Here is a 57208-nt window from a genome sequence, read left to right as displayed (position 1 = left end):
CGCAGCCCGGGGAAGCCCCGGCCGCCGTCCTCCCGGGGCGCCTCGGTGCGCAGCCAGTGCACGAACGCGGCGGTCAGCTCGCGGCCGGCGCGTTCCGCCCCGGCCGGGTCGCCGATCGGGTCGTGTCCGGCGCAGTCGTTGGACGCCCAGTTGAGCACCGCCAACTCCGGCCCGGTGGCGCGCAGCCGCCGGTAGGTCCAGAACGGCGGCCGACCGTCCGGGCCGTCGGTGAACATCCGGTACCGGTGCGTGCCACCGTCCCATCCGGCGATGTCGAAGGAGAGCCGGTGCCGCAGCTCGGCGTAGCGGGCGGGTGCGGGGCCGGTGAAGTCCGCGCCGGGATGGTGTTCCACCAGGGCGCACCAGGTGAACGACTGCTGGGCGGCGGGGTCGGGCCCGCCGGGCACGGCGTCCGGCTCACTGTGCGCCGCGCGGCCCTCGGAGCCGGTGACGGTGGCGAACCCGGCGAGCGGGACCAGGTCCCCGCGCTCGGTGGCGTCGCAGAACACGGCGGCGGCCAGCACCGTCCCGTCGCTGAAGGTGACGTCGTGTACGCGGCCGTCCCTGGTCCTGGCGGCGACCACCGGGTGGCCGGTCAGCACCGTCACCTTCGCCTCGGCCAGGGCGGTGTCGAGCACCCGCTGGGCGACGGCCGGTTCGAAGCAGAGCCGGCTCACCCAGCCGCCGCCGGGGTTGGCGGTGCCGCCGTAGTGGGCGCGGACGGCGTCGCGGAACGCCCGGTAGCCGGTCGAGGCGCCAAAGCTCTCGACGTGCGGATGTTCGTCGAGCGCCGGCAGCGCCTGCGTGGTGACCTGGCCGCCGACCCGGGACAGTTCCTCGACGAGGACCACCGTGGCGCCGGCCCGGGCGGCGGCGAGCGCGGCGGCCACTCCGCCGAGGCCGCCGCCGATGACGGCCACGTCCGCGGTCAGGTCCGGTACGGGGCTGTTCACCTGTGGTCCTCCAGGGTGAAGTCGATCTCGTAGGTCCGGTGCCAGGGCAGCGTCACCGAGCCAGGTCGGACCGCGAGGTCCGCGATCGCGTCGAGCTGTCGCCACCGTTCGCGGAGCAGGTGCTCGACGCGGCCGGTGACGGCTGCGGTCTCCGCGTCGGGGACGTGGTCGTGCCGGGTCGGGTCGGTGCCGCGTTCGTGGCGCAGCCGCGGCCGGGCGTACGACATCCAGATGTGGTCGTCGACCAGCCGGTGGGCGAGCAGCCGCCGGGCGGCGCGCTCGTCGAGGGTGCCGGTGGCCCGCCCGACCTGGTACGCCACGAGCGTGGCGAGCGCGCTGCCGATGGTGTTGCCGGCGGTGTTCCAGCCGGCGAAGCCGGCCAGCCGGGCGTACGTGCCGTCGGTGGCCAGGTCGGCCACGAGCCGGGGGTCGGCTCCGTTGCCGATCGCGCAGTCGGCGAGGGCCACCGGCCGTCCCTCGGCGAGCAGCCGGCGCACCAGCTCGGCCGTCCGCGCCGCCGGGACGGGGTCGGTGTCCGGCGGCGGGGCGGTCGCCCAGTCGGCCCGGCCGGGTTGCGGCGGGTGGACCACAAGCACCGCGTCGGCCGCGTCGTCCACGATCGTCGCCCCGGCGGCGGCGGCCTGGCTGGCGATCCCGACCCCGACCGGGACGGGCTCGTAGCGGGCGACCCGGTCCAGCCCGTCGGGGTCGGCGCAGGCGACCGCGATCCGGGGCACGTGGCCGGTGGCGGCGGTGAGGGCGCGGGCCACCAGCACGGCGCCGATCTCGTCGGCGCCGGGATGGGCGAGCACCCGGTCGGTGATCTCCAGCCAGGCGGTCCAGGTGCGCAGCCACTGCCACTCGGCGGTGCCGACCGCCGCGACGGCGGTGTCGTCGGCGCCGACGACGAGCGTGTCCAGCACGCCGTCGGCGGCGAGCCCGAGCGCGGCCTGGTTGAGCACGTGGTTGCGCTGACGGCGGCGCAGGAAGTCCCGGCGGATCGGCGCCGGCACGTCGGTGGTGGGCAGCCGCGACGCGCCGATGTCGTGGTGCAGCGCGGCCGAGTACGCGTGCAGCGCCCGACCGTGTCGGGCCCAGTAGTCGGGTTCCTCGCCCGCGTCGTCGGCGTCGGGCGTGCGTTGCACGACGGTGGCGGCGTACACCGGGGTGGGGCCTTCGGCCAGCGCGGCCCATCGGCCGAGCACAGCCGCGACCGGGTCGTCGCGCAACCGGGAGGCGATCAGGCCGCCGAGGCCGAGCGTCTCCAGCGCGACCACGGCGGCGTCGGCGCGACGGCCGGCGAGCCATCCGGCCAGCCGGTCGGGGTCGCCGGGTCGCCGCTGCGCGGGCAGCAGCTCGGCCGGCGGAGTGTGCACCCGGGCGCCGGCGACGGCGGCGACCTGGCCCGGCAGGGTGCGGCAGACCGGCCGGTCGTCGAGCGGCACGAGCGCGATGTCGATCATCGGGTCGCCGCCGCGTCAGGGGTCGGCAGGTCGAGCGCGCGCCGGGCGGCCTCGGCGGCGCCGACGAGCGCGGCGTCCGCCCCGAGCGCGGCCGGGACCAGCGGCACCGCGCCGAGCACCGGCATGCAGGCGGCGGCGAAGGCCGGGCCGGCGGCGGCGAGCAGCTCGGGCACGGCGGCGCCGCCGCCGACGACGATCCGGTCCGGGTCGAGCGTGTTGGCCAGGCCGGCGAGGGCGGTGCCGAGCGCCGTGCCCGCGTCGGACAGGACGGTGCGGGCGTCGTGGTCGCCCGCGCGGGCCCGCCGCACCACCTCGGGCAGGTCGACCGGTTCGCCGGTGCGCTCGGCGTAGCGGGCGGCGACGGCGGGGCCGGCGGCCACCGCCTCCACGTGCCCGGCGGCGCCGCACGGGCAGGGGCGTCCGACGGCCTGCGGCACCGGCACGTGGCCGAGGTGCCCGGCGGCGCCGCGGCGGCCGGTGAGCAGGGTGCCTGCGGCGTGCACGCCACCGCCGATCCCGGTGCCGACGGCCACCCCGATCACGGTGGGCAGGCCGCGGCCGGCGCCGTGCACGGCCTCGCCGAGGGTGAAGGCCTGCACGTCGTTGAGGACCGCGCCGGGCAGGCCGAGGCGGTGCCGCAACGCGCCGGGCACGTCCACCCGGGACCAGTCGCTGATCGAGGTGGTGGCGGCGGTGAGCAGGCCGGTCGCCGGGTCGACCAGGCCGGGCGCGCCGACGCCGACCGCCACCGGGTCGGCACCGAGCGCGCGGACCAGAGCGGCGGCGTGGTCGAGGACGACGGCGGCGCCGTCGTGCGCCGGCGTGGGGGCCTGGGTACGGGCCAGGACGGCGCCGCCGCGCACCAGCGCGGCGGCGGTCTTGGTGCCGCCGATGTCGAGGGCGGCCAGGAGCGGGGCGGTCACGGCGTCCTTCGGGTCACGGTGATGCGGAAGTCGTAGCGGTCGGCGCGGTAGATGCTCTCGGCGCGCTCGACGGCGACGCCGGTGTCGGCGAAGGTGGTCCGGTCCACCCGCAACGCCGGTGAGTAGGGCGCCACACCGAGCAGCGCGGCCTGGTCGGCGTCGACCACGGTCGCGGAGATCACCTGGTCGGCGTGGTCGGGCCGGACGCCACGCTCGGCCAGCACCTCGTAGAGGGAGCCGCTGACCAGGCCGGCGTCGAGGTCACCGACCCGTTCGGTGGGCAGCCACACCTCCTCGACGCACATCGGCAGCCCGTCGGCGAGCCGGAGCCGGCGGACGTGGGCGACCTGCGCGCCGGGAGACAGTGACAGCTCACGAGCCACCGCCACACCGGCCGGGACGACGGTGAGGTCGAGCAGGCGTGAGTCGGGGCTGAGCCGACGGCTGCGCATGTCCTCGCTGAACGAGGTGAGGGCCAGCGACTTGGAGATGGTGGCCGGGTCGGCCACGAACGTGCCCGCGCCCTGGGCGCGGTAGACCAGGCCCTCCTCCTCCAGCCGACCGACGGCCTGCCGGACGGTGGCCCGGCTGACCCCGAACCGGGTGACGAGTTCCCGTTCGCTGGGTAGCGGGTCGTGCGGTCGCAGCGCCGCGCCGATCTCGGCGCGCAGCGCGGTGTAGAGCGCCTCGTGCTTGAAGGCGGTCTTGTTGCCGCTGACGGCGGTCACCCCTTCACCCCTCCCTCTCCGATGCCGCGGAAGAACATCCGCTGCAGGGCGAAGAAGACGGCGAGCAGCGGAATGACTGCGATCATCGTGCCAGCGGCGACCACCCGTTGGTCGTTGGTGAACGTGCCGGAGAGGTACTGCAGCCCGACGGTGAGCGTGAAGTTGTCCGGGTTCTTCAGCACGATCAGCGGCCAGAGGAAGTCGTCCCAGGCGAACAGGAAGCTGAACACGCCGACGACCGCGAGCGAGCCGCGCACACTGGGCAGCGCGACGCGCCAGAACCGGGCCCACTCCCCCGCGCCATCGATGGCCGCGGCCTCCTCGGTCTCCTTCGGCAGCGCGAGGAAGGCGGTCCGCATGACCAGGATGGACAGTCCGGAGACCGCGCCGGGCAGCAGTACGCCGAGCAGGGTGTCGACCAGGCCGAGGCTGCGGACGGTCAGGAAGACGTTCACCATGATCACCTCGAACGGCACGACGAGCGAGGCGAGCACGGCGGCGAAGACGGCGCCCCGGCCCCGGAAGCGCATCCGCGCCAGCGCGTAACCGGCCATCGCGCCGAGCAGGCAGTTGGTGAGCACGCTGGCGACCGCGACGATCGCCGAGTTCCCGATGTAGCGCCACACCGGGATGACGTCGGCGACCTTGCCGAAGTTGCCGAGCGTCGGTTCGGCCGGCAAGAGGGTGGTGTCCGGTCCGTAGATCGGCTCGCCGGTGCCCTTGAGCGCGGTGGAGAGCTGCCACAGGAACGGGCCGACCAGCAGCGCGGTCATGGCCAGCAGCAACAGGTAGCGCAGGGCCGGCCCGGCGTACCGGCCGACGCCTGCCCTGCGCCGCGCGGGGCGGCGTGCCGGTGAACTCGTCGTGGCCCGCCGCTCGTGGCCCTCGCTTCGCTCGGTGCGCTCGCTCATGCCGTTCTGGCCGGGCATGCGCTCGTGGCCCTCGCTTCGCTCGGTGCGCTCGCTCATGCCGTACTGGCCGGGCATGCGCTCGTGGCCCTCGCTGCGCTCGGTGCGCTCGCTCATGCCTCGTTCCTCTCGCCTCGGCGGCGCAGCACGAGCGCCAGGACGGAGAGGCCGAGGGTGCCGACGAAGAGCGTCAGGCTCATCGCCGAGGCGTACCCGATCTCGCCGTCGACGCCGAGGCCGACCTCGCGGATGTAGTAGACGATCGACTTGGCCTGGCCGCCGGGGCCGGCGGTGCCGGAGGACAGCACGTAGATCTCCGCGAACACCTTCGTCGCGGAGATCGCGGCCAGCGTCCCGACCAGCAGCATGGTGGGGCGGACGGTGGGCACAGTGACCGACCGGAACCGCCGGACCGCGCCGGCGCCGTCGACGCGGGCGGCCTCGTAGAGTTCGTTCGGCACGTTGGACAGGGCCGCCAGGTAGATGACCATGTAGTAGCCGAGGCCCTTCCAGACGGTCACCAGCATGCAGGAGAACAGCAGCAGGGTGGAGTCGGTGAGGAACGGCAGCGGCTCGGCGATCACCCGCAGCTTGACCAGTACGGCGTTGACCAGGCCGTCGGAGGAGAGCAGCCAGCTCCAGATCAGGCCGACCACGACCATCGAGGCGATGACCGGGGTGTAGAACACCGCCCGGAACGCGCCGATGCCGGGCAGCTTCGCGTGCACCAACTGGGCCAGCAGCAGCGGGAGAAGCACCAGGCACGGTACGACGACGACCAGGTAGAGGACGGTGTTGCCCAGCGCCCGGAAGAACTCGGTGTCGTCGGCGAGGCGGGTGAAGTTGTCCAGCCCGGTGAACTGCCCGCCGCCCAGCGCCTGCGCGTCGGTAAACGCCAGCACGCCCGTGTTGGCGAGCGGTCCCCAGGTCATCAGCGCGGTGACGAGCAGCGCCGGGGCGAGGAAGAGCCAGGGCACGTACCAGCGACGGCCGATCACGTCGGTGAACTCCTGTCGTGGGAGGGGTGGTGGCGCCGCCCGGCGGGGGCCGGGCGGCGCCGGGCGTCGGTCAGCGGGCGAGCAGCTTGTTGGCCTCGTCCACGGCCTGGTCCAGGGCGGCCTTCGGGTCGAGGTCGCCCTTGACGGCGAGCTGGATCTTCCCGATCACCGCCGCCTTGGTGCGGTCGTCCCACTGCACCGGGGTCAGGTTCTCGGCCTTGGCGATCTGCTCGGCGGAGATCTTGCGGGCCGGCGACGTCGGGTCGGCGGGGTCCACCTGGGTGAAGTACGGGTCCTTGAGCGAGTCCGCGGTGGACGGCAGGATTGTCACGATCTTGGCGAAGGCGAGCTGGTTCTGCGCGTTGCTGACGAACTTCGCGAACTCCAGCGCGGTCGCCGGGTTCTTGCTCTTCTTCGGCACCAGCAGGCCCATCACCGACATGTTCGTGGTGCCGTCGGCGCTGGCGATCTGGGGGGCGACGGCGGTGGCCTTGGCGACGGCGGGGGCGTTCTGACCGACCACCTTGAGGAAGTTGGGCCCGGAGGGGAACAGCGCGACCCGCCCGGCGGAGTACGCCTCGGTCTCCTTGGCGTGGTCCTGGGTCAGCCAGTCCGGTGCGATGGCCTTGCTGGTGTAGAGGTCGCGGACCCGGGTCACGTACTGCACGGCCTCCGGGGTGTTGAACGTCCACTTGGTGGCGTCGTCGTTGAGCAGCGGCACACCGAGCTTCGCCAGGTTGGGCACGAAGCTGTTCTCCAGTGCCGGGTGCCAGCCGTAGAAGCGGCCCTTGCCGGCGGCGGACAGCTTCTCGGCCTGGGTGAGCAGCTCGTCGATGGTCTTCGGCGGGGCGGTGTCGGGCATCCCGGCCTGGGCGAAGAGGTCCTTGTTGTACATGGTGACCTCGCTGGTGAGGTACCACGGCAGGCCGTACGAGCCGGCCTGGCCGGGGACCTTGAAGGCATCCCACGCGCCGGGCACGAAGGTGCTCTTCACGTCGCCGGCGTTGGTCTCCATGTCCACGAAGACGCCCTGCTTCTCCAGCTTCTGGGCGAAGTTGGGGTTCAGGTTGACGACGTCGGGCAGCGTGCCGGCCTGCGCGTCGTTGGTGATCTTCTCCTGCGCGCCCTGGAACGGCAGGTCGACCCACTTGACGGTGGTCCCCGGGTGTTGGGTCTGGAAGTCGGAGATCAGACCGTTGATGTAGTCGTCGAAGGTGGGCTTGAGCGCGAGGGTGGCGAAGGTGATCTCGCCCTTCACCCCGCCGCTGATCTTGTCGCTGGAGCCGGCTGAGCCGGAGTCGTCGCCGCTGGACAGGCCGCAGCCGCTGAGGAAGAGGGCGGCGGCCAACGCGGCCGCCGCGAAGGCGCGGGTACGCCTCATGAGGATCCTCCATGCAAGGGGGGTGAAGTGGTACGGACCAGTTCGGCAGAGCTTGACCGATGATCGCCGCCAGGTCAAGCCTCAGCTCGGCTTTTATGCCGCACGTCCGGAATCGACGTCAAAAAGAACCCTTGACTTGTCCGTACCAGTGCGCCAACGATGGGCCGTATGCCATCCCCCACATCCCTGCGACGGACCGCCGTCTCCGCGGCCGCCGGCGTGGTCCTGCTCGGCCTGCTGGCGGCTCCCGCCGCCGCCCAGCGCGCGCCCGCCGCCGACCCCGGCCTGCCCACCGTCGTCGCCGCCGATGCCGCCACCGCCACCATCGACGCCATCGACCCGTCCTCGCGGGCCGCCGGCATCCTCGCCCTCTACACCCCGGACTCCGGCGCCGAGACCAAGACCAACGCGTTCGGCGGCGAAGCGGTGCTGCGCGCCGCCGGCGGCGGGGCGTACGAGGTGCTGAGCGTCTGCACCGTCCTCGACTCCTGCCCGAAGCCCGGCAACAACGCCATCCCGGCCGACGGGGTGGTGCTCTCCGCTTCCCCACCCGAGACCGGCGGCGTCGACGACCGCCGGTGGCTGCGTGACCACCTGCGCGCCGGCGACCGGGTGCAGCTTCGCAACCTGCTGATCCGGCGCGCCGCCACCACGCTCGACGCCACCGACCCGACCGCCGCCACGAACCCCGCCGGGGTGGACCCGGCCAAGGGCGAGTGCTTCCCCGGCTGTCGGGGCGCCGAGCAGCTCGTCGCCTACACGCCCGCCGCCGGCCGGGACCGCACCGGCACCAACGACTACGGCTTCGAGGTCGCCGTCCGCGACGGGCGGGTCGTCTCCCGGCAGGGCGGCGACAGCGCCATCCCGGCCGGCGGGTTCGTGCTCTCCGGGCACGGCTCGCGCGGCTCCTGGCTGGAGGGCAACGCCCCGCTCGGCGCGAAGGTCACCGTCGACGGCGCCACCGTCACGGTCGACGTCGACGCGCAGAGCTTCCTGCTCGGCGCCGAGCGGGCGGTGACCGCCGCCCGCGCCGGGAAGACCGCCGCGGTGGCAAGCTGCCTCGACATCGACCCGGCCGCCGTGGACGCCGCCCTCACCGAGGCCACCGACCTGCTGGCCCGGGCCCGCTCCGCGGCCGACGGCGAGCCGGAACGGGCCGCGGAACTGGCCCGCGACGCCACCCGCCGCGCCGACGTGGCCGGCTACCGCACCCGGGAGTCCCGGCCCGTCGAGGGCCGTGGCCTGTGGGTACGCCCCATCGAGACCAGCCCGGAGCAGATCCGCGCCTCGCTGGACCGGATCTCCGCCGCCGGCTTCAACATGGTGTTCCTGGAGACGGTCTGGGGCGGATACACGATCTACCCGAGCGCGGTGGCCGAGCGGGCCGGCATGCCGGCGCAGCGACCCGAGATGCGGGGCTTCGACCCGCTGAAGGTCTGGGTCGACGAGGCGCACGCCCGGGGCATCGAGCTGCACGCCTGGACCCACACCTTCTTCGTGGGCGTGGAGAGCGGTGGCGGCCCGGTGCTGACGGCGCACCCCGAGTGGGCCGCGGTGGAACGTGAGGACGTCGGCAAGGCCGGGCCCCAGCCCTCCCGGATGGAGCCGGGCTACTACTGGATGGACGCGGCGATGCCCGCCGTGCGCGCCCACGTGCTGGCCACCTTCGAGGAGATCCTGCGCGGCTACGCCGTCGACGGGTTGCACCTGGACTACATCCGCTACCCGGTCTCCCTGCCCTACGGGGCGGACTTCTCCTACTCCGCGTACAGCCGCGGCACGTTCGCCGCGGAGCACGGCGTCGACCCGTACACCCTGACGCCCGACTCGCCGCAGTGGCCCACCTGGAACGCCTGGCGGGAGAAGCAGATCACCACCTTCGTCGACCAGGTCCGCACCATGCAGCGGCGGGTCGCCGCCGACCGGCAGCTCTCCGCCGCCGTCTTCGCCGACCCGACCGACGGCCTGGCCAAGAAGTTCCAGAACTGGGGCGCCTGGGTCGACGCCGGCACCCTGGACTTCCTCACCGGCATGTCGTTCGGCACCTCAGCCGAGTCCGTCGGCCACGACACCGCCGTCATGCGCGAGCGGGTCGGTGACGTGCCGCTCTACACCGCGACCTACGGGCCGCTGCGGGGCACGTCACCGGACCTGATGCTGGACCAGGTGCAGGCGGTGGACGACGCCGACTCCGACGGTGCGGCGCTGTTCGCCTACAACCAGCTCAACGCCCGCCAGCAGGAGGCGCTGCGCGAAGGTACGTTCCGGACCCGCTCGGTGGTCCCGCACGCCGACTACCGGCACGCCGCCCGCGCCGGCGTCGCCGCCCTGCGCGCGACGTTGAAGCGAGCCACGGCCTGTGCGCCGACGAGGACCACCGCCGACGTCCGGGCCCGGCTCGCGGTGGCCGAACGACTGCTGGCCGACGGGATGCCCGCCCCGGCGGTCGACGCGGCCGCCCGACAACTGGCGAAGGCGGCTGCCTCGGCGGCCGGTTGGGGCGACGCGGTGAATCCCGAGCTCACCCGGCGCACCGCCCGGGACCTGCGCATGTACTCCCGCTGGGCAGACCTGGCCTGATCTGGGCGCGGCAGGGCGTGCCGGTGCCCGGCGCGCCCTGCCGCGTGACGCCCACGACGAGCCGCGTCAAAGGTGCGGCACCACGGTCGGGCTCGTACAGAAAAGTTTGTCTATGCGCCGTGACTACGATGACCCGGTGGCGACGGACAAGTGAGCACAGCGGCTCTTCGCGGCGCGGCTCCGGGCCGACGGCCTGTTCGGCATCGACGCAGCGCCCGTCCTCGACGATCTCGCCGCGATCGGCTACCAGCGCGGTGTCGGGCCTGGGGGGTGGGACATCCATTCGCCCCGGGTGCCGTCCCGGGACGAGGTCGTGGACGCGCTGCGGCGGGCGGTGGCGGCGGTCCCCGCGCAGCGGCTGTGGGTCAACCCCGACCGCGGGCTGAAGACCCGCGGCTACCCGGAGGTCGAGGCGTCGCTGGAACACCTGGTCACTGCGGCGGCCGAGGTACTCGGCGCGCCGGGTGGAGTGGCGGACCGCGCGTCGGCGGTGACCGCGAGGGCCACCTCCTTGCGCAGGCTGTCGGTGGCCGGGTACAGACGAACAACCCACGACGGCGAGCGCGAGCAGAGCGGCGGCAGCCGCCGCCGCCACGCGCACGGAAAACGCTTGACCGTGACGTACTCCAGGAGATCGTGCGCCGACGGGCGGCGCGGCGCTGGGCGCCGTCAGCCGGGCGGGGGTGGCGGTGTGGCCGCCACGAGCAGGGTGAGTTCCCGGACCAGGTCGTCCAGGGACTGACCGGTCCGCGCGCGGACCAGCCCGAGGGCGAGATCGGCGAGCAGGTAGAAGCCGAGCGTGCGCGCCTGGTCGGTGTCGAACGAGGCCAGCAGCGCCTCCGCGCCGGCGAGGTCACCGCGGTTGCGGGCGGCGACGACCCCGGCGGCACGCTGCACGAGGTCGGCGGCGACCGGGACCGGGCCGGTCACGCCGGTCAGAGCTTCGGGGTGACGGTGCGGGCGGCGTCGAAGCGGGCGGTCACGTCGGCCCAGTCGACCAGGTTCCACAGCCGGTCGACGTAGTCCGGGCGAACGTTGCGGTACTGCAGGTAGTAGGCGTGCTCCCAGGCGTCGAACACCAACAGTGGCGTCGAGCCCTGCCCGACGTTGCCGTGGTGGTCGTACACCTGCTCCACGATCAGCCGCCGGCCCAGCGGCTCCCAGGCGAGGACGCCCCAGCCGGAGCCCTGCACGCTCTTGGTCGCCGCCGAGAGCTGCCCGGCGAAGCCGTCGAACGAGCCGAAGTGCTCCTCGATCGCCGCCGCCAGCTCGCCGTCGGGGCGGTCGCCGCCGTCCGGGGACAGGTTGTTCCAGAAGTCGAGTGCAGCACGTGCCCGGACAGGTTGAACGCGAACGTCTTCTCCAACCCCACCAGCGCCGTGAAGTCACCCTTGTCGCGGGCCTCGGCGAGCTGTTCCAGGGCGTCGTTGCTGCCCTTGACATACGCGGCGTGGTGCTTGCTGTGGTGCAGCTCCAGGATCTCGCCGGACATCGCCGGCTCCAGCGCACCGTAGTCGTACGGCATGTCGGGCAGAGAGTAGACGGCCACCAGCAGCTCCTCGCACCATCGTCGTCGACGTGAGCTGGGCGGGCACCCCGGCGGAGGTTCAGATCATCGCGTTGCCGGAGCACCCGCCCACTGATGCCATCATTACGTAGTTGCCAGACTATGGCAATAATCCCGCCCGACTCCACGGAGACGAGGCCCGAGGTCGAACCGGGCGAAGCATGTTGCTCATTCGGCGAGTTCCGGGTGCGCAAGCGGCGGCAGGCTCACCGACACCCGCCGTCGCCCACTCAGGCGACTCCAGGATCGGTGTCGTCGTGTCGTACCCACGGCTCGGTCGTCGACCGGCACCTGGGATTCCGGTACCAGACAGCACCCTGCACCGGGTGGGCGAGAGCCTGCACCGGCTCATGGCCGCAGCCGCGCCCACGCTATCGGCTGCCATGGCCGGGCGGTGCCCTGCCGGTTCCCCATCCCCCGCACCCGATCCCGCACCGCCCGGCCAGGCCCGGCCGCCGGCGCACCTTGACCGACTGGCTCCAGGTGCTGGCCTACTCACCGACGCAGCGGCCGGTGACGGTGTCGAGCACGGTTGTGCCGGTCGGAGCGCGGTGTGCCGGGGTGTCACCGGGTGACGACACCGGCACACCGCACGGCCGGTGGAACGGATCCGCCCTCGCTACCCGGTCATCCAGCGGTGCACGGTGCCCCGTTGAGCGTGAACGAGGCCGGGCGTGGGTTGGTGCCGCTGAACGTACCGTTGAAGCCGAGCCCGACGGACGCGCCGGCCGGCAGCGAGCCGTTCCAGTCGGCGTTGGTCGCCGTCACTGCCGTGCCACTCTGCGACCAGGTGGCCGACCAGCCCTGGGTGACCCGCTGGCCGGCGTCGGGGAACGCGAAGCGTAGCGCCCAGCCGGACAGGGCTGCGGTGCCGGTGTTGCGCACGGTGATCGTGGCGGTGAAGCCGCCGCCCCAGTCGTTGGTCGCATAGGTGACCTGGCAGGCGGCCGGGCCCTGGGTGGGCGTGGGCGTGGGCGTAGGGGTGGGGGTGGGGTCCACCCCCGCCGCCTGTAGCAGGACCGACGTCGAGGCCGGCGAGGTGTTGCCGGCCGCATCCGCCGCGACCACGAAGAACTGCCGCGACACGCCGGGAACCAGCCCGGTGATCGTGAGGGACGGGGTGGCCGTCCGGCCGTACACCGTGTCGGACGTGCCGACCATCTCGTGCACGACGTACTCCCGCACCCCCACGTCGTCGGTGGACGGCGACCAGGTCAGCGTGGCGGACGTGCCGCTGACCGCGGCGCGCAGGCTGGTCGGCGCGGTCGGCGCGGTGGTGTCGGGCACCGGGTTGCCGTAGCTCAACCCGTAGCCGAACGGGAACAGTACGGGTTTGCCGTCGCCGTCGTTGATCGGCTGCTGGCTGGCCGACTGCATCCAGGTCACCGGCAGCTTGCCGGTCGGCTGGCGCGTGGCGAACAGCACGTCCGCCACGCCCTGGCCCTCGGTACCGGGCAGCCAGGCGGCCACCAGGGAGTTCCAGTTCGACACCTGTGCCGCGATGTCCAGCGGACGGCCGGAGACCAGCACGACCACCACCGGCACGCCGGCCGCGCGCAGGGTGTTGATGGTGTTCAGGTCGGTGGCGTCCAGACTCATACCGGCGGGCCGGTCGCCTTGGCCCTCGGCGTACGGCGTCTCGCCGACAACCGCGACCGCGACGTCATAGGAGGAGTCGATGCCGCTGCCGTTGAGGCTGTAGGTCACGGTCCCGGCCGAGCCCACGGTGTTCCGGATGCCCTGCAGGATCGTCGTGCCTGGGGTGGTGTTGCCGCTGCCGCCCTGCCAGCTGACGGTCCATCCGCCGCTCTGGTTGCCGATGTTGTCGGCGTTCCTGCCGGCCACGAAGATCCGGCTGTTGGTGCGCAGCGGCAACGCGCCGCCGTTCTTCAGCAGCACCTGCGACTTGGCCACCGCCTCGCGGGCCAACTCGCGGTGCGCCGCGCTGCCGAGGGTGCCCGCGTACGAGCGGTCCGCGAGGGGACGCTCGAAGAGGCCCAACTCGAACTTCTTGGTCAGGATCCGTCGGTTGGCGTCGTCGATACGCGACAGTGGCACCCGACCCGCCTGCACCTCGGCGCGCAGCAGCGTGATGAAGGACTGCCAACCGTCGGGCGCCATCACCATGTCGATACCGGCGTTGACCGCCTGCGCCACCTCGGCGCCGGTGAAGCCGGGAGCGCCGTCGATCTGGTCGATGCCGTTCCAGTCAGAGACCACGAAGCCGGGGAAGCCCAGCTCGTTCTTCAGCAGATCAGTGATCAGGTACCGGTTGCCGTGCAGCTTCTGCCCGTTCCAGCTGCTGTACGAGATCATGATCGAGCCCACCCCCCGGCGAACGGCCTCCACGAACGGCGGCAGGTGAACGGCCCGCAGCTCCGCCTCGGAGAGCTGGGTGTTGCCCTGGTCGGTGCCGTTCGTGGTGCCCCCGTCGCCGACGTAGTGCTTGGCGGTGGCCAGCACGCTGGCCGGTCCGCCGAGGGTGGTGCCCTGGTAGCCGGTGACGATGCTGCTCATCTGCGTCGCCAGCTCGGGCTTCTCGCCGAACGACTCGTAGGTGCGGCCCCAGCGGTCGTTGCGGGCCACGCAGAGGCAGGGCGAGAAGGTCCAGTCCACACCGGTACCGGTGACCTCCTCGGCGGTCGCCCGACCGATCCGCTCGGCCAGGCCCGGGTCGCGGGTGGCACCCAGACCGATGTTGTGCGGGAAGATCGTCGCGCCGACCACGTTGTTGTGCCCGTGCACGGCATCCGAGCCGTAGATCATCGGGATGCCGAGCGGCGTCGCCAGTGCCCCCCGCTGGAAGGTGTCGTACATGTCGGCCCAGCCGGCCGCGGTGTTCGGTGACGGCGCCGAGCCGCCGCCGGAAAGGATGGAGCCGAGCCGGTAGGCGGTCACGTCGGAGGGACTGACCTTGGCGCGCTCGCCCTGGGTCATCTGACCGATCTTCTCGTCGAGCGACATCCGCGACAGCAGGTCCGCCACCCGCTGAGCGACGGGCAGGGACGGATCCTGGTAGGGCAGTGTCTGAGCCGCCGCGACCGGGGCCTGGGTCAGCCCCGCCGCGGCGAGTGCGACCGCCGTGGCCACTCCGACGACGGCCGTCCGGACACGAAACGGGCGCGTGGATCTGAGGAACCCGATGCGCATGAGCATTCCCTTCGGGGAGCATGATGGTGCCCTGAGGTTGCCCTGTGCCCGGACGCTGGCTCTGTCTCATGATGCCACGCCCCGCGCCCTGCCTTCGTGGACGGCCGCGTTCTCCGGTCCACCCCTAAGGCGGCGGCGGTGCGGCCGATCTGGCCGACGCGACGCGGTCGACGTGTTCATGCCCACGCCCGACGGAAGCCGACGAGGCTCGGTCCGGTCTCGAATCCGGTCGTGGTTCTTCTCCGGCCGACTCTGCCCGGGTGGCACGCTCGGCGCGAATGTGGTTCACCAATAGGGCGGGCCGAACCTGGGGATGGGCGTCGCACAGTGGGTGATCATGGAGGGCTGCCGTGGACGACCCGACGCTCGCACCTGTCGCACCCGGTCAGGAACGTCTGTGGTTCCTCCACCGCCTGACGGCGGGCGAGCCGACCCGCCACTTCAGCGTCGTCAGCCGACTGGCCGGCACGCGTCGTGACAGACGAGGGCCACCACGAGCGCTCGTCCCGCTGGACGGCCGCGCCGACCCAGCACATTCCCGGCACATTCCGCGCTCATCGGGGGTAGGCGCCTTGACTGCTGTCGGAGGCACGCCAATAGTCCTGCGGCATGCAGTCACATCGACCTATGTGCGCTCATCCCGCCGCCCCACGCCGCTGACCGGACGACCGCCTCGAGAGCCTTGACGGAGCACACATGATCACCAGAAGGAAACTGCTCGCCGGTGCCGTCGGTCTCGCCGTGGCGACCGGTGGACCGCTCGCCGCGGGCCCGGCGTCCGCCGCCCTGCCCGCGGTCGACATGGAGGCGCTCATCAAGGCGGCCCAGATCGACCCGCGACGCGCGGACACCGCCCTCACCGAGGGTGCGAAGGACAGCGTGCTGCTGGTGGAGCGCGCGCTCCAGGCCAGAGGGCTGCTGTCGACCTCCTACCTGGACGGGCACTTCGGCACCAGCACCGTCGCCGCGTACGCGGCGTACCAGCGCTCTCTCGGTTACACCGGCCTCGACGCGACCGGCCTGCCCGGTCCGTCGTCGCTGCGGGCGCTCGGCGACGGACGCTTCACCGTCGTCCGGGCCCTCTCGCCCGGAAGCGTCGTGACCCTGCGCGGCGTGCAGGTCAACACGCGGACCAGGGCCATGCTGCTGGAGGCCGAGCGCCTGCTCGGTCGCCAGCTCGGCATTACCCAGGGCTCGTACAACTCGGGCGTCGACGCGTCCGCGGGCACCCACGACGGCGGCGGCGCGCTCGACCTGTCGGTCAGTGGCCTCTCCTCGGTTACGCGGACGGATGTGCTGCGCCGGCTGCGCACGGTGGGCTTCGCGGCCTGGCTGCGCACCCCCGCCCAGGGGGACTGGGGCTACCACATCCACGCCGTCGCGCTCGCCGACACCGACCAGTCGACCGGTGCGCAGAACCAGGCCGGCGACTACTACCTCGGCCGCAACGGCGTGGCCAACCGGGGCCCCGACGACGGCCCGGTGGTCGGCAAGCGGACCTGGGAGGAATACCAGCGGTCCCTCTGACCGCTGTCACACCGGCACGACCAGGAGGAACCATGCCCATTCGTCACCACCGCCTCGTACGCGGCGCCATCGCCGTGCTCAGCACGGCCCTGATGACCGCGGCGGCCGGCCTCACCGGCGCCACCCCCGCCCAGGCCGCCGTCAACACGTCGCCGAACTACCTGGTGGTCTACAACAACAACATCGAGAACTGGCTGCCGACCGCGTGCGCCGACGGCTACCTCTGGGACCGGCTGCTCACCTACCTCAAGGGCCGGCCGCTGAGCCCGGACATCTTCACCGTCCAGCAGATCTCGAACCAGACGCAGCTCAACACCCTCCTCAAACGGCTCTCCGACGACCTGCCGGGCACCTACGCCGGCGAGATCGCCATCGCGAGCCCGGGCTCCATGGGCTACACCAGCACCTGCGGCAAGCTGAAAAACCAGCAGACCAACGCGGTGATCTGGCGCTCGGACCGGTTCACCCCCGAGGCTGAGACACGCTGGCGCTCCGACGCCCCCGAGAACAAGACCGGCGGGTGCAAGAACCTGGAGCCCACCTCAAGCAGTCAGGACCGGGTAGAAAACATCGGCGTCCGGCTGCACGACAACGTCCGCAACGAGGACGTCTCGGTCGCCTCGATCCACTGGCCGACCAACACCTGGAACGGCCCCGACTGCGCCGACGAGAACATGTCCGAGGCCGAGGAGGCGATGGGCCGGCTCGGTGGCGACCTCAAGATCGTCGCAGGTGACATGAACACCGAGGCCAAGACCAGGGGTTGGTGGGACGACGCCAAGGCGCTCGGCTACCGGGACCCGATCGCGGAGAAGTGCGGCAGCCGCGACTGCTCCTCCGCCTACGACACCAACGGCGAGCGGCGGATCGACTTCCTCCTCGCCAAGAGCAGCGGCGGCTTCAGCAACGCCGCCCACATCAGCCCGACGGCGACCGGCGGTGCCTACTCCGAGCACATCGCCGTCACCGCCTACGTCAACTACTGAGGCGGCCGGTCCACCCCGCGAGGCCCCGTGGGCCGCCAGCCGGGTGCCGCCGGCGATGCTCCCCGCGAGCGTCGCCGGCGGCACCCGGCTGCTACGCGCACGCCACGCGACGGGCACCAGGCACCCGAACTTCCTCCGGATCCCCGCCCACCCGAACCGCCTGAAGATCAAGCTAGGCTCTCACGGCCAGCAATCAGATCTCCGAGGGTACGGGGGGTCGCGGGTCATGACGGTCGCATTCGGTCTGCTGGGGCCGGTGACTTTGCACGTGAACGGGAGCGCCGTCGCGCTGCCGGCCGGCCGCACGCAACTCCTGCTGGCCGCGTTGCTGCTGGAGCGCGGGCGGCGGGTCTCCACGAAGCAGCTGCTGGGCGACTTGTGGGATGAGCCGCCGCCGTCGGCGTCGGTCAACCTCAGAACGTACGTGACGCGGCTACGTGGCCTGCTGGGACCGTACCGTGACCGGCTGGTCTGGGTGAACTCCGGCTACTCCCTCACTGTCGAGACTGGCGAGCTGGACCTCGACGGGTTCGAGGTCGACATCCGGGAAGCCCGGGACGCGGTCCGCCACGGACGCCCCGAGCAGTCCGCACAGACCCTCACGGCCGGGCTGGGGCGCTGGCGGGGCGAGGCCGCCGAGGGGCTACCACGCTTCGGGGCGCTCGGGCACCGCCTCGATGCGCTCGACGAGAGTCGATGGGTCGCGGTGGAGCGGTACGCCGCAGCCTGCGCCGAGGCCGGCCAGCAGCGCGCCGCGGTTGCCGCGCTGCGGTCGCTACTCGCCGACCGACCGGCCCGCGAGTCCGCCTGGGAGGCCCTGGCTCAGGCCCTCATCCGGCTGGGCGAACGGGCCGAGGCCGTGACCGCCCTGGCCGCGGCGGACGCCGCGCTGCGCGCCCGGACCGGCCGCGGGCCAGGGCTGGTGCTGCGGGAGATCGAGCGGGACCTGCGCGAAGGAACGCCGACGCCGCCAGGACGTCCCGATGCCACCCCCGGCGACACGTCACCGCATGCCACGCCGTCCAACCTCCCGCCGACGGTCGTCCTCATCGGCCGGGAGCGCCTGCTGAGCCAGATCGAGGCGACCCTCGGCACGGCCGGCGCGATCGTGCTGCACGGCCCGGCCGGCGTCGGCAAGTCGGCGCTGGCCGGCGCCATCACCGCCCGGCTCGCCCCGTCCTACCCGAGGGGCCCGCTCTACCTCGACTTCTGCGGCAGCAGCCCCGGACTGACCCCGATGACGGTCGAGGAAGCCACCGGCAGCCTGCTCCGCGCGCTCGACGGCGAACACTCTGGCGGCACCGAGGGCACCGCGGCCGCGGAGGCGGCCGAACTGCGGATGCGGATCGGCGACGGGCGGATGCTGCTGGTCCTGGACAACGTGGTCGACGCCGGACAGGTGCGCCGCCTGCTGTCGGTGCCCGGCACCGCGACCGTGATCGTGACGAGCCGCACGGCGCTGCCGACGTTGGACGTAGCGCACCTCGCCGTCGGCGCCCTCGCTCCCGACGAGTCGGTGGCGCTGCTCGCCCGGCACGCAGGGCCGGAACGCATCCTCGCAGCAGCGGAGGAGGCGGCGGTGCTGGCCGACCTGTGCGACCACCTTCCGCTCGCGCTGCGCATCGTCGGGGCCCGACTATCCGCCCATCCGGAGTGGGCCCTCGCCGACATGGTCGCCCGGCTCGCCGACGAGCAGTTCAGGCTGGACGAGCTGAGCTGCGACGACCTCGCCGTACGCGCCAGCCTCGCGGTCACCGCCGATCTCCTCGCCGAACGGCCCGGCGGGCCGGAGGCGGTGGACCTGTTCGACCGGTGGGGCATGGTCTGTCCCCCGGCTATCGGCATCGAACTGGCCCAGGTTCTCACCGGAGCCGATGCCCGTGAGGCGCGCACGCTGCTGGACCGGCTGGCCGCCGCCGGCCTCGTCGAAGCGTGCGCGACGGACCGCTACCGCCTGCACGATCTCGTCCGGCTCTACGCGATGGAGCGCGGCCGGCGCGACCCGACGACCCGGGCCGCGACGATCCACGCCGCCCGGTGCCACTGGCTCGGCACCACGCGACGGGCCGGGGACCACCTGCGACGCGTCCCCGACCGACCGGCGGACGGGTTCGTCGAGGCGCGGGCCGTTGTGACCTTCGCCGACCAGCGGGAGGCCCTGCGGTGGCTGGAGCAGGAGCGGGAGAACCTGATCGCCGCCGCGCGCGTGGCGGCCCGGGACAGCACCACCGAGGGTGACCTGTTCGCGGTCCGACTGTGCGCGGAGTTGTATCCGTTCCTCCCCATGCGGGGGTACTACCGCGATCTCCGTGAGGTGGCCCAGGGTGCGCTGCGGTGTGCACGGCGACTGGGCAGCCGGCCGGACGAGGCGACCGCGCTGACCTACTTCGCGGTGGCCCAGTCCCGGCTGGGCGAGACCGACCAGGCGGTTGACAGCCTCCGGACCGCGCTCGCACTGCGGGAGGCGGACGACGACACTCAGGCGGTGGCGGTGGCCCTCGACCATCTCGGCGTCCTGCTCGCCGCCGCCGGCCGCCTCGACGAGGCCCGGGCGGCCTTCCTCCGAGCCCTCGGCCTCCACCGCCCACGCGCCGACCGCCAACGGATGGGCGTCACCCTGAACAACCTCGCAGACGTGCTGCTGCAACTCGACCAGTCCGACGCGGCGCTCGTCCATCTCAGGGAGAGCCTGCGGCTGCGCCGGGAGATCGGCGACGAACTGGGCCTCGGCATCACCATCCTGACCATCGGTCAGGCGTACGCCCGCAGTGGCCGGTACCGGCAGGCGTACGGGTGGCTCGACAGAGCCCTCACCGCCGCCCGGGACAGTGGCAACCGCGAGGCGGAGTGGCGGGTGCTCACCGAGCGCGCGAAGGTGCACCGCGACACGGGCCAGCACCTCCCGGCCCGCGACGACCTGCACCTCGCACTCGCCATCTCCGAGCAGACCGGCGACACCATCGGCGCCGACGAGGTGCGCCGCGCGCTGACCGCGCTCCGCGTCCCCGCCGCACGGCGATCGGCCCGTCGGACCTGACCCGGGCACGAGAGCCTCGGCAGCGGGGCGGTCAGCAACACTCGGACGGTCCCCTTCCGCGCCACTCCGGGGAGTTCCACCGAGAGCCCGGGCACTCATCCGACAACGCGGTCGCGCCATCGGCTGACCGCGGTCGCGGAGGCGGTGGTCCGGGCGTGCGGCGGTCCGGGATCGTCGCGTCAGTCCTCCGCCCGCGCCGTGCGGACGGTCTTGCTCAGCGTCGCGGTGAGGCGGACGAGTCCGTTGGTGCAATCGAGGTCGACCAGCCGTAGAGCCAAGACACCGCCGCGGCGGCACGCGGTCTCGGTGTGCAGGCGCAGGAGCAGCGCGTCGAGGATGACGTCGTTCCCGCTGGTGCGCGCCATCGCGTTGATCTCCTCCAACTCGTTTGCGGTCAGCGCGCGACGGGTGCCGGGTAGGCGTCGGGGTTTCGCGACCCGGTGCGCAGGGCTGGCGGGGGCGTCGATCAGCCCGTCGGCGATGGCCCGTCGGTAGAAGGCGCGGGCGGCGGCGATGAGGTGTTCGCCGGCGTGCCGGCCGTTGCGGCTGTTGCGCCGCGCCACGGCGCCAGCGATCATCGCCTGTTTCAGGGCCTCGACGTCGCTGGCGGTGATGGTGTCCAAAGGCCGTTCGGGCCACGCGGCGGCCATCCGGTCCCAGTAGGTGCCGTACGTACGGCGTGCTCCGGGCCCGGCAGCGGCGACAACACGGGGCAGGTACTCGGCGACCGTCGGCAGGACGGCCGGCGTCACAGGGTGCGATCGCAGATCGGTCACCGTGACGCCCAGGTGAGCCAGAACTTGGCGAGCGGCAGCGACGGTGGCGGGGTCAGCGGTCATTGCCGGCTCCCGTCAGGTGGGTGTGCAGGTCGGCGAGCAGGCGCACGACGGTGCTGACGGGATGCACGACGAGCAGGTCATGCGTGACGATGGCGGCGAGCAGCACAGGCTCACCGGGCTCGATGCGGCACAGTTGCCGGGCATTCGCCGGCAAGGGCAAGTCTGTTCGGCTGCCCACCTGGTGGCGACCCTCGCTGGCCGATCGCATGACGAGCATGCCGTGACGCGGCTGAATGTCGGGACGGTGGGACGGGGGCCAGCCCAGTGCGCGCAGAAGGTGCTGCGCGCTCACCCGGCCACAGCGTGCCGGACGAGCCATCCACAGCAACAGGGCCGTGTCCTTGATCTCCGACGGACAGACTCGGGCAGGTAGAGCCGGCATCGGCATCGGACTTGGAACCGAACGCACGGGTAGGACAGCAGGTACGAGCGGACCGACGAGGTGTTACTTCGGCTGGAGAGAACGTGTCATGGCCGAACAACTGCGTTCGCGTAGCACGTGACGAGGAACCATTCGTCCGGGGACCAGCCCAGGCGCCGGGTGGTCGTTCTCTGCAGACATCGCCTAGGGTGCCATGGCGCGCTGCACAAGCCTGTCAACCGGCACCAGCCCGTCGGCGCGTATCGTGGACCCGGTTGCTGGACCACCGCAGAGTCGGCACTGCGGTGGGTGCGAGATGGGGCTGAGGCCGTGAGCGTTGCCGCAGAGGCGGAGGATCGCGGAGTCGCGCTGATCAGGGAGCTGGTCGCGGGCGTGGGCGCTGTCGTGCTGGCCACGTTCGCCGCGGTGGTGATGTTCCCGGCCGAGGACCCGGTGGGACGCGTACTGGTGATGGCGGTTGCCTGCGGCCTGCTGGCCGCCTGGTTGACCGATTGGCGCGCGACGATCGTCACGGCGGCGGTGGCCGCCGGCGTCTTCGTGGGCCTCCTCGCCGACGGCGCGCCACCGACTCCGCCTCCCTGGGGTTTCACGCCAATCTTCGTGGTGGCGGTGGTACTCGGGATGGGGAACCGGCTCCTGAGACTGCTGGGGCGCAGGAACGAGGGGCACCGCCGGTCGTAGCTGGCAGCGGGCGTTGCGGGCGTGACTGCCGGTACGAGGGGTTGCGGTGAGCCGCAAGTCTGGTCGGCACATGGCTCCGACCCGTCTTCCGACAGGTGCTCGCCTGTGAGGTCCAATCACCAGTCACCTCCTCGTATCTCGGCCGTGGTTCCTGGACCGAAGCTCGTCGCATCGCCGAGGTGCTGCGTGACGATCGGCGACGCGCTGCTGATCTCTGAGACCGAGCAGGTCGGCCGTGATCATGACGGCTTTCCGGACGTCTACCAGAGGTAGGTCCGCTGCCGGTGGCGGGCCCGGCGGCATGCGTGCGACCAACGCGACGGCCCCGGCGTATCGTCGGTGCATGCGCGCGAGCGACGTAGCGATCTCGATGGACACGGTCACCGAGGACATGCCGGCCCGAGAGGCCGCCCGGATCCTGGCGGCGCAGGATCTGCCCGGCCTGATCGTGGTGGACACCGCGGGTCGACCGTCGACGGTCCTGGCGGGCACGCAGGTACTGCGCATGGCGCTGCCGTCCTACTGCCAGGACGATCCGGCGCTGGCGCGGGTGATCGACGAGGCTGCCGCCGATGTGGTCCTGGCGGGGATCGGTGACCGTACCGTCGCGGATCTACTTCCCCGCAACCGCCCGGGTCTGCCGGCGGTCAGCGCCGACGCCACTCTGCTTGAGGTCGCCTCGGTGATGGCCCGGACGAACGTGCCGCTGGTCGCGGTCGTGGACCGCGACCAGGTGATGACCGGGGCGATCACCCTGGACGGGTTGCTCGACCGGATCCTCGGCACCTGAGAGTCAGAAGAACCGCAACCACAGGTACGGCACCGCGATCGCCACCGAGATCACGGTCACGATCAGACCATACTTGGTGAAGCCCCAGAATGTGATCTTGTGCCCGGCCCGGTCCGCGATGCCGAGCACCACCACGTTCGCCGACGCGCCCACGGCAGTGGCGTTGCCGCCGAAGTCAGCGCCGATGGCGAGCGCCCACCACAGCACCTGAGCCTTGTCGAGCCCGCCCTCGGCGTTCACCAACTCGCTCACGATCGGGCTCATCGTCGCCACGTACGGAATGTTGTCCACGATCGCTGACAACCCCGCCGAAGCCCACAACAGCAACATGGTGGCCGGCCAGAGCTTGCCCTCGACGGCCTCGGTCGCCGACCGGGCGATGCTGTCGATCACCCCGGTGGCAACCAGGGCGCCGACCATGACGAACAGGCCGGCGAAGAACACCAGTGTCGGCCACTCGACGTCCTTGGCCACCTCTTGAGCGTCCAGCCGGGACAGCACCAGCAGCAGCAGTCCACCGAGTAGCGCCACCACCGACGGCTCCAGGTGCAGCACGGTGTGCAGGCTGAACGCGAGCAGTACCGCGCCGAGGACCACCAGGCTGATCACGACGAGACGGCTGTCGCGAATCGCGTCCGCCTCCCGGAGCGCCATCACCCGTGCGGCACGCTCGGCGTCGTACCGAAACGCCCTGCGGAACATGATCCGGCACAGGCCGACGAACACGACCATCACGATGAGTACCAACGGGGCCATGACGTTCAGGAAATCGGTGAAACTCAACCCGGACCGGCTGGCGATGATGATGTTCGGCGGGTCGCCGACGAGGGTGGACGCACCACCGATGTTCGACGCCATGACCTCGGCGATGAGGAACGGGATGGGTGGCACGTCGAGTCGCTCACAGACCAGCAGCGTGACCGGTGCCACCAGCAGCACCGTGGTGACGTTGTCCAGCGCCGCCGACACCACGGCGGTCACGACCACCAGGATCACCATGATCGGGAATGGACGGCCCCGCGCCTTCTTGGCGCTCCAGATGGCCAGGTACTCGAACAGGCCGGTGCGCTTCAGGACGCCGACGATCAGCATCATGCCCAGCAGCAGGAAGATGACGTTCCAGTCGATTCCCGCTTCTTCGGAGAAGAACGCGTGCTCGGCGTCGGTGGCGCCGATGGCCAGCATGATCGCCGCACCGCCCACCGCCACCGTCACTCGGTTGATCTTCTCGGTGGCGATCAGGACGTACGCGGTGGCGAACACGGCCACCGCCATCCAGGCCAGGATGCTCATTCGGCGTTTCTCCGGTTCTGGTCAGCCGTCACCGCAACGCCGACCAGACTTCCCGGCACACCGAGATCAACCTATCAGTCTGGGCAGTCATCCACTGTTTGTGAGGGCCTGGGCGACGAGGCCGCCGGCAGCCAGACGCCGATGCTGTGCAGCGCACAACTCCAGCGGGCGGCGTCAGTCTGTGGCTGGCGTTCATGGATGGCTGCCTGGTCGAGGTCCGGCCGAGGAAGCTGCTCATCGCCGAGGCGGCCGACGGCTGGCGGCTGGTCGGCTCAGTGTTCGGTGGCGTGGCCGGGCCGCGGCTGGTAGATGTCCGGCACGCCGTCCTGGTCATGGTCGGTGGTTTCCAGTTCGCGGACCCGTCGATAGACCCGGGTGCGGGCGCGCAGGACGACCGTTGCGAGCAGCGCGGAGAGCAGCGATCCGGTGAGTACCGCGACCTTGACGTGGTCGTCGCGTTCGCTGCCGAGGCCGTAGGCGAGTTCGCCGATGAGCAGGGAGACGGTGAACCCGATGCCGGCGAGCAGCGCCAGGCCGAGCACGTCGTACCAGTTCAGGCCCTCTTCCGGGTCGGCTCGGGTGACGCGCGACGCCAGCCAGGTGGCTGCCATGATGCCGATCGGTTTGCCGACGATCAGGCCGACCACGATGCCGAGCGCGACCCGGTCGGTGAGCGCGGTGGTCAGCCCGGCCAGGCCGCCGACGGTCACCCCGGCGGCGAGGAAGGCGAAGACGGGCACCGCCACCCCGGCCGAGAGCGGCCGGATCCGATGCTCGAAGTGCTCGGCCAACCCCGGTCCGGCGTCCGGACCGCCGGCCGCGGCGCTGCGGACGACCGGGACGGTGAACGCGAGCAGCACCCCGGCGACGGTCGCGTGCACGCCGGACTCGTGCACCAGCACCCAGGTCGCCGCCGCCAGTGGGAGCAGCAGCCACCAGGACCGTACCCGGCGCTGCACCAGCAGGCCGAAGACCGCCAGCGGGATCAGCGCCCCGGCCAGCGGCCCGATGGACAGGTCGGAGGTGTAGAACACGGCGATGATGACGATGGCCAGCAGGTCGTCGACGACGGCCAGGGTGAGCAGGAAGGTCCGCAGCGCCGAGGGCAGCAACCGGCCGACCACGGCGAGCACGGCGAGGGCGAAGGCGATGTCGGTGGCGGTCGGGACGGCCCACCCCCGCGCGGCGCCCTCCCCCGCGCCGGCGGCGATCAGGACGAACAGCAGCGCGGGCACCGCCACTCCGCCGACCGCGGCGGCGACCGGTATCGCCGCGCGGCGGGGATCGCGCAGGTCACCGGCGACGAACTCGCGCTTGAGTTCCAGGCCGGCGACGAAGAAGAAGATCGCCAGCAGGCCGTCCGCGGCCCAGGTGGCGAGACTGAGGTCGAGGTGCAGCGCGGCGGGCCCGACCCGCAGGTCACGCAGTGAGTGGTAGCTCTCCGCCCACGGTGAGTTGGACCAGAGGAGCGCCAGCACCGCCCCCACCAGCAGCAGGGCGCCACCCACGGTCTCCTTGCGGAGGATGGTGGAGATCCGGCTGGTCTCACTCCACGAGCGGCGGGCGAACAGGCTGGTGCTGCGGCGGTCGGCGTCAGACACGGAACTCCTCGTGGGCAGGCAGGGACCATCACCTCGCCGACCAGGCTTCCCGGCACACCATGACCAGCCTATCCGCCACGGCGCCGGACGTATCGATCTTCGCCGGTCAGGCAGCCGCCGCTCGCCCGAACGGTCGTCTCCGGCACCCTGCGGCGGGGCACCGGACGGCGTCCTCCCGGCCTGGCGGTCGCCACCGGATCGGCGTCACCTCGGCTCGCCGGGACCGTCAGGTCCATTGCCGTGGGAGCCGTCGCCGGTGACCGGAGCGGTCCGACTCCCGCCGTCCACCCGGTCGGCGCCGGGCGGTGGCGTCACCGCCGAGCGGCGGGCCTGCCCGATCCGGCGCAGCACGCCGTGCCAGGCGGGCGTCTCACGGACCTCGTCGAAGGCCCGCGCGACCACGACGTCGGTGGAGGAGTGCGCCAGGATCGAGATGACGATGGTCAGCGCCACCAGGTGGAAGACCTCGTCGCCGGCGGCGATGCCGGATTCGAGAACCAGCAGCCCGTAGACGACCGAGGCGAAGCCTTTCGGGCCGAACCACATCGCGGCGGCCTGTTCCCGCAGGCCAAGCCCGGAGCGCAGGAACGAGATCCACAGCGCCACCGGCCGGGCCACCACGATGGCCAGGACGGCGAAGACCCAACCGGTCCAGGAGATCTCCCCGAGGAACTCCACCGAGATCAGCGCCCCGAACACCAGCAGCGCGGCGAGTTTCAGCAGTTCGGCGACGTTCTCCCCGAAGTGCTCGAACGCCGCCCGCTCCCGCGGCCCGAAGGTGGCCACGGTGATGCCGGCGGCGAACGCGGCGAGGAACAGGTTGCCGTGGGTGGCCTTGCCCAACGCCAGCACCAGCAGCCCGATCGCCACCCCGTTGAGCGGGGCGTACGCCGCCGACGCGGCGAACCAGCGGGTGCGCTCCAGCGCGATGGCGGCCAGCGGCACCAGCACACCGATCAGCAGCCCCACCGCCAGCTCGGTACCCAACTCCCCCAGATGCAGATCATCGGAACCGGCCGCGACCGCCAGCAGCACCACCACGAAGGGCAGGGCGAGACCGTCGTTGACGCCGGACTCGACGTTGAGCAGGTGCCGCAGCCGGGCGGGAACCTTGTCGTTGCCGACCAGCGCGGCGGCGAAGACCGGGTCGGTGGGGGCGAGGATCGCCCCGACCAGCAGCGCCTCCGGCCAGTCGAGCCCGGCGACATAGTGCGCGAGCACCGCGGTGACGAGCAGGGTGAGCGGCAGTCCCCAGCCCAGCGCACGTCCGGGCAGCCGCCACGCCGAGCGTAGGTCGGCCCAACCGACCCGCATCCCGTCGGTGAACAGCACCGCGAACAACGCCAGCTCCGCCAGCTGCGCCACGATCGGGGAGTCGGCACGCAGGTGCAGCACCCCGGTGGTGTCCTCACCGAGTAGGAAACCGGCCACCAGGAACAGCGCCGCGGTGGACAGGATGGTCCGGTGGGCCAGCGCGGAAACGAGCACGGCGGCCAGCAGGACGGCGGCGAAGCACAACAACAGCATGGGGGACCTCCGGGGCGCGGACCATCACGGTGCCGACCAGACTTCCCGGCGCTCCACGGATCCCGGTGATCATAACGGCCGCCGGCGCAGGGCGCGACGGCTGTGAGCGGGAGCCCGGCCGTGCTGCTCTATTCCGGGCGTGGCATGGCGGCGTACGGTGAGGTCCGGTGCGCCGGGAAGCCTGGTCGGCAGTGTGACACGTCGTCGAACGGAGGCACCCGTGGCCGCACCCGCCATCCGCACCCAGCACCTGACCAAACGCTACGGGCGGCTGCTGGCCCTCGACGGGCTGGACCTCGCCGTGCCGGCCGGTGAGGTGTTCGGGTTCCTCGGCCCCAACGGCGCCGGGAAGTCCACCACGATCCGGCTGCTGCTCGGCCTGGCCCGGCCCACCGCCGGGAGGGCCTGGATCTTCGACGCCGACGCGGCGGACATCGCCGCGGCGCACCGGCTGCTGGCGTACGTGCCGGCCGACGTGGCGCTCTGGCCGCAGCTCACCGGCGCGGAGACCCTGGAACTGCTCGCCGCGACCGGGCCGGGAGTCGACCGCGCCTACCGCGACGAGCTGGTGCAACGGTTCGCCCTCGACCTGTCCACCCCGGCCCGCGCCTACTCCACCGGCAACCGGCAGAAGGTCGCCCTGGTCGCGGCGTTCGCCACCCGCGCACCGCTGCTTGTCCTCGACGAGCCGACCAGCGGCCTGGATCCCCTGATGGAATTGCAGTTCCGGCGTGCTGTCGCGGTCGCCCGGGACAACGGGCAGACGGTCTTCCTCTGCTCCCACCAACTCGCCGAGGTCGAGGCGGTCTGCGACCGGGTGGCGATCCTGCGCGCCGGTCGGCTCGTCGACGTCGCCACCGTCAGTGAGTTGCGCCGGCTGCACCGCACCGAGGTGACCGCCCGCTTCACCGGCCCCGCACCCGACCTGCAGAATGTGGCCGGGATCGAGCTCGTCGCACGCGACGGCGGGATGCTCCGCTTCACCATGACCGGGCCGCCCGCACCGGCGCTACGCGCCCTCGCCGCCGCCGAGGTCACCGCGCTCACGGTGCGGGAACCGAGCCTTGAGGAGATCTTCCTCGACTACTACGGGGAGTCGGCCCGATGACCGCCCTGGCAGGAGGTCGCCCCGCGGTCCGTTCGGTCGCCGGCCGAGCCGTGACCCGGCTCACCGTCCGGCAGGTACGTCGGGGGGCGTTCATCGTGCTCACCCTGGCGGTCGGCATGTCGGTGCTGGTCGCCGCCACCTACGCCGGCACGATCGCAGACGGTGGCGGCGCGCAGGCCCTCGCCGTCCTGGCCGGTAACCCCGCGATCCGCACACTGTTCGGCGAGCCGGTCGCCCTCGACACCGTCGGCGGTTTCACGGTCTGGCGCACCGGCGTCGTCCTCGCTGTGCTGCTGTCGGTGTGGGGAACGCTGGCCACCACCCGCGTGACCCGGGGTGAGGAAGAAGCCGGCCGATGGGATCTCCTGCTCGCCGGACGGCTGAGCCGACCGGCGCTGCTCGGCCGACACGTCGCGGTGCTGACGGCCGCGATGATCCTGACCGGGATCACGCTCGCCGTCGCGCTCACCGCGGTCGGCACCCCCGCCCGCGGGGCGGTCGTGCACGCCGCCGGCCTGGCGTCCGCCGGCCTGGTGGCGGTCGCGGCGGCGGCCCTCGCCGCGCAGATCTTCCCGACGCGATCGGGAGCGACCGGGGCCACGCTGGCGTTCCTCGGCCTGGGACTGATGGCGCGCATGGTCGGCGACGGCGTCACCGCCCTCGGCTGGCTGCGCTGGCTGCCGCCGTACGGTCCGCTGGCGTTGCTCCGCTCCTACCGGGACAACCGGTGGACGCCCCTGGTCGTCCTCGCGCTCACCGCCATCGCGCTGGCCGTCGCGGCGCTCGCCCTGGCCGGGCGGCGGGATGCCCGGGACGGGCTGCTCGCCCCCGCCACCGGCCGGCCACCCCGGCTGCGGCTGCTCGGCTCGGTGGACGCCTTCGCCATCCGGCGACTGCTGCGACCGCTGGCCGGTTGGTCGGCCGGGATCGGCGCCTACTTCCTGCTGATCGGCATGCTCGCCGAGTCGCTGACCGGCTTCCTCGCCGACAATCCCCGCTTCGCCGACCTGGCGGCGCAGGCGGGCTTCGCCGGCCTCGGCACGGTCCGCGGGTACGCCGCAACGCTGTTCGCCCTGCTCGCCGTTCCGGTCGGCGCGTTCACCGCCGTACGGCTCGCCGCGCTCGCCGCCGCCGAGACCGGCGGACGTCTGACCCTGCTGCACGCCGGGCCGGTCACCCGCGCCCGACTACTCAACGCCGAGATCCTCACCACCGCGGCCGGCGCGGCGGTCCTCGTCACCGTCGCCGCGACGGCGACGTGGCTCGGCGCGTCCCTGGTCGACGCGGATCTGCCGCTGTCGGCGGCACTCGCCGGTGCATGGAACGCGCTGCCGGTCGCGTTGCTCAGCCTCGCCGCCGCGACCGTGGCCCTCGGCCGCGCCCCGCACGGCGTGGTGGCGTGGGGCGTGGTGCCGACCGCCGGCGGGTTCCTGCTCACGGTCGTCGCCGACAGCATCCACGCGCCCAGCTGGGTGAGCGCGCTGTCGCCGTACCGCCATCTCGCGGCCGTGCCGCAGGCGGTGCCCGACTGGCCGGCGCTGGCCGCCATGGGTGCGGTGGCGGTCGCGTCGGTGATGGTCGGCCGGCACGCCTACCAGCGACGCGACCTGCGGCGGTAGGCCGCGCGTGCCGCAGGTCGACGCGGTGGCCGTGGGCAGCGGCCGGCCCGCCTTGTCGGTGACAGGTCGTGAGAGCATGCGGTTCATGACCCGGACCGGCCAGACGACCACGGCGAGAGCGCGCACTGCGGATGGTCGCCGTCACGGTGCGGGGGCGCATGCTAGGCCGAGCACCGGCGTGGCAACGGCGTAGCAGTCGGCTGCGGCATCCCGCGCAGGTGATCGCCGTCGGCTTCGGCACGGCGGTGGCGGTCGGCACCGGCCTGCTGTCACTGCCCGTGGCCACCCGCTCCGGGGAGCGCACCGGCCTGGTGGATGCGCTGTTCACCGCGACCTCCGCGGTCTGCGTGACCGGCCTGGTCACCGTCGACACCGGCAGCTACTGGTCCGGCTTCGGCCAGGCGGTGATCCTGCTGCTCATCCAGGCCGGCGGGCTGGGGATCATGACCCTCGCGACGCTGTTCACCGTGCTGCTGTCCCGGCGGCTCGGCCTGCGGGCCCGATTCCTGGCCCAGGCCGAGACCAAGAGCCTCGACCTCACCGACGTGCGCGCGGTGGTCCGCCGTATCGTGCTGTTCAGTCTCGCCAGCGAAGCCGTCGTCGCGGTGGCGCTGACCGACCGGTTCGCCACCGCCTACGACGAACCGTTCGGCGAGGCGGTGTACGACGGGGTCTTCCACGCCGTGTCGGCGTTCAACAACGCCGGTTTCTCCACAACGCCGACAGCCTCGTCGGCTATGTCACTGACCCGTGGATCTGCCTGCCGATCGCCGCTGCGGTCGTCCTGGGTGGGCTGGGCTTCCCCGTTGTGTTCGAGCTGCTCAGGTGCTGGCGCCGCCCGGCGCTGTGGTCGGTGCTGACCCGCATCACCCTGGCCCTGACCGGCGCGCTGCTCGTGCTCGGCACCGCCGTGCTCACCTCGCCGAGTTCACCAACCCGCGTACCCTGGGCCCGCTCGGCGGCGGGCAGAAGCTGCTGGCCGGGTTCTTCGCCTCCACCATGACGCGCACCGCCGGGTTCAACAGCGTCGACATCGGCGCGATGCGGCCGGAGAGCCTGCTCGCCAGCGACGTGCTGATGTTCATCGGCGGTGGCAGCGCCGGCACCGCCGGCGGCATCAAGGTCACCACGTTCGGGCTGCTCGCCTTCGTCCTCTGGTCGGAGATGCGCGGCGAGCTCCACGTCCACGTCGGCCGGCGGCGCATCCCGGCCAGCAACCAGCGCCAGGCCCTCGCCGTCGCCCTGCTCAGCGTCGGCACCGTGGTCACCGCCACCTTCGCGCTGCTGGCCACCACCCCGCACCGGCTCGATGTCGTGCTGTTCGAGGCGGTGTCCGCGTTCGCCACCGTCGGTCTGTCCACCGGCATCACCGCCACCCTGCCGCCGCAGGCCGACCTGCTCCTGGTGGTACTGATGTTCGCCGGCCGCGTCGGCCCGCTGACCCTGGCCTCCGCGCTGGCGCTGCGCGACCGCAACCGCCGCTTCGAACTACCCGAGGAAAGGACGATCGTTGGCTGAGACACGCACCGAACCCGTCGTCGTCATCGGGCTGGGCCGATTCGGCTCCGCCGTGGCCCTGGAACTGGTCAACCGGGGCAGTGAGGTCCTCGGTATCGATCACCGCCCGAAGGTCGTGCAAGCCCTCTCCGGACAGCTGCCGCACGTCATCACCGCCGACTCCACCGACATCGAAGCCCTACGACAACTCGGCGTCGCCGAGTTCCACCGCGCGGTGGTGGCCATCGGCACCGACATCCAGGCCAGCATCCTCACCACCAGCCTGCTGGCCGAACTCGGCATCCCCGACATCTGGGCCAAAGCCATCAGCGGCCAGCACAGCAACATCCTCACCCGCATCGGCGCCCACCACGTCGTCGCACCCGAACACGACATGGGCGAACGCGTCGCCCACCTGCTCTCCGGACGCATCCTCGACTACGTCGAGGTCGACGCCGGCTTCGCCGTCATCAAGACCACCCCACCCCGCGACATCGTCGGCGTGCCCCTGCGCGAATCCCGCGTCCGCAGCAAGTGGGGCGTCACCGTCGTCGCCGTCAAAGCACAAGCAACCCCACCCGGCGGCGAACCCCGTACCTTCACCTACGCCACCCCCGACACCGTCCTCGCCTACGGCGACCTCATCCTCGTCGTCGGCACCATCGACAACGTCGAACGCTTCGCCACCACCGACTAGCTGCGGAGCAACCTGCCCCGGGGGTTCGTGCACGCGCTGATCGTGGAGACCGCGGTGACGCTCGGCCAGGTCGATCCCTGCCGGTGACCGGCTACCGACCAGGCCCGACGATGAGCGCCAGCCCGGTCTCCGGGTCGACCCGCTTGGCCAGTTCGGGGCGCCACCTTCCACCCTTTCTTGCGGGAGCGGGTGCGGTGGCCGACCGGCCGCCGATGCTCCAACTGGCAGCGAGGCACGGTGTGCAGCCAATCGATGTCCAGTCGGCCGCACGCGAGGGCGTCGTACAACGCCCCGTGACCCCGTTTAGGTCCCTGGGTAGCCGGGCCATCGGGAGGGATCGGCGCGCAACGCGGCGAGCAGGTCCGGGCAACGTTCGGCCAACAGCCTGATATGTCGGTCACGCAGCCACCCCGCCAACCACGCGGCGGTCGGCGCGGCCGGGGCTCCGCGCCGCCACGCGACGGTCAAGGCGACCCGGAGGTCCTCGGCCAGCCGTACGGTGTGCAACTCGCCGGAAGGCACGAGGGTAGCGCTGGTGAGGGCGACCGCTACCCCGTCCTTGAGGATGTGACGACCACTGGGACCGTTGACGGCTGTGAAACGGATCCGGGGTACGAAACCCGCGGACTGACATACAGCGAGGACCGATCGCTGGTTACGGGTGCCGGCGGGTCCAGTGAGCCAGTCGTGCTCCGCCAGTTCGCGCAGTGCGATGGACGTCCGGTTGGCACCGGTGTCCCTTGGCAGCAGGACGTACGCCGGATCCTCGAAGGCGACGATCGTGTCCCACCCGGCGGGCGTGGTGAGGCCGGCGAGGGGCAGATCCGCGTACACGCAGATGTCGGCGGCAAGCATTGCCGGTGCCCAGCCCGGGCCGGGGATGGTGACGACGTGCTGCCGTACGTTGGCCAAGCCTGCGTCGCGTAGCGCGTCGACCAGTCCGGTGAAACCGAATTCACTGGCCACCGTCAGGCCATCCGGGACCTGCGCGGTGTCGTCGGTGGTCGTCCCGGACAGCCGGGACAGTTCACGCTCCAGTCTCTGCAGATGCGGCAGCAACTGGACGAGTAGTGGGCTGGCCGACACTCCCCTCGGCGTTCGGTCGAACAGGGTGCCCCAGCGACTCTCGATCCGTGTCACTTGGGCGCTCACCGCCGGCTGGGGCAGCCCGAGATGGCGGGCTGCCCCGCTGATCGATCCGGCTGCGGCGACCGATGTCACCAGGCGTACATGCCGCATGGCGACGACGTCGACGCAGACCAGGGCGGTGATCGCCTCGGCGGCGACCGCCGCCTGGCTGATCGGGTCCAACGCTTCCAGTCCCCGTTCGGTCAGGTGGTATTCCGTCCCGGCCCGGTGCAGACACGACGTTCCGGCGGGAACGGCCAGTCGACGTAGCCGCTTGCGGACGGCGGTCTGGCTCAGACAGAGTCGGGCGGCGAGGCCGGGGCAGTCGAGCCCGTCGGCGATGCCCAGCAGCAGCCGCAGGTCGGTCGTGTCCACGTTGGCCCAGGAGAGAGAGCGGCGGGTTCCTCCGGCTGTCACTCTCAGCCGGCTCGCGCTTCAGCGAAGGCGGGCCAGTTGACCGGGTCGGCGCGCATCTCGGCGAGTAGGTCGGGGCGTAGCTCCGCCAGTCGCCGGATCTGACCGTCGCGCAGCCAGCGCACGATCCACTGAGCCGTCGCGGTGGCCGTGCTGCCGCGCCGCCATCCGACCGTCATCCGCACCCGGACGTCCTCGGCCAGTCGGACCGCGCGCAGCGCGGCACTGGGAACCAGGGTCGCGCTGGTGAGGGCCACCGCTTCACCATCTTCGATGATGCGGCGTCCACTGGGGCCGTTCAGGGCGGTGAACCGGATCCGTGGGTCGAATCCCATCGACCGGCAGAGCAGGACCACGGACTGATGGTTGCGGCTGCCTGGCGGACCGCTGATCCAGTCGTAGGCGGCCAACTCGCGCAGGCTGACTGCCGTCTGGCCGCCAACGGCACCGACCGGCATCAGGACATGGGCTGGATCCTCGAACGCGACCGCCCGGTCCCGTCCGGGCGGTACGGCCAGGCTGACGAACGGAAGATCGGCGTACAGGCAGATGTCGGCGGTGAGCATCGCCGGCGCCCAGCCCGGACCAGGGATGTCGACGATGTGTTGCTGCACGTCGACCTGAGCATCGTTGCGGAGCGCGTCGATGAGACCGTGGAATCCGAATTCGCTTGTCAACTGCAGGTTTGCCGAGTTTACCGCAGTTCCCTCGGCTGCGGCCGGCGCGGCTAGGCAGGACAGCGTCCGTTGCAGTAGCCGCAGGTGTGGCAGCAGTTCGACGAGTCTCGGCCCAGGCTCGACACCGCTTCGGGTGCGCTCGAACAGGGTGACCTGCCAGCGGCGCTCGATCCGCGTCAACTGCGCACTGAGCGAGGGCTGCGGAATCCGTAGCTGGCCGGCGGCGCTCCCGATCGAGCCGGTGGCGGCGATCGTGGTGACCACTTCGACATGCCGCATCGAAAAGGACTCGACGCCGATGAGCTGCGCGATCCGCTGCGACGCGGCCACCGCCTGGCTGGCCGGCCCCAACACGGCTCTCCCCCGCTCGGTCAGGTGATGGCCTCGCCCCGCCTGCCGCAGCCAGGCAATTCCCTCGGGAGCGGCGGTCAACCGGCGGAGGCGCCTACGCACCGCGGACTCGCTGAGTCCGAGCGAGGCGGCGAGAGCGGGGCAGTCATCCCCGTCGGCGACACCTAGCAGAAGTCGAAGATCTACCGTCTCCACGAGCTCAGATGGTATGGCCATTGCGCGTGATCGGCGACGCCAACTCTCACGACGCGCTGATCGGTCGGTCAGGGCCTGCGGTTGCAGTAGGTGCGGCTGGTGGGGTCGTCGAGGGGCGGCGACAGCCGAGTGCCGGCAGCAGGAGGTACGGCCTGCCGCCGTCTCAATCGGCCCGTCGGCCGTTCACACCTCCGGCGCACACGTGTCGGTCCTGGTATGGGCCACAAAACCAGTTGGTAGTCCTCAGGCCCAGCCTGGTGCTGATCCAATTCATGACAGTCACGGCCGCTCCGACGACGGCGAGGGCTGTCGGGCCGACCGTCAGTGTCGCCCCGTCAATTCGCCACGGTCATAGCCGTCTGGGAGTGAACGAATTCCATCCAGAACGAAGGAGAATCGATGAAGACGGGCCAGCATCCGAAACGTCACCTGAATCTCGTACACCGGGTTCTGATGGCAATGGCGCTCACCACAGCCAGCCTCGGCCTCTCCCTGGCTGTCTCGAACCCCGCACAGGCAGCCACCACCACGATGTGCTCGGCCACGCCGGTCCCTGCTGGCTGGGTGGTCACCCAGGCGCAGAAGGACCCGGCCAGTTGCGGCTCCCACGTGCTCTACTGGATCACCAACGATCTGTACAACGGGATGCACATCTGCTCCGCCACCCGTGTGCCCGCCGGCTGGGTGGCGACTCAGGCGCAGACGAATCCGGTCAACTGTGGGCCCCACCTGAGCTACTGGATCACGAGCAACCTGTACAACGGGATGTCCATCTGCTCCGCCACTCAGGTGCCCGCAGGTTGGGTGGTCTCTCAATCGCAGACGGACCCGGTGACCTGCGGGCCCTACCTGCGCTACTGGATCACCCGAGTCTGACGCTCCACCTGCAGGAAAACGGTGGGTGAGCACTGTCGGGGGCCATCTTGCGGATCGCCAGGAGATGGCCCTCGGCCCAGGCGCTGGCGGTTCGCTGATGGGTGAGGATCGGCGCGGTCACGGCTCGTTAAAGCCGCGACGTCCGTGCTCGTCGCAGGGGTAGTCGCGTCGGCGGTAGTGGCAGGTTCGGGCTTGGTGTTGGCGTCGTCTGCGCCGTCGTGACCGGCCCCAGCCCCGCTCGGGCAAGTGCGTTGATCGCACTACGAGTGCGGTGAGCAGTCTTCGGATCTCCGGTACCGTGTGGCCGATCATCATGCCCGTCTCCGGAGCGAGATTCCCTTCTGTGGTAAGGGGCCGGGCGACGGACAGCCAGGCGTGGGCGGCCGTGGACAGGGTGATGTTGGCGGCTCGCCAGTCGCGGACCTGGTACTCGTCGAGGCCAGCCTCGTTCCTGGCCTGTTGAAAGCACGCCTCGATCGTCCGCGGGCCCCAGCGATGGGGGCGAGGTCGACCAGGCGGGTGCGGCGAGGACCGCAGCAGACGTAGTAGGCGATCTCGCCGGTGCTGATGCTGTGCCGGGCGAGCAGCCAGTGCCCTCGTTCGGGCTGCCAGCCGACACGCACCGGCACCCGCGGCCACCAGTACTCGCGAGGCTGGTTGTCCGGCGGCGCCGCCGGACAACCAGCACCACGCTCGGGCAGGCAGAGCAGCGATGAGCCGGTCGGCGCGGCAGATCCCGTGGTGGTGATCATGTCGTCGTTGCGGCGGGTCGCGACCACATAACCTCGTGGATCGCGGCGGACTCCACCTGCGCCGACCGACTGACCGGGCCCTGACGGAAGACTCCGATCGGGCAACGCCACCGGGTCTGCACCTTGGCGGTCATGGGTCTCTTCCTCTGGTGATTCCGTGGAATGCTCGTCGCCGGTGGCGGCGAGGGTGTAGGCCGAGGGCCCGGTCGAGGCGCTGTCCGCCGTGGTCGTAGCGGCGGAGTCGGAGGTTCCGGTGTGGGTGAGGACGATGTCGGCGATGACGTCATCGCCAAGTCGGCGTAGCCCGCGGAAGTCGCCTGCCAGGGCACGTGCCGCGCCAGTTCGTGTATGCGCTCGCGGCACGGGTGCCGTGCGTGGATGTGACTGCGGTCTGCCGAACTCGGTCGCGGTCACCGGCCACGGCGGGCCCACCTTCGGGGCCGCTGCTGTCCCGTCACGACCGCGTGTGGCGTGGCGTGGTACTGCGGCCCACGGTAAGTGCTGGTCCTGTCTTTCGGGTACGCCACCAGATGGTTGCGGTGATGACGACGACCGCGAAGGCGGGGACGAGTTGATACGGCGTGCCGACTCCGGCTGAGCGGTCCTGCAGTGCGCTACCGAGGTCTACCCGCAGGGACACGGCCAGAATGAGGCTGAATGTGTTGAGTACGGCGTGCAGCATGACGGGGATCTCAAGCCCGCCGGTGCGCCAGGTGATGACGGCCAGTCCGGTCCAGAGCACGAAGTACCAGACGATGATGTACGGATCCGTGGCGCCGTGTGCGGCCGTGAACAGCGCGCTGGAGAGCAGCACCCCGGCGATCAGTCCCGCCCGGGGGCTGCGGGTCCAGCTTCCGATCACGCGGAAGATCAGCCCACGTACGCCGTATTCCTCGCCCGCCGACTGAAGCGGGGTGAGGAGGATCGTGGTGAGAAAGATGGCGATGAGGTCGGTCTGCGACCAGGGGGATTCCTCGACGGGCGTGAGGGCTCCGAGGGCGTTGACCACCAGCCAGGCGGGACCGAAGATGAGCAGCGACTTGCCGAGCAGGTCGAAGCGGAACCGAGACGTCACGGAGTGCAGGGACGCACCGGGCACCCCGTAGAGCCACCGCTGGATGAGCATGCTCCAGGGAATGAGCAGGCCGAGGGAGAGCATCGTGCTGGCGTGGTAGAGCGGCGTGTAGTCGCTGCCCCCCAGGATTGGCGGGGTATTGCCCATCTGTACGTCGATGAGCGCAGCCGCCCTGCCGAGGACCGTTGGGAAGATGACGAGCCCTGCCAGCAGGAGGAGGATGGCGAGGACGCCGCGACCGATCCGGCGTTTGTCGCCGGCGAGTACCCGGTGGTATTCCACTCCGGTGGGGACTGACGGCCCGTTGCGGGGCTCGGCCGGCGTGAGTAGCGAGGCCGGTTTGTTCATCGTGGTCATGGCTTCCTCTGGTGGATGTGGTTACTTCCCGGCTTGGTCGAGCACGCTGTGACGCAGGCGGAGTGCCCGCTCGGTGCTCCCCAGTACGGCCCCGACGGCGAGGGCGAAGTTGAGCCAGATCGGTAGCCGAACGGGCGACTCGAAAGTTCCGATGTGCTCGGCGATCGGGGGGATCCGCGACACCGGTTCGGCGAGTTGCAGCAGGTTCAGGCCCACGCCGACAAGGAGGACCAGCACGGAGAGGTAACTGATCGAGCGGCTCAGCGTCGGGTGCTCGCGGTCGACGCGGGCGCGGCGTCCTTCGGCGGATTTCGGATCCGGGATGAGAGGGTGCTCCGCGCCGGCGGTGGTGACGTAGTGGCAGCGCTTGAGCCCGAATGCACTGATCGCCACATCGATGGTGCCGCCCTCGACGGGGAAGGCTGCCGGGAGCTTGGACTCGGCGTGGTGTCTGCCGTCGAGATACAGGTGCGCTCTCGCCTTGCCGCCGCCCGGGTCGGTCCGGCGTGGGATGTCGACGGCACACACCGTCTGCCGGCCATCCCCGTGGGGCAGCGGCAGGTAGAACAGTGCGCGGAAGGGTAGCTGCCACCAGCGGAGGCGTTTCAATGCCCGCCCGTCTCCGCTGGTGATGCGCTTGGCTGCCCGCCGTTGCCGCCAGTCCTCGATCACGTTCCCTCGCTAGCTGTCGACCCGCCGCTTTTCACTAGTACGCTGTATTAGTGGCAACGCTAGCACGGCGTGCTAGTACGCTGTGCCAGGAGGTGGCAGATGACACGGGAGGACAGGAGTACCGGCTCGCGGGAACGGATCCTCGCGGCTGCGGCGGCGATGCTCGCGGAGGATCTGACCACGCGGTTGAGCGTGCGTGCGGTCGCGGCGCGGGCCGGGGTGAGCACGGGCTCGCTCAGGTTCCACTTTCCGACCCAGCGCGCGTTGCAGGACGCGGTGCTCGCCAGAATCTACGACCACCTGGTCCCGGACGACCCGATCCACGACCGATCGCTACCGGCACGGGATCGACTGGTCAACTGCCTCCGGCAGGTGCTCGCCCCCGCCGGCGTCGGTGAGCAGGCACGTGAGGCGTGGGGCAGGGCGTACCACATGTTCATCGCCCCCGAACCCACCGAGGAGGTACACGCCGCGTACCTGGCTGTGGAGCGAGGAGGGTGGCGCCGTGTCGAGTACTGGCTGACGGTGCTCGCTGACGAAGGCGCGCTACCCAGGGAAGACCACGCACGCCGAGTGAGATTCCTGCTCACCGTCCTCCAAGGGCTCTCCATCGAACGAGCCCTGCCCGCCGGAGACTCGATCCTGAAGTCCGAAACCGAAACTCTCTATACCGCCGTCGACTGCGTCCTCAGCGCCTCGACCGCATGAACGGGTAAGCCGCGCTGTCGGGACAGCAGCCGCCTGTTCGGACAACGCCGCAACGTTCTCTGGGCCTGCATCCGCGACGAGACCCCCTATCAGCCAAACAGCCAAGATCAGGGATGCTGACGCCACGTCAGCTCGCGTAGGAGACTCCGGATCGGAACGTGGCGTCGACGTCGATGAAGTCCCGGGCGAACGCCCGCCCGTAGAGGACGCTCATCTTGCTCGCGATCGCGTCGTCGGGGTGGAGTACCGGCCCGATCGCCATGAGGACCGGTTCGTTGCTTGCCAGTCCAGGCCGCGTTCGACCTTGGACCCGGACCAGGCGGCGTTCGTCATGGCCCGGCCGCCTACCGGCTATCCACCTCGCGGTCTCCAGATGCGGCAGCGGGCCGAGAGGCGGAACAGGGGCACTGTGGCCCGCATTCGTCATTCGATCTCCGCGTCGAACGCCTTGCGGGCGTGTTCGATCTGCGGCAGGTAGGTGTCGGCCCACTCGAGGAGGGCGTCGACCGGGGCGCGCAGGGTTTTTCCCAGCCGGGCGATCCGGTACTCCACGGCGACCGGGCGGGTCGCCACGACGTGACGTTCGATGATCCCGTTGCGTTCGAGCCGTCGTAGCGTCGCCGTGAGCGACTTCTGTGTCACCGCCGGGACGGCGCGGCGCAGTTCGTTGAAGCGGCACGGGCGCTCGCACAGTTCGTTGAGAACACTCAGCGACCACTTGTCCAACACCTGGTCGAGCAGCTCGCGGTGCGGCGCGTCGATACGCACCTCCTCGGCACGGGCGGTGGTGGTATCGCGCATGAAACCAGGTCTCCTTGAAGTGTCCTCCGTCAACTAGGTATCAATGGTAAACCAAGTTGGTTCCAACGGAGGAGAATTGATGCCCGTTACCCGTTTCAGCCCTGACGGTCTCCAACCGAACACGCCCTACCATCATGTGGCCGTGGCTACCGGGTCGCGTCACATCCACGTCAGCGGTCAGATCGCTCGACTGGCAGATGGCTCACCGGTCGCGCCGCGCGATCTGGCCGGGCAGGTCGCGCAGGCGCTGCGTAACACCGGCCGGGCCCTGGCCGGAGCCGACGCATCATTCGACGATGTGGTCCGGTTGACCTTCTACGTCACCGAGTGGGCACCCGAGAAGATCGGGCCGTTCATGGCCGGGATCGAATCGGTCGTCGAGGAACTCGGCCTGCCCTGGCCCCTTCCGCCGGCGTCACTGATCGGAGTGGACCACCTCTTCGAGCCCGACGTGCTCGTCGAACTGGAGGCGACCGCCATCTCACAGTGAGAACCTCCTACAGGATCGCGAGTTGAGACAGCGGTCCGCGCGGCCTCTCGTCGGCGTCGCCACCTCACGCCCCGCACCATCTTGTGTCATCGCGCCCGGCATCAGGCCGGCTCCGGCCTGATGCCGGGCAGGCGACGCGCCAGTTCGTCCATGCGCTCCGGGTATAGGTTCGGTGAGTGGATGTCGTCGCCGCCTGCCGGGCTTTCGTCGCGGTCAGCGGCCACGGCAGCTTCACCTCCGGGGCCGCCGCTGCGGGCATTCCCCAGTCGGTTGCCAGTCGCCGTATCGCCGCCCTGGAGGAGCACTTTGGGGCACGGCTGTTCGACCGGTCGTCCCGGGCGGTCCGGTTGACGTCGTTCGGGCAGGGCATGCTGCCGTCGGCCCGGCGCCTGGTCGACCTCGCCGACGCATGCGCGACGACGCCGAGCGGGCACGGTTGCGCCCGCTGCTGGTCGCCGTACCCGAGATCTGCCCGCCGCACCGCCTCGCCGACCTGGTGGTCGCGGCACGGCGGCAGCGGATCCACCTGGAGGTACGGCCGGCCGGCCCGTCCGAGCGTCAACGGCTCTGCCGGACCCTGGAGGTCGGTGCCGGGATCGTGGCGGTTCCGGAGGCGACAGCGCCCTGGCGGGTCCCGCTGGGGCTGGCTGCCCGGACCCCGTTCCCCGCGCCGACGGTGTTCCTGGAGACGCTGCGCAGCGGCCGAGCCCGCACGCAGGCACGCCGGAGGATCCTGATCCAACCCGAGGACGACGTCGCGCACCTTCGCGACCCACTGACCCGCGCCGGCCAGGCGGTCGGCCTGGCGCCGACCCAGGTGACGGTCGCGACGTCGCTGGTCGACGCCGCGGCAGCGGTTCTCGGCTCTCCGGACCTGCTGCTCTCCTCCCGTCAACAGGCCGAGGAGTTCGACCTGCACTGGCGTCCTCTCGCCGGCCTGCGGCTCCTGCGGGGCTACGACGTCGCCACCGGCACACGCGAGGACCTCGATCAGCTCACCACGGTCCTGTACGCGGACATCGCGCGCTGCCTGGGCGCCTGCTACGGGCACGCGAGGCCGACCGAGGGGTCGCCACCGGGGAGCCCTTCGACCGCAGGTCCGACATGAGCGCCGTCGCGGTGGTACGCAACGCCCAGGACCTGCTCGACGAGGCAGGGCTGCACGGCGCCTTCCTGGTCCGCGACCTCGGCACCGGCGCGGAGATCGGCTTCGACGCGGACACCCCGTACCCGTCGGCGTCGCTGGTGAAGGTGCCGCTGGCGGTCGCCGTGCTGGAACGGGTCGCGCGCGGGGAACTGGACCCGGCGACGCCGGTCGACGTCGCGCCCGGTCGGATCACCACACCGGGTCCGACCGGGCTGAGCCGCTTCCGCCATCCCGCGCGGATCGCGGTGGACGACCTGCTCTACCTGAGCACCTGCATCAGCGACTCGGTCGCCGCCGACGCCCTGTTCGGCCTCGTCCCGCCAACCGCGGTCACCGCCGAGTTGCGGCGGCTCCGCATCGACGGGATCGCCGTGCGGCACCGGGCCGGTGACCTCGCCGACACGCCGGCGGAGCGTCTCGGCCCCGACGAGGTTCATCTCGCCCACTCGCTCGCCATCGGTGGCGCCGACCCCGGGCAGGGCCACCCGGTCGCCCAACTCGACGTCACCCGCGCCAACGCCGGGTCGGCCCGGGCCTTCGTCAACCTGCTGCACGCGCTCTGGCGGCCCTCATCGATCCGGGCGTCCACTGCCGCACGGGTACGCGCCCTCATGGCTGACAACCTGCACCGGCAGCGGCTCGCCCCGGACTTCACCTCCGACGCCTCCCGCTGGTCGTCCAAGACCGGCACCCTGCTGCACCTGCGCCACGAAATCGGTGTGGTGGACCACGCGGACGGGCAGTCGTACGCGGTCGCCGCGCTCACCGCCTCGCGGGTGCCCGCCGCCGCGCAGCCCGGCAGTGAGGCGGCGATGGCCCAGGTCGCCCGCTCCCTGCACGACCACCTACGCACGGGCACCCTTCCCTGGTGGGGTTAACCTGCGATCGCGGCGCGGGCTCGCCGCTCGCGCCGCCAGACCAGCGCCACCATGGCGATGTTGACGGCCGCCAGGATCATCAACAGGGACGGGTCACCGGACTCGGTGGACCTGTCGATCGCGTAGGGCTTGCCGTCGGCCATCACCGTGTTCACGATGCCGAACAGGACGTTGTTGGCGACGTGGAAGGCGACCGGCGCCTCGAGGCCGTGACTGATGATCGCCATCAGCCCTGTGCAGACGCCGAAGAAGGCGAAGTAGCCGAACAGCCAGGGGTCGCTCGAACCGTGGAGCGTGGCGAAGCCCAGGCTGGAGACGACGATACCGACGCCCAGGGCCGGCCGGACCGCACGCGCCCAGGAGGCGGCGACGGGCAGCAGGGCACCCCGCCACCACAGCTCCTCGCCGGCGGACTGGAGCGGGATGGTCAGTACGGTCACCACCAGCAGGGCGATCGTCGTGCCGCTGACACCGAAGCCGATCCAGCCCGCCTGGCCGGGCGCGACCAGTGCCGTCACACCGATGCCGACGCTCACCAGCAGCGCCGCCGCGAGCAGGTAGGTTCCCAGTCGGCGGGCGTCGAAGGCCCGGGGTGCGCTGATCAGGCTGCGCCACGGCACCCGGGCGATCCGCGCCAGGAGCAGGATCGCCACGACGCCGGACGCGCCGATGCTGAGGTTGATACCCAGGGACTTCAACGGCGTCATGGTGGGAGACATCGGATCGTCACTGCCCTCGACGACACCTACCAGCTGCCAGGACAGCACCTGGAGCACCAGCATCACCACCGGCGGCACGGCGAGGACCACGAGCGGCTTCCACCAGGCCATGCGCAGGTGGGCGCCGAACGGGCGGGAGGGATCGACGGCAGGCGGCGAATGCCTCCTCGCTCGCGAGTGCGTCGCGTCAGAAGGGCTCGGGTGATCCGTCGGCTTCCACGCTCCGCCGGATCGAGGGGTGTTCATCGGAGGAGTACCTTTCGTTGACGGTGGTGACATCCCATTGCACCGCTTACCGAACCTGCCGGGCAGTGACACTGTGTCACCACCGCACCGTGACATTTCGACGTACGGGCGGCACCCGGCTCAGCCGGCCAGGTCCGTCGGTGCCGGGGCGAAATCGATCCGTGGCTTGCCCTTCATGGCGTCCCGCAGGGTCTCGTAGACCGGCGGGTTGATGCCGTCGCGCTGCTGGTGCCCCATCTTGACGGAGGTCTGCGGCCAGTCCGGGTCGGTCAGAATGCCGGCCACCGCGTACTGCTTGGTCATCGCGACCATGGAGGCGTAGTTCTCCGCGTCGGTGGTGCCGGCCTTCCCGGCGACCGGGGCACCCACGGCGACCTTCACCTGTCTTGCCGTACGGCTGTCGCCGCACCGGCTGGTGCTGGAGTCGTCGCCGACGGGACAGCGGGCGACGTCGACGGCGGCACGGGCCACGTCGGTGCTGATGCGTTTCTCGCAGCGAGGCGTGACGATGCCCAAGGTCCCGCCGTCCGGACCGCGGATCTCCTGCACCGGTGTCGGCGCGCACCAGGTGCCGTCCGCGGCCAGCGTCGCGTACGCGTGGCGAGCTCCAGCGGCGTGGTGGCGGAGACGCCCAGGGTGAACGCGCCCCAGTCGTGGGCGGCCTCCCGGTCGTTGGCCCACCGGTCCTCCCGGTCGACCCGGAACCGGATGCCGAGCCGCTCGGCCACGTCGACCACGTTCTCCGCGCCGACCTGTTGCTGCAGCGGGACGAAGTAGGTGTTCGTCGACCGGGCGAACGCGCTCCACATGTTCCGCACGCCACCGGCCTTCTTGTCCGCGTTGGTAGGGCAGTAGCGGGAGGTGCCCGGACACGCGGTGGGACTGGCGCGGTCGATGACGTACTCCGACCGGAACCGTCGTGGTGCGTCGATGGTGTGGCTGGCAGGGATGCCCTTCTCCAGGGCGGCGACCACGGTGAAGATCTTGAAGGTCGAGCCGGCCTGGTAGCCGGTGATGCCGTCGCCGCCGGTGAGCAACGGGTTCACCGTTCGGGGATGGTTGCCCAGGGTGCCTTGCGCCCGCTGTCTGGGGTCACTGTGCGGCTTGTTGGCGGGCTTACGCGGGTCGTCGGGCCGGAAGACTCGGTTGACGGCGAGCGCGCGGACGCGGCCCGTGCCCGGTTCCACCGTGGCGACCATCGCCGCCTCCTCGGCGGTCTCGCTCTTGGCCCGGCGTACCGCCTGGTCGGCACCGCGTTGCGCCTGCTCGTCCAGGGTGGTGACCACGCGGTAGCCGCCGCTCTTGAGGCGTCGTTCGCGGTCGTAGGGGGTGGAGCCGAAGGTTTCCTGCGACATCCACCAGCGGTAGAAGTAGTCGCAGAAGAAGCCCCAGTTGCGCTGGTTGGTGGCGACGCAGCCGTTCGGGGTGCGCTTGTCCCTCACGACCATCTTGGTGGCCTTGGCCGCGTCGGCCTGCTGCTGGTTGATCGCACCGGTGGTGACCATGTCCTGCAGCACGTAGTTGCGCCTGTCGAACGCCAGACCCCGGCCGCTGCGGGTGGTCGGGTCGTTCTGGGATGGCGCCTTGACCATGCCGGCCAGCAGCGCGGCCTCTTCCAGCTTGAGCCTGCTGGGCGGCTTGCCGAAGTAGACCTGGCTGGCGGCGAAGATGCCGTACGCGCCGTTGCCGAACGCGGCGATGTTCAGGTAGCGCTCCAGGATCTCGTCCTTGGAGAACTCCTTGTCGATCTGCAGGGCGTAGCGCATCTCGCGCAGCTTGCGGGCGCTGGTGTCCTCGGTCGCGGCGACCACGTCGGCCGGGTGCGACGCGGAGTACGCGATCGCCAGCCGCACGTACTGCATGGTCAGCGTCGAGGCGCCCTGCTGGCCGTTCGCCCCACCGGACTGGTTGTTCACGAACGCCCGGGCGATGCCGTTGAGGTCGACCCCGTTGTGCCGGTAGAAGTCGTGGTCCTCCGCGGCGATGATCGCCTTGCGCATCAACGGCGACACGTCGGCGAGCTTCACGTCCCGCCGGTTCTCGTCGTACATCGTCGCCAACGGCGTCTTGCCGTCCGACGCCAGCAGGCCACAGATCAGCAGCGATGCGGCGCTGGTGAAGACGTTCCCTTCACGTTTCCCCATCCAGGTCACCTCGAAATCCATAGGGGTGCGGGGCGGCAGCGGCCCGCTGGTCGGTGTCTCACGCCCCGGTGAGGTCTTCCATCGCTGCCGCCCCGCGGTGTCCGACACGTCCATCCGGGCGCTCGGCGACGAGTGAGTACCGGTCACCAGCCGCCCAGGGCCACCTTCGTCGCCTCGGCGATGAGGGCGTCGTTGTAGGCGGCGTCCTTCTCGTCACGGCTGGACAGCACCGCGAGGACGATCGGCGCCCGGTCCGGCGGCCAGATCACCGCGATGTCGTTACGGGTGCCGTATCCGCCGGATCCGGTCTTGTCGCCGACCACCCAGCCGTCGGGCACACCGGCCCGGATCAGCGCACCGCCGGTGGTGTTGCCCCGCAGCCAGCCGTTGAGGATGTCGCGGTCCGCGGGTTCGAGGGCGTCACCGACGGCGTACGCCCGCAGGTCCTGGGCCAGGGCCCGCGGAGTGCTGGTGTCCCGCCGGTCGCCGGGCCGCGCCTCGTTGAGGGCGGTCTCGTACCGCGCCGGATCGGTGACCTTGTCGCCGATCCCGCGCAGCTCCTTCTCGATCCTCTGCGGTCCGCCGAGGTGACGGAACATCAGGTTGGCGGCGGTGTTGTCGCTGTAGCGCACGGCGGCGTCCGCGATGGCGCGCAGGGTCATGCCGTCGGCGACGTGCTGCTCCGTGATCGGCGAGTAGGTCACCAGATCGTCCGCCGAGTACCGCACCACCCGGTCCAGCTCGGCGTCCGTGGTCTCGTCGAGGATCTCGGCGGCAGCCAGCGCCTTGAACGTCGAGGCGTACGCGAACCGCTCGTCGGCCCGGTGCTGCACCGTCCGCCCGGTACCGGTGTCGATCGCGTAGACCCCCAGCCGCGCGTCGAACCGCTCCTCCAGCTGCCGGAACGCGTGCTCCCGGTCGGGCGCGGACGACGCGGAGGCGGCCGCCGCGCTGTCCCGCGTCGGCTGCTCGGCGGCGTCGGCGGGACCGCAGGCGGCCAGGGACACCACTGCCACCACGGCCACCAGGCGGTGTGTCGCGAAAACCATGACTGCTCCTTGTCGATGGGGGATCGGGTGCCGGGTAGCCCGGCGGGGGTCGGACTCGACCCTGACAGTGACCCGGCATGCAGTCGAAGACAGAAGTCGCGGGATTCATGCCGATCGGGCATCAACGGCGCGGTACGGATCGACCGCAGGCGAATCAGGAGCGGGGTTCCGCGAAGGATCCGGCGACGATCACCCGCTGAATCGTCCGGCGATGCGCCGGTGAGTGGGGTTGTCCGGGTGGAGCCGGTCGGGCAGCGGAAGCTCGCGCAGCACGAACACGTCCTGTGCACCGCAGGCACGTGGTGCGGCTCTGGGTGGACGACCTCGACGCGACACTCTCGTCGCTGCGGTCCGCCGTGGGAACGGACCCGCTACGGGCACGGCTCCGACACCGTGATCGTCGATGATCTGGGCAGCGCGTCCAGCTCGATCGCGGTGGCGCGGGTGCGGATGGCCAGCCGTACGCCGGCGGGCTGGCCCTCGGCCATGGCGAGCTGACCGTCGGTGTTCTGGGCGCGCGCCCATGCGGGCAGCCGGTGCGGCAGCACCCCGCGCGCGGTGTGCTGCACGTCGAGCGTGCCGGGTAGGAGGTCCGCGGTGATCGGGTGTCGATCCACGTGGAGGTCATGCTCTCAATCCATCGAGTGTTGTGGGTCTCGCGCCTCGGCGAAGACGCCCGTACCGTCTGTTGCGGTCAGTTGTGTACGCGGGCGAAGCCGGATCGCTTCGGGGCGGGTGCGGTCTTACGCACGGCGGTGGAGCGCGGTGCTGGGGCAGTGAATCTCCCAGTATCCGGCGGCCGGCGGCGGCGACCAGTGACACTGCGTCACAAGCGATCGTGACACCGCGCGCCCGACGGCGCCCGGTGTTCCCGCAGCGGCAGGCCACATCCTGTTCAGGGTCGACGCGGCAAGAGCTGGTCTCCCCATCTCGGGGGACCGGTGTATGACCTGCCGGATCCAGCCTGACGGGGACCGGCCCGACCGCCGGTCACAGCCAGTCGTGTTCGCGGGCGTATCGGGCCGCTTCGTGGCGGGTCCGGGTCTGGGTCTTGCGCATGGCGTTGGAGAGGTAGTTGCGGACGGTTCCCGGCGCGAGGTGCAGGCGGGCAGCGATGTCGGTGACCGAGTAGCCCTCGCCGGTGACCCGTAGGACGTCGGCTTCGCGGTCGGTGAGGGGGCAGTCGTCGGTGACGGCGAGCGCGGAGACGTCCGGGTCGATCCAGCGTTTGCCGGCGTGCAGGGTGGCGATGACGGAGGTGATGTGGGCCGGTTCGGCGGACTTGCTGACGAAGCCTTGGACGCCGAGCTTCAACGCCTTGCGCAGCACCCCGGGGCGGGCGTGCCGGGTCAGCATGAGGATCACCTGCTCGGGTCGAGTCTGGCGGATCTCGGCGACCGCGGCGAGGCCGTCGACACCGGGCATCTCCAGGTCGATGACCAGGACGTCGGGGCGGTGCCGCAGGGTGGCTTCGATGGCAGTCGCACCGTCGTGCACCTCGGCGAGGACGGTGACGTCACCCTCCATGGGCAGCAGCGCGGCGAGGGCCGACCGGAGCAGGACCTCGTCGTCGGCAAGCACGACCGTCGTCATCGTCCGTTCTCCTCAAGAGCCGGTGGGTTCACCGCACCACGCGCGGGAGGGAACGTCGCGGCAGTCCGGAAGCGCCCCTCGTGCTGCTCCACGACCAGCTGACCTCCGTCGCCTGCGACCCGCTGCCGCAGCGCGGAAAGTCCCCTGAGCTCCGGTGGGGTGTCGGCGGTCGCACCGTCGTTGACGATGGTGATGCCCGACGCGGCCAGCGTGATCTGCACCTGGGCGGCCTGCGCGTGGCGCAGGATGTTGGTGGTGGTCTCGCGCAGCACCTGGCCGAGCAGTTCGCTGACGCGGGCGTCGACCTCGGCCTCGCGGGTCACCCGCACCTGGATGCCGGCGGCCTCGAACAGGTTCTTCGCGTTCTCGATCTCCGCGGTGAGGTTGAGCCGCCGCTGCGCGTACGCGAGCTCCTTGGTCTGCGTGATGGTGTCGCTGACCAGCGCGTACGTCTCCCGCAGCTCCTTGCCGGCCCGCTCGGTGTCGCGGTCCAGCAGCCGCTGGGCCAGGGCCATCTTCAGCTTGACCACGTGCAGGGTATGGCCCTGGATGTCGTGCAGGTCGCTGGCGAATCGCACACGCTCCCGGACGACGGCCAGCTCCGCCTCGCGTTCCCGGGTCTGCTCGAGCTCCCGGATGAGGTCGTAGAACCGCTCGCCCACGATCGTGAAGACCGTCACGACGACGGTGAGGGCGGTCGGGATGAGGACGTAGGTGACCAGGACATGGCCGATGTCGTCCCGCTGCACCAGCAGCCGCGTCGCGCCGACGGCGGCGACGTAGGAGAACAGCCCGGCCACCGCCAGCCGGCGGTGTCGCCGGACCTCTCGCAGGGCGAGGGACCCGACGGCGCAGAACCCCCAGTAGGCGTTGGGACTGCCGGTCACCAGGACCCCCAGTGGCCACACCGCTGCCCCGACGATCAGGCAGGGCACCGCTACCCGGGCCAGGTCGTTGGCCGTCCACCGTTCGAAGGCCACCACGGCCGCCACGGCCCCCGGCACCAGGATGACGAGGTGCCACCAGGCACGCGCGTCGGTGTAGAGCAGGACCACGGCGGCGAACACCACAGGCGGTAGCGACGTGGCGAGATTGAGCCGGCGCAGCCTTACCTGCGTCGACTCGGTGAAGCGCGGGGATGTCGCGGACACCACACCAGTATCCGGCAGCCAGGGGGCACGACCAGTGACACCACGTCACATGCGGCGGTGACACGGTGCCACTGACGGGACGGTGGCGCCCGCGCTGTGATGGGTGCATGTCCACCTCACCCGTCATCGAAGTCGACCGGCTGAACCTCACTTACGGTGACTTCCACGCCGTCAGGGACCTCTCCTTCGAGGTACGGCCCGGAGAGCTGTACGCGCTGCTGGGCACCAACGGGGCCGGCAAGACCTCGACCCTGGAGGTTGTCGAGGGACACCGCAGGCCGACCTCCGGCGCCGTGCGCGTCTTCGGGCACAGCCCGCAGGACCGGCGCGTCGTCCGTCCCCGGATGGGCGTCATGCTCCAGGAGAGTGGTTTCTCCCCGGACCTCACGGTCCGTGAGTCCGTCCGGCTCATCGGCCGGCTCACCCGGCGCGCCGACGACGTCGACCGGGTCCTCGACCTCGTCGATCTCACCGGCCGGGCCGGCCGCAAGGTGTCCCAGCTCTCCGGCGGCGAGAAGCGTCGGCTGGACTTCGCCACCGCCGTCTACGGCACCCCGGAGCTGATCTTCCTGGACGAGCCGACCACCGGCCTGGACATCCAGTCCCGCGACGCCGTCTGGACGACCGTCGACCGGCTCCGCGAGAACGGCGCGACCATCGTGCTCACCACCCACTACCTGGAGGAGGCGCAACAGCGAGCCGACCGCATCGGACTGATGCACCAGGGCACCCTGCACCGCGAGGGCACCGTGGCCGAACTGACCCGCACCCTGCCGGCCGTCATCCACTTCTCCCTCCCGGCCGGCGCGCCGGCGCTGCCGCTGCCGGCGGCGGTAAGCGCCGAGGGAAAGGTCGCCGTCGAGACCTTCGGACTGCAGAAGGACCTGCACGTCCTGCTCGGATGGGCCCAGGACCACGCCGTCGAGCTGCAGGGCCTGGAGGCCGGACCGACCCGCCTCGACGACGTCTTCCGCGCTATCAGCAACTGACCCGCGACCGCGACAGGAGCTCCACCGTGTTGTCCATCGCCGCAGGCGAACTGATCCAGATCTTCCGCAACCGGCTGGTACTGATCACCAGCCTCGTCATCCCGGTCGTCGTCAGCGCGTTCTTCGTCCGCCAACACGAGACCTACGCCGCCCTCGGCAGCCTCGGCTACATCGCCGCGACCGTGATGTTCACGATCACCGCGTTCGGGCTCTACGCCACCGCCGTCACCACCCTGGCCTCCCGACGGCAGAACCTCTTCCTCAAGAGACTGCGCTCCACCGCCGAAGGCGACGCCGGCATCCTCGCCGGCCTGCTGCTGCCCGTACTCGTCCTTGCCGTGGTGCAGGTGAGCGCGATCCTGACCGCCCTGGCCGTGGTCGCCGGCGCACCGGCCAACGTCGCTCTGCTGGTCGTGGCGTTCCTCGCGACCATGGCCATGATGATCGGCTTGGCCCTGGCCACGGCCGGGCTGACGAACTCCCCGGAACACGCGCAGGTCACCACCTTGCCCGTTACCCTCGGTGTGATCGCCATGGCCAGCTGGGTCGGCATCTCCGGCACCGAGAACCTCGCCTGGCTCAAGCGGCTGCTGCCCGGCGGCGCGGCCACCGAGTTGACCATGAACGCCTGGAACGGCGGCGTCGCCGTGACCGACTCCCTGCTCCTGCTCGCCCCCACCCTGGGCTGGGTGGCCGTCGCCGTCGCCCTGGCCTCCCGACTCTTCCGCTGGGAGCCCCGCCGATGACCACCGGACCCCGATCGGACGGCCCGACCCTCGTAGAGGATCTCCTCCTGCTCCTGTTCCAGCCCGCATCCGGGACCATCGCCGGGGAGAACACGCTCTTCTATGTCCTCGGTGGAGCTGTTCTCGCGGACCTGGCGCTCGGCGATCACCTGACCACCGCGGACCGAGGGCGGGTCAGCAGCGTGGCGGGTCGTCCACCGTCGGACGACCTCCTCCGCCTGGCGTGGGACTACCTCGCCGAGAGACCGAGGGGGGCGCAGACCGCACTCGCGGCGATCGGTCCCGTCCTGCGCCAGCCGGTGCTGCAGCGGCTCATTGCGCGAGGCGACATCGACCAGGAGCCCCGTAAGGTGCTCGGCCTGTTCCGGACGACCGCCCTGCGGGAGGGCAGGACCGGACGGCGCGCCCGCCTGCTCGCCGACGTTCGGCAGGTCCTCGTGGACGGTGCGCAGCCGCAAGCCCGGGTCGCCGCGCTCGCGGCGCTGCTCTCGGCGAGCGGAACCCTCCCGCAGTTTCACCGCGAGATCCCCTGGACGTCACCGGTGATCAGCCGAGCCAAGGAACTCGAACGCGGCGACTGGGGCGCTGACGCCACGGCGCAAGCCGTGACCCGCACCGTGACGGCAACGGTCGTCAACAGCGCCATCGTGGCCATCACCGTGCTGCCTCGAAGCTAGGTGAGGACTGCAGCGGCCCGACCGCGCCCACCGTGGGTCGGGCGGCTGCTGGGCCAGGTCGACCGGCCGCACCTTGAGCTTGGTGGCGATACGCATCAGCGCGCGTCGGTCGGCGGGGGTGAGTGGATCGAGCACGTACCGCCGCACCGACCGCACGTGTACGGGGGCGACGACGACGTAGCCGGCGTCGGTGAGGGCGGCGATCGTGTAGCCACGGTCCACCGGGTCGGGAAATCGTTCGACCCGACCTCGCTGCTCGAACCGCTTGACGACGTTGGAGAGACGGGACAGCGAGCCGTTGGCCAGGTAGGCGAGCTCGCTCATCCGCAGGCGTCGGTCGGGCGCCTCCGACATGTGGCTGAGAGTCAGATAGTCGAAGAGGGTCAGACCACCCACCTGCTGCAGGGCGCCTCCAACCGGCCCGGTAGCAGCAGGACCAGCGACACCAGACCGGTCCAGGCGTCCTTCTCCTCCGCCGACAGCCAGAGCGCCTGGTCGGCGGCGTCCGCGTCGGGGCCCAGGCTCGGGGTGCTTGCCATACCGACACCATACCCAGCGGCCAACACTTCATGGTTGAAGTTATCCGCGCATGAGACGCCGAACGGCGGCCCGCTGAACCAGTCGGGCCGCCGTTCAGAGAATATGGATCAGAGCGGGCGGATGTTCTCCGCCTGCGGGCCCTTCTGGCCCTGCGTGATGTCGAACTCCACCTTCTGGTTCTCGTCGAGGCTGCGGAAGCCGCTCGCCGAGATCGCGGAGAAGTGGGCGAAGACGTCGGCCCCGCCGTCGTCTGGGCTGATGAAGCCGAAGCCCTTGTCGGCGTTGAACCACTTCACGGTACCTGTAGTCATGTCTGCTCCTTCGCAGGATGTTAGAGACCGCGCTGTGCGGACCCTTACGCCGCCGCGTTGATCACCCGCGTCGAAACGACACGAAAAACGAAAAGCGCCTAGATGGGTTTCAGATGCCCCATCAGGCGCCGGAAAACGTCTACGGAAATCAAAACTGCAACTCGGACACCGTAGCACATGATCCGTCGTCGGTCCGATGGCGGAGAGTGGGGTCTGGCTACTGAGCTTGCGTCCTGCGGAGACGCGCCCGGATCCACGCCGTGCTCGGCGACCTGCTTGACAGGATTGCCACGTTCCACACCCGCCGCCACTGCCCTAAGGGACCAACTCGCCACGTCCGAGGGCTTCGCCAACACCCCTCCGCGCCGAACTCGACGATCATAGCCATGGCGGCCCCATTTCCTGAGCACCGCCGGCGTTTGGCCAGCGGCGGCCTGCTCGGTCCGGTCGGCGGCGACTGGCATCGCTTCCCCCTCGCGCGACCTGGCATCGGGCGAGGCCACCGTGGTGCACCAGGGCGGGATGAGTGAGGCGCCCGCGTACTCTGACGGCTCGGGCAGCCCCGCGTGGGCGGGGGCGAAGGTCGGTGGGCATGAGCGAGCGGGACGCACTGCGAGGTCTGCTGGGGCAGTCGCACCACGCCCGGCCTGAGGACCCTGCTGGCCGCGCTCGACGACCCTGATCGCGGGTTCGAGGCGATCGTGGTCGGCGAGTACGAACGGGCGTTCTCCGCCCATCAACTGCAGCACTTGGCGCCCGTGCTCGAACAGCACGATGTGCAGCTGTGGCTGCCCGAGACGGAAGGGCCTGTCGATCACCATAATCCGGCCCATCAGGCGCTGATCATGATGCTGGGCGCCCAGTCGAAACGTGAGGTGCAGCGCGCCCGGTCCCGGGTTGTCACGGCGATGCGGGCTCAAGCGCGGGAGCAGGGACGGTATCTCGGAGGCCGGCCGCCCTATGGCTACCGACTCACCGACGCCGGCCCTCATCCGAACACCGCCCAGGCACGCTGGGGGTCGCCGGCTTCAACGCCTCGAACCGGATGCGGCTACGGCCGGACACGTGCGGTGGATGTTCGCTCAACGCCTGGATGGCCAGAGTCTCGCCAGCATGGCGCGCGCCCTCAACGATGCCGGGATACCGTGCCCGTCGGGCGTCGATCCTGACCGCAATCCACACCACAGTGGCGATCGGTGGACTCTACGAACGGTCGCGGCGGTACTCGCCAATCCGCGCTACACGGGTCGGCAGGTCTGGAACCGGCAACCCGCGCACAACGACGCCGACGCTAGCCGCTCGGAGCGAGAGCCGATCCGGAGAAACCCGACCGTGGACTGGGTGGTCTCCACGCAAAAGGCTCACACCGCGCTGGTCAGCGAACAGGACTTCGTCGCCGTCCAGGCCATCCGCTCCCACCGGGGCGCACACGACGGCACCACCCGCCGCCACGGCCACACCAGCACCCAACAGCCCTCTAATCACCGGCGCAAGATCCTCTACATCAGGGAAGACCACGTCCTTGCAAGACTCGCCGACCATCCCCGCCTCCCCAGCGGGATCCAGACTCCACACGACCTGGTGACGCTCCTACACAGAAGGAAGATCACCATCGTCTGCGACCAGGAACACTGCACACCAACCACAGAAAAATCCGCGCAGGTCAACCTGCGCGGATCATGATCGATATGTGGTAATGATGTGTCCGAGGGGGGATCCGAACACCTGTACGTATCATATGTGCACCATTTCGGGTGCGCATGCTCATAGACTACGGTACGGCCAGGGCTGGCTCAAGTGCTTGCCTTCCGGCTGGTGTTCGCGGCGCGGCCACGCTCGATCTTGCGGCCGAGATGCGCAGGCTAACCACTTGCAGATCGGCATTGTCGGTGACTTTTACGCACTCGAGGGTGGTGCTCGACCTACTCGAACAGTTCGCGGATGACTCCCATGGCCCGCGGCGAAACGACTTCGTCAGGGTAGAAGTCGCTGCACAGACGTAGGGCGTCATCGACTGTCGCCACCTTGGCCAGCGCTGCCAGGGTCCGAAGGTCGTCCACGTCGCGGGCCCGCGCCGCGAGCGCCTTCATGGCGAAGATGTGCTCCGGCGAGGCCGCCATCACGCGCAGGCCTGGGTGGTCGAAGACCCGCCGCCTGCCTGGGTCGTCCTTGCCGGACACATACACGCTGGCCTGCTCGTTGAGCCACCACGGCGGCAGACCTAGTTCGTCGGCGACTGCACGCGCCTCGTCAAGGACGACACCGTGCGGGACGAACATCGCGTCGACGTCCCTGGTGACCCGTTTCGCGTCGTAGGCGAGCGCCATCGCGGCACCACCCACAACGAAGAGGTCGGCGACGACCCCGCGACGGACAAGCCGCTCGCCCAGGTGAGTGAACGCGCGTTCGAGTTCCGCGCGCCCCATCAGGACGCCGCCTGACCCGCTCACGCCGCCGCCAGATCGTGCACGGACAGGTACACGCCATGCTTTCGAAATGCAGCCGGCGCCCATGCCAGGGCGTCGGCTCGGTGGATGGCCAGTTCGGCAGGGAACCACGCCCGGCGCAGCACACGCGCGTCGACCCACGCGGGCGGAGCAAGATCCGCCTGAGCCAGCAGATGCTCCGCAACAGCGGCGAGCAGCGCATCCCACCGCGGATCCCCCGTCAGCCCGGGCTCGTCGCTCAACAGGGCGACCCGGGTTTCGGGGGGTTCCCAGCGGTACTCCTCGAAAAACTCCCATACGAGCTTCCAGCGAGTCCGGTCGGTGTCCGCGGATACCAGATGGGTGGCCAACTTGGCCAGACTCATCGGTTCGTAGCTGGTACCCATCGGGCAGGCCTCACCTTCGAGCCGACAGCTTCATCCGTTGCAGACTATCGCGGCGCCGCCCGCGACCACCGCAGAGGTGAGGTGGCGAAGGGTCCGATTTTCTTGCCACACCTCTGCTCGGACCGTTCACTCACGCTGACCACACGGCGCCGCTCTTATGATCTTGGTGGAAGGCGGCGCCGTCTACGACGTTGCCGCGAACTCACAGGGGTGCATGCGAGCGTGACTATCAGTCAGATTGCGATCGAGAAGGCGACTCCGGCCGGGCTTGGCAGACCCGTTGCCCGCCAAGCCCGGCGGACGGCATCACTTCGCGGGTGTGGTCTTGACGGTGGCGCGTAGCGTCTGTGCGAGGCTGGGCATCGCCTTCCAGCCGTCGGCGACTCGTGCGATTCGGGCGGTGGTGGTGAACTTCTGCAGGTCGTTAGCGGCGGCGTTGACGACTCCATCAAGCCGTGATTCACGGCAGGCCCAGTCGGCAGCGGCTACCTTCTTCTCGAATGCGACAGCGTCGGCCCATTCAGGGAGGGCGGTCGGGTCCGACGGACGCTCAAATGACACAGGCGGGAACTTCTGCTCGACCTTCAGGTACGCCTCGGACAGGTCACCGGCGTCGATTCCGGCCGACTTCATGCAGCTGGCGTATTGGCGAGTCAGGTCCGGTGCGACCTGCTGCTGGACGCTACCGAGCAGGTCTACCAGCTCGACTTCCAGTTCCTCCTGCCCGTCAGGAACCCTGAGCTTCTCACCCTCAGTTGCGGCGTTCTGGCAGGACTCGACAGCAGTGAACCAGCGAGCTTGGTCATCCGAGGCGACAGGCAAACCCGGGTTGGGGGTCTCACCTCGCTTGGCCAGCATCTCGATACGGGCGGCGACCCCGAAATCGGCGCGCTGGGGCGCAAATCCGAGCAGATCGCCGGGGGCCGGGTCGGTAGGCGGGCTCATCGGCTGATAGGGGGTGACGCCGTACACGACGCCCTTGGTCCGGGCGCAGGCGGCGATCGCAGACTGGCTCGTGAGCCACATTCGCTCCTCGCCGGCCAGACGCTGTTGCGGCGTTCCATATACCTGGTCGATCACAGCGGACAACATGGCCGGGGCATCGACGCCGACGGGCGCGGCGGCAGGCATGCCGGGCTGGGCGCAGCCGGCCAGCCCGGCGATGGTGACGGCGGTTGCAACGGCAACGTTCCGGCGGCGCTTAACCATTGGTCGGCGGGCTCCCTTCATACGAAATCAGGACGAGCAAGAAGTGACCGAGCCGCCCCCGTCGTACAAGTACGAGCCGGTGGAGGTGAGCCACCACGAGCGGGTGCACTTGTTCGGAATGCTCACGATGACATCAGATGGTACGCCGATGGGTCTGCTGCACCGATAGGTGACATCTGAGATGGCTTGCCCTGCGGGCGAGCTGGAAGGATGTCGCTGTGCCCAAGCCCTATCCCCGAGAGTTC

At 70.8% G+C, this 57208-nt stretch carries 49 protein-coding genes and 5 pseudogenes (1 of these 54 cut by a window edge); 20 read left to right on the top strand and 34 right to left on the bottom strand.

All coding sequences use genetic code 11. From position 1 onward, the window contains the following. The 7 genes from ACZ6O5_RS30265 to ACZ6O5_RS30235 form a co-directional block, all read right to left on the bottom strand. Positions 1–953 carry the 5' portion of an FAD-dependent oxidoreductase gene (locus ACZ6O5_RS30265; RefSeq protein WP_465981626.1) on the bottom strand. 718 nt of this gene lie to the left of the window's left edge, so only the first 953 of its 1671 coding nucleotides appear in the window; its start codon is at positions 951–953; its stop codon lies off the left edge, out of view. Further along, positions 950–2416 carry a DUF4127 family protein gene (locus ACZ6O5_RS30260; protein ID WP_465981624.1) on the bottom strand — a complete coding sequence of 489 codons (1467 nt, stop codon included), beginning with the start codon at positions 2414–2416 and terminating at the stop codon, positions 950–952. The genes ACZ6O5_RS30265 and ACZ6O5_RS30260 overlap by 4 nt, the downstream gene beginning before the upstream one ends. Further along, positions 2413–3339 carry an ROK family protein gene (locus ACZ6O5_RS30255; RefSeq protein ID WP_465981622.1) on the bottom strand — a complete coding sequence of 309 codons (927 nt, stop codon included), beginning with the start codon at positions 3337–3339 and terminating at the stop codon, positions 2413–2415. The genes ACZ6O5_RS30260 and ACZ6O5_RS30255 overlap by 4 nt, the downstream gene beginning before the upstream one ends. Beyond that, positions 3336–4067 (bottom strand): GntR family transcriptional regulator, encoded by a 732-nt coding sequence (locus tag ACZ6O5_RS30250; RefSeq protein ID WP_405090246.1) that lies wholly within the window; start codon positions 4065–4067, stop codon positions 3336–3338. The genes ACZ6O5_RS30255 and ACZ6O5_RS30250 overlap by 4 nt, the downstream gene beginning before the upstream one ends. Further along, a complete protein-coding gene (locus ACZ6O5_RS30245; protein ID WP_465981656.1) occupies positions 4064–4978 on the bottom strand; it encodes a carbohydrate ABC transporter permease in 915 nt (304 codons plus the stop codon). Before ACZ6O5_RS30245 ends, ACZ6O5_RS30250 begins: the two co-directional genes overlap by 4 nt. A gap of 110 nt (positions 4979–5088) precedes the next feature. Next, a complete protein-coding gene (locus ACZ6O5_RS30240; RefSeq protein ID WP_465981620.1) occupies positions 5089–5973 on the bottom strand; it encodes a carbohydrate ABC transporter permease in 885 nt (294 codons plus the stop codon). Between the two features lie 70 nt (positions 5974–6043). After that, entirely contained in the window at positions 6044–7354 is a 1311-nt protein-coding gene (locus ACZ6O5_RS30235; RefSeq protein WP_465981618.1) for an ABC transporter substrate-binding protein, read from the bottom strand. 168 nt (positions 7355–7522) lie between these two features. Here ACZ6O5_RS30235 and ACZ6O5_RS30230 point away from each other — a divergent pair, with 168 nt between their 5' ends. Together ACZ6O5_RS30230 and ACZ6O5_RS30225 are read left to right on the top strand one after the other, a co-directional pair. Beyond that, positions 7523–9934, top strand: a complete 2412-nt coding sequence (locus tag ACZ6O5_RS30230; RefSeq protein WP_465981616.1) for a glycoside hydrolase family 10-like protein — start codon at positions 7523–7525, stop codon at positions 9932–9934. A 193-nt stretch (positions 9935–10127) separates the two neighbouring features. Continuing rightward, on the top strand, positions 10128–10676 hold the full coding sequence (locus tag ACZ6O5_RS30225; RefSeq protein WP_465981654.1) for a hypothetical protein: 549 nt from the start codon (positions 10128–10130) through the stop codon (positions 10674–10676). Here the strand turns inward: ACZ6O5_RS30225 and ACZ6O5_RS30220 are convergent. The 4 genes from ACZ6O5_RS30220 to ACZ6O5_RS30205 all read right to left on the bottom strand — a co-directional run bounded on the left by ACZ6O5_RS30220 (position 10604) and on the right by ACZ6O5_RS30205 (position 14591). Then, entirely contained in the window at positions 10604–10864 is a 261-nt protein-coding gene (locus ACZ6O5_RS30220) for a superoxide dismutase (protein ID WP_465981614.1), read from the bottom strand. The genes ACZ6O5_RS30225 and ACZ6O5_RS30220 overlap by 73 nt on opposite strands. 5 nt (positions 10865–10869) lie before the next feature. After that, positions 10870–11190 carry a superoxide dismutase gene (locus ACZ6O5_RS30215; protein WP_465981652.1) on the bottom strand — a complete coding sequence of 107 codons (321 nt, stop codon included), beginning with the start codon at positions 11188–11190 and terminating at the stop codon, positions 10870–10872. Beyond that, complete coding sequence (locus ACZ6O5_RS30210; protein WP_465981613.1) at positions 11073–11483, bottom strand: superoxide dismutase; 411 nt, start codon at positions 11481–11483, stop codon at positions 11073–11075. The genes ACZ6O5_RS30215 and ACZ6O5_RS30210 overlap by 118 nt, the downstream gene beginning before the upstream one ends. A 645-nt stretch (positions 11484–12128) precedes the next feature. Further along, positions 12129–14591 (bottom strand): glycoside hydrolase family 3 N-terminal domain-containing protein, encoded by a 2463-nt coding sequence (locus tag ACZ6O5_RS30205; RefSeq protein ID WP_465981611.1) that lies wholly within the window; start codon positions 14589–14591, stop codon positions 12129–12131. Positions 14592–15347: 756 nt separating this feature from the next. On the opposite strand from ACZ6O5_RS30205, the gene ACZ6O5_RS30200 reads away from it, so the two are divergent. The 3 genes from ACZ6O5_RS30200 (at position 15348) to ACZ6O5_RS30190 (ending at position 20201) form a co-directional block, all read left to right on the top strand. Further along, entirely contained in the window at positions 15348–16178 is an 831-nt protein-coding gene (locus ACZ6O5_RS30200) for a peptidoglycan-binding domain-containing protein (protein ID WP_465981609.1), read from the top strand. Positions 16179–16210: 32 nt separating this feature from the next. Beyond that, positions 16211–17164: a hypothetical protein gene (locus ACZ6O5_RS30195; RefSeq protein ID WP_465981607.1), complete on the top strand. Its 954-nt coding sequence runs from the start codon at positions 16211–16213 to the stop codon at positions 17162–17164. A gap of 256 nt (positions 17165–17420) precedes the next feature. Then, positions 17421–20201 carry an AfsR/SARP family transcriptional regulator gene (locus tag ACZ6O5_RS30190; protein ID WP_465981605.1) on the top strand — a complete coding sequence of 927 codons (2781 nt, stop codon included), beginning with the start codon at positions 17421–17423 and terminating at the stop codon, positions 20199–20201. A 179-nt stretch (positions 20202–20380) separates the two neighbouring features. Here the strand turns inward: ACZ6O5_RS30190 and ACZ6O5_RS30185 are convergent, their stop codons facing one another. Then, positions 20381–21040, bottom strand: coding sequence for a hypothetical protein (locus ACZ6O5_RS30185; protein WP_465981603.1), 660 nt, complete (start codon positions 21038–21040; stop codon positions 20381–20383). After that, a complete protein-coding gene (locus ACZ6O5_RS30180) occupies positions 21030–21332 on the bottom strand; it encodes a hypothetical protein (protein WP_465981601.1) in 303 nt (100 codons plus the stop codon). Before ACZ6O5_RS30180 ends, ACZ6O5_RS30185 begins: the two co-directional genes overlap by 11 nt. A 399-nt stretch (positions 21333–21731) precedes the next feature. On the opposite strand from ACZ6O5_RS30180, the gene ACZ6O5_RS30175 reads away from it, so the two are divergent. Both ACZ6O5_RS30175 and ACZ6O5_RS30170 read left to right on the top strand, forming a co-directional pair. Continuing rightward, positions 21732–22103, top strand: coding sequence for a hypothetical protein (locus ACZ6O5_RS30175; protein ID WP_465981599.1), 372 nt, complete (start codon positions 21732–21734; stop codon positions 22101–22103). A 343-nt stretch (positions 22104–22446) separates the two neighbouring features. Beyond that, positions 22447–22893 (top strand): CBS domain-containing protein, encoded by a 447-nt coding sequence (locus ACZ6O5_RS30170; RefSeq protein WP_465981597.1) that lies wholly within the window; start codon positions 22447–22449, stop codon positions 22891–22893. Positions 22894–22896: 3 nt separating this feature from the next. Here ACZ6O5_RS30170 and ACZ6O5_RS30165 read toward each other — a convergent pair whose 3' ends face one another. From ACZ6O5_RS30165 to ACZ6O5_RS30155, 3 genes are all read right to left on the bottom strand, one after another. Next, entirely contained in the window at positions 22897–24186 is a 1290-nt protein-coding gene (locus ACZ6O5_RS30165) for an ArsB/NhaD family transporter (RefSeq protein ID WP_465981595.1), read from the bottom strand. 272 nt (positions 24187–24458) lie between these two features. Next, the gene (gene nhaA / locus ACZ6O5_RS30160) at positions 24459–25787 is read right to left on the bottom strand and encodes a Na+/H+ antiporter NhaA (protein WP_465981593.1); all 1329 of its coding nucleotides are present in this window, start codon (positions 25785–25787) and stop codon (positions 24459–24461) included. Between the two features lie 204 nt (positions 25788–25991). Continuing rightward, a complete protein-coding gene (locus ACZ6O5_RS30155; protein WP_465981591.1) occupies positions 25992–27314 on the bottom strand; it encodes a cation:proton antiporter in 1323 nt (440 codons plus the stop codon). A gap of 220 nt (positions 27315–27534) precedes the next feature. On the opposite strand from ACZ6O5_RS30155, the gene ACZ6O5_RS30150 reads away from it, so the two are divergent. From ACZ6O5_RS30150 to ACZ6O5_RS30135, 4 genes and pseudogenes are all read left to right on the top strand, one after another. Then, positions 27535–28422, top strand: coding sequence for an ABC transporter ATP-binding protein (locus ACZ6O5_RS30150; RefSeq protein ID WP_465981589.1), 888 nt, complete (start codon positions 27535–27537; stop codon positions 28420–28422). Further along, positions 28419–30041, top strand: coding sequence for an ABC transporter permease (locus tag ACZ6O5_RS30145; RefSeq protein ID WP_465981587.1), 1623 nt, complete (start codon positions 28419–28421; stop codon positions 30039–30041). Before ACZ6O5_RS30150 ends, ACZ6O5_RS30145 begins: the two co-directional genes overlap by 4 nt. Positions 30042–30199: 158 nt before the next feature. After that, positions 30200–31559 (top strand): annotated as a pseudogene (locus tag ACZ6O5_RS30140) (TrkH family potassium uptake protein). After that, positions 31552–32235 carry a potassium channel family protein gene (locus ACZ6O5_RS30135; RefSeq protein ID WP_465981585.1) on the top strand — a complete coding sequence of 228 codons (684 nt, stop codon included), beginning with the start codon at positions 31552–31554 and terminating at the stop codon, positions 32233–32235. The pseudogene ACZ6O5_RS30140 and the gene ACZ6O5_RS30135 overlap by 8 nt, the downstream one beginning before the upstream one ends. A 303-nt stretch (positions 32236–32538) precedes the next feature. Here ACZ6O5_RS30135 and ACZ6O5_RS30130 read toward each other — a convergent pair whose 3' ends face one another. Beyond that, the gene (locus tag ACZ6O5_RS30130; protein WP_465981583.1) at positions 32539–33738 is read right to left on the bottom strand and encodes a LysR family transcriptional regulator; all 1200 of its coding nucleotides are present in this window, start codon (positions 33736–33738) and stop codon (positions 32539–32541) included. 44 nt (positions 33739–33782) lie between these two features. Next, on the bottom strand, positions 33783–34886 hold the full coding sequence (locus tag ACZ6O5_RS30125) for a LysR family transcriptional regulator (protein WP_465981581.1): 1104 nt from the start codon (positions 34884–34886) through the stop codon (positions 33783–33785). A 513-nt stretch (positions 34887–35399) separates the two neighbouring features. Here ACZ6O5_RS30125 and ACZ6O5_RS30120 point away from each other — a divergent pair. Further along, positions 35400–35876 (top strand): hypothetical protein, encoded by a 477-nt coding sequence (locus tag ACZ6O5_RS30120; protein ID WP_465981579.1) that lies wholly within the window; start codon positions 35400–35402, stop codon positions 35874–35876. 318 nt (positions 35877–36194) lie between these two features. Here the strand turns inward: ACZ6O5_RS30120 and ACZ6O5_RS30115 are convergent. From ACZ6O5_RS30115 to ACZ6O5_RS30105, 3 genes and pseudogenes are all read right to left on the bottom strand, one after another. After that, positions 36195–36658 (bottom strand): annotated as a pseudogene (locus tag ACZ6O5_RS30115) (IS701 family transposase); the annotation flags it as partial. Positions 36659–37082: 424 nt separating this feature from the next. Continuing rightward, entirely contained in the window at positions 37083–38060 is a 978-nt protein-coding gene (locus tag ACZ6O5_RS30110) for a lysostaphin resistance A-like protein (protein ID WP_465981577.1), read from the bottom strand. A 21-nt stretch (positions 38061–38081) separates the two neighbouring features. Then, positions 38082–38732, bottom strand: a complete 651-nt coding sequence (locus tag ACZ6O5_RS30105; protein WP_465981575.1) for a hypothetical protein — start codon at positions 38730–38732, stop codon at positions 38082–38084. A 99-nt stretch (positions 38733–38831) separates the two neighbouring features. Here ACZ6O5_RS30105 and ACZ6O5_RS30100 point away from each other — a divergent pair, with 99 nt between their 5' ends. Then, positions 38832–39440 (top strand): TetR/AcrR family transcriptional regulator, encoded by a 609-nt coding sequence (locus ACZ6O5_RS30100; RefSeq protein ID WP_465981573.1) that lies wholly within the window; start codon positions 38832–38834, stop codon positions 39438–39440. Between the two features lie 145 nt (positions 39441–39585). On the opposite strand, the pseudogene ACZ6O5_RS30095 reads toward ACZ6O5_RS30100, so the two are convergent. Continuing rightward, positions 39586–39749, bottom strand: a pseudogene (locus ACZ6O5_RS30095) (nucleotidyl transferase AbiEii/AbiGii toxin family protein); the annotation flags it as partial. A 114-nt stretch (positions 39750–39863) separates the two neighbouring features. Further along, a complete protein-coding gene (locus ACZ6O5_RS30090) occupies positions 39864–40241 on the bottom strand; it encodes a winged helix-turn-helix transcriptional regulator (RefSeq protein ID WP_465981571.1) in 378 nt (125 codons plus the stop codon). Between the two features lie 79 nt (positions 40242–40320). On the opposite strand from ACZ6O5_RS30090, the gene ACZ6O5_RS30085 reads away from it, so the two are divergent. The 3 genes and pseudogenes from ACZ6O5_RS30085 (at position 40321) to ACZ6O5_RS30075 (ending at position 42756) form a co-directional block, all read left to right on the top strand. Continuing rightward, positions 40321–40731: a RidA family protein gene (locus tag ACZ6O5_RS30085; RefSeq protein ID WP_465981569.1), complete on the top strand. Its 411-nt coding sequence runs from the start codon at positions 40321–40323 to the stop codon at positions 40729–40731. Positions 40732–40907: 176 nt separating this feature from the next. Then, a pseudogene (locus ACZ6O5_RS30080) lies at positions 40908–41839 on the top strand (LysR family transcriptional regulator). Continuing rightward, positions 41836–42756, top strand: a complete 921-nt coding sequence (locus tag ACZ6O5_RS30075) for a serine hydrolase (RefSeq protein WP_465981567.1) — start codon at positions 41836–41838, stop codon at positions 42754–42756. The pseudogene ACZ6O5_RS30080 and the gene ACZ6O5_RS30075 overlap by 4 nt, the downstream one beginning before the upstream one ends. Here the strand turns inward: ACZ6O5_RS30075 and ACZ6O5_RS30070 are convergent. The 6 genes and pseudogenes from ACZ6O5_RS30070 to ACZ6O5_RS30045 all read right to left on the bottom strand — a co-directional run bounded on the left by ACZ6O5_RS30070 (position 42753) and on the right by ACZ6O5_RS30045 (position 49658). Then, positions 42753–43586: a CPBP family intramembrane glutamic endopeptidase gene (locus ACZ6O5_RS30070; RefSeq protein ID WP_465981565.1), complete on the bottom strand. Its 834-nt coding sequence runs from the start codon at positions 43584–43586 to the stop codon at positions 42753–42755. The genes ACZ6O5_RS30075 and ACZ6O5_RS30070 overlap by 4 nt on opposite strands. A 267-nt stretch (positions 43587–43853) precedes the next feature. Continuing rightward, a pseudogene (locus ACZ6O5_RS30065) lies at positions 43854–45865 on the bottom strand (transglycosylase domain-containing protein); the annotation flags it as partial. Positions 45866–46008: 143 nt separating this feature from the next. Next, on the bottom strand, positions 46009–46914 hold the full coding sequence (bla, locus tag ACZ6O5_RS30060) for a class A beta-lactamase (RefSeq protein WP_465981563.1): 906 nt from the start codon (positions 46912–46914) through the stop codon (positions 46009–46011). Positions 46915–47285: 371 nt separating this feature from the next. Then, positions 47286–47531 carry a hypothetical protein gene (locus ACZ6O5_RS30055; RefSeq protein ID WP_465981561.1) on the bottom strand — a complete coding sequence of 82 codons (246 nt, stop codon included), beginning with the start codon at positions 47529–47531 and terminating at the stop codon, positions 47286–47288. A 373-nt stretch (positions 47532–47904) separates the two neighbouring features. After that, positions 47905–48507, bottom strand: a complete 603-nt coding sequence (locus ACZ6O5_RS30050) for a response regulator transcription factor (RefSeq protein ID WP_465981559.1) — start codon at positions 48505–48507, stop codon at positions 47905–47907. Then, positions 48504–49658: a sensor histidine kinase gene (locus tag ACZ6O5_RS30045; protein WP_465981557.1), complete on the bottom strand. Its 1155-nt coding sequence runs from the start codon at positions 49656–49658 to the stop codon at positions 48504–48506. Before ACZ6O5_RS30045 ends, ACZ6O5_RS30050 begins: the two co-directional genes overlap by 4 nt. 107 nt (positions 49659–49765) lie before the next feature. On the opposite strand from ACZ6O5_RS30045, the gene ACZ6O5_RS30040 reads away from it, so the two are divergent. From ACZ6O5_RS30040 to ACZ6O5_RS30030, 3 genes are read left to right on the top strand one after another with little or no spacing between them, the layout of a single operon-like run. Then, complete coding sequence (locus ACZ6O5_RS30040) at positions 49766–50647, top strand: ABC transporter ATP-binding protein (RefSeq protein ID WP_465981555.1); 882 nt, start codon at positions 49766–49768, stop codon at positions 50645–50647. A gap of 29 nt (positions 50648–50676) precedes the next feature. After that, the gene (locus tag ACZ6O5_RS30035) at positions 50677–51393 is read left to right on the top strand and encodes a hypothetical protein (RefSeq protein WP_465981553.1); all 717 of its coding nucleotides are present in this window, start codon (positions 50677–50679) and stop codon (positions 51391–51393) included. Next, positions 51390–52070: a GOLPH3/VPS74 family protein gene (locus ACZ6O5_RS30030; RefSeq protein WP_465981551.1), complete on the top strand. Its 681-nt coding sequence runs from the start codon at positions 51390–51392 to the stop codon at positions 52068–52070. Before ACZ6O5_RS30035 ends, ACZ6O5_RS30030 begins: the two co-directional genes overlap by 4 nt. A gap of 383 nt (positions 52071–52453) precedes the next feature. Here the strand turns inward: ACZ6O5_RS30030 and ACZ6O5_RS30025 are convergent, their stop codons facing one another. Then, the gene (locus ACZ6O5_RS30025; protein ID WP_465981549.1) at positions 52454–52609 is read right to left on the bottom strand and encodes a hypothetical protein; all 156 of its coding nucleotides are present in this window, start codon (positions 52607–52609) and stop codon (positions 52454–52456) included. Between the two features lie 108 nt (positions 52610–52717). Next, positions 52718–52921 (bottom strand): transcription antiterminator/RNA stability regulator CspE, encoded by a 204-nt coding sequence (gene cspE / locus ACZ6O5_RS30020; protein ID WP_013283833.1) that lies wholly within the window; start codon positions 52919–52921, stop codon positions 52718–52720. Positions 52922–53995: 1074 nt separating this feature from the next. On the opposite strand from cspE, the gene ACZ6O5_RS30015 reads away from it, so the two are divergent. Beyond that, a complete protein-coding gene (locus tag ACZ6O5_RS30015) occupies positions 53996–54604 on the top strand; it encodes a recombinase family protein (RefSeq protein ID WP_465981547.1) in 609 nt (202 codons plus the stop codon). A 239-nt stretch (positions 54605–54843) separates the two neighbouring features. Here ACZ6O5_RS30015 and ACZ6O5_RS30010 read toward each other — a convergent pair whose 3' ends face one another. From ACZ6O5_RS30010 to ACZ6O5_RS30000, 3 genes are all read right to left on the bottom strand, one after another. Further along, positions 54844–55371, bottom strand: coding sequence for a DUF6036 family nucleotidyltransferase (locus ACZ6O5_RS30010; RefSeq protein WP_465981545.1), 528 nt, complete (start codon positions 55369–55371; stop codon positions 54844–54846). Then, positions 55368–55754 carry a hypothetical protein gene (locus ACZ6O5_RS30005; protein WP_465981543.1) on the bottom strand — a complete coding sequence of 129 codons (387 nt, stop codon included), beginning with the start codon at positions 55752–55754 and terminating at the stop codon, positions 55368–55370. Before ACZ6O5_RS30005 ends, ACZ6O5_RS30010 begins: the two co-directional genes overlap by 4 nt. A gap of 306 nt (positions 55755–56060) precedes the next feature. Continuing rightward, entirely contained in the window at positions 56061–56963 is a 903-nt protein-coding gene (locus ACZ6O5_RS30000; RefSeq protein WP_465981541.1) for a hypothetical protein, read from the bottom strand. Positions 56964–57208 lie beyond the last annotated feature (245 nt).

The sequence above is a fragment of the Micromonospora sp. NPDC049201 genome, from assembly GCF_055586805.1.
This window is presented reverse-complemented; position numbering and strand designations above follow the sequence as displayed.

Coding starts and splice junctions, on each gene's coding strand:
- ACZ6O5_RS30165 (WP_465981595.1), bottom strand. CDS start 24,186: ATGAGCATCCTGGCCTGGATGGCGGTGGCCGTGTTCGCCACCGCGTAC.
- ACZ6O5_RS30185 (WP_465981603.1), bottom strand. CDS start 21,040: ATGACCGCTGACCCCGCCACCGTCGCTGCCGCTCGCCAAGTTCTGGCT.
- ACZ6O5_RS30145 (WP_465981587.1), top strand. CDS start 28,419: ATGACCGCCCTGGCAGGAGGTCGCCCCGCGGTCCGTTCGGTCGCCGGC.
- ACZ6O5_RS30090 (WP_465981571.1), bottom strand. CDS start 40,241: ATGCGCGATACCACCACCGCCCGTGCCGAGGAGGTGCGTATCGACGCG.
- ACZ6O5_RS30015 (WP_465981547.1), top strand. CDS start 53,996: ATGTTCGCTCAACGCCTGGATGGCCAGAGTCTCGCCAGCATGGCGCGC.
- ACZ6O5_RS30030 (WP_465981551.1), top strand. CDS start 51,390: ATGACCACCGGACCCCGATCGGACGGCCCGACCCTCGTAGAGGATCTC.
- ACZ6O5_RS30070 (WP_465981565.1), bottom strand. CDS start 43,586: ATGGCCTGGTGGAAGCCGCTCGTGGTCCTCGCCGTGCCGCCGGTGGTG.
- ACZ6O5_RS30005 (WP_465981543.1), bottom strand. CDS start 55,754: ATGGGTACCAGCTACGAACCGATGAGTCTGGCCAAGTTGGCCACCCAT.
- ACZ6O5_RS30025 (WP_465981549.1), bottom strand. CDS start 52,609: ATGGCAAGCACCCCGAGCCTGGGCCCCGACGCGGACGCCGCCGACCAG.
- ACZ6O5_RS30075 (WP_465981567.1), top strand. CDS start 41,836: ATGAGCGCCGTCGCGGTGGTACGCAACGCCCAGGACCTGCTCGACGAG.
- ACZ6O5_RS30110 (WP_465981577.1), bottom strand. CDS start 38,060: ATGACCACGATGAACAAACCGGCCTCGCTACTCACGCCGGCCGAGCCC.
- ACZ6O5_RS30260 (WP_465981624.1), bottom strand. CDS start 2,416: ATGATCGACATCGCGCTCGTGCCGCTCGACGACCGGCCGGTCTGCCGC.
- ACZ6O5_RS30235 (WP_465981618.1), bottom strand. CDS start 7,354: ATGAGGCGTACCCGCGCCTTCGCGGCGGCCGCGTTGGCCGCCGCCCTC.
- ACZ6O5_RS30000 (WP_465981541.1), bottom strand. CDS start 56,963: ATGGTTAAGCGCCGCCGGAACGTTGCCGTTGCAACCGCCGTCACCATC.
- ACZ6O5_RS30200 (WP_465981609.1), top strand. CDS start 15,348: ATGATCACCAGAAGGAAACTGCTCGCCGGTGCCGTCGGTCTCGCCGTG.
- ACZ6O5_RS30230 (WP_465981616.1), top strand. CDS start 7,523: ATGCCATCCCCCACATCCCTGCGACGGACCGCCGTCTCCGCGGCCGCC.
- ACZ6O5_RS30245 (WP_465981656.1), bottom strand. CDS start 4,978: ATGAGCGAGCGCACCGAGCGAAGCGAGGGCCACGAGCGGCGGGCCACG.
- ACZ6O5_RS30170 (WP_465981597.1), top strand. CDS start 22,447: ATGCGCGCGAGCGACGTAGCGATCTCGATGGACACGGTCACCGAGGAC.
- ACZ6O5_RS30155 (WP_465981591.1), bottom strand. CDS start 27,314: ATGCTGTTGTTGTGCTTCGCCGCCGTCCTGCTGGCCGCCGTGCTCGTT.
- cspE (WP_013283833.1), bottom strand. CDS start 52,921: ATGACTACAGGTACCGTGAAGTGGTTCAACGCCGACAAGGGCTTCGGC.
- ACZ6O5_RS30195 (WP_465981607.1), top strand. CDS start 16,211: ATGCCCATTCGTCACCACCGCCTCGTACGCGGCGCCATCGCCGTGCTC.
- ACZ6O5_RS30120 (WP_465981579.1), top strand. CDS start 35,400: ATGAAGACGGGCCAGCATCCGAAACGTCACCTGAATCTCGTACACCGG.
- ACZ6O5_RS30040 (WP_465981555.1), top strand. CDS start 49,766: ATGTCCACCTCACCCGTCATCGAAGTCGACCGGCTGAACCTCACTTAC.
- bla (WP_465981563.1), bottom strand. CDS start 46,914: ATGGTTTTCGCGACACACCGCCTGGTGGCCGTGGTGGCAGTGGTGTCC.
- ACZ6O5_RS30050 (WP_465981559.1), bottom strand. CDS start 48,507: ATGACGACGGTCGTGCTTGCCGACGACGAGGTCCTGCTCCGGTCGGCC.
- ACZ6O5_RS30085 (WP_465981569.1), top strand. CDS start 40,321: ATGCCCGTTACCCGTTTCAGCCCTGACGGTCTCCAACCGAACACGCCC.
- ACZ6O5_RS30100 (WP_465981573.1), top strand. CDS start 38,832: ATGACACGGGAGGACAGGAGTACCGGCTCGCGGGAACGGATCCTCGCG.